Origin of the sequence: uncultured Paracoccus sp. (assembly GCF_937873615.1) — a bacterium.
GTDB lineage: Bacteria > Pseudomonadota > Alphaproteobacteria > Rhodobacterales > Rhodobacteraceae > Paracoccus.
The window spans coordinates 164,828-221,180 of sequence record NZ_CALMYP010000015.1; the positions used below are offsets into that span (position 1 = coordinate 164,828).

Consider the following 56,353-nt stretch of genomic DNA (forward strand, 5'->3'; position numbering starts at 1 on the left):
CTTGTCGGCGAACAGCGCCGCAGCCTGCGAAAACCCGATGAGATCGCCAGCGACGATATCCGATGACTGGCCGGAGACGATCGCATTGCGGTTGCCGTCATAGATCTTGTCTTCGGCCTGGTAGTTTACCGTCAGTTCCTTTCGGGTGATGGTGCCATCTGTCCCGCTGAAGCTGTTCGCCCCGCTCAGATAGTAGTTCTGCGCATCGGTGCCACCAAGGGTAAGGCCCGAAATCGTATAGCTCTTGTTCATGCCGGCGTAGCGGTCCGAATACGAACCGATTCCATTGGTCACGACCTTATCGCCACTTTCCAGCCCGGCCAGCTGCAGTTTGACTGCCGTCATGTCAGCGTTGCCGTCATAGACCTTGGACACGCCGCTCGAGGTGCTCGCTGTTACGGCTTTTGCGCTGACCTGATGGGCGCCAATAACGGTAATCACGTCGCTAAAGTTGACGCTATTTTCCGTTACTGTACCCGTCGTGGCAAGTTGGTAGGCACCTGCGGCCAGCTTGCCAGAACTCGAATAGGTGCCGCCTGACGGCGCCAGCCGAAAATCTGCCTGTCCGCCGGCACCGTCATGGACCACGACGCGGCCATTTGGGTCGACCGTTACGCTGGACCCCGCGATGCTGCCATCATCGAGGCGAACGATCCCAACCCCGTCATAATATTCGACGCTTGCAGGTTGATAGGCCGCCGTTGTGGCATAGACAGTATCGAGATTGGTGACACGTATCAGGAGGCGATCGGAAGGCAGGATCGTGTAATCGCCGCGCTCATAGGCGAAGCTGTAGTTATCGGCCGATCCGTCCTGGGCGGTCAACTGATCGGTGTAAGTGCCGGCGATGCTGTTTCTACCGCTGGTATTCCCGTCGGGGCCGCGTGTGCTGCGCGTCACGCTTGGCGCCACAAATCCAGCGGCAGTGGCCACCGACTCGCCATTGACGAAGCCGCTGTAGCTGACGCCAGCATATCCGGCAGCGTCCCCCTGAACGACGAATTTCGCATCGTTATTCGCGTAAACCTTCAGCAGCGCAGGGGTGATCGTCGCAGCGATTGATTGGCTGGGCGCATCCAGAACATAATCTGTGGCTTGCGAGCCATTGCTACCAGTGATCTTCTCGACCGACAGTCCTGATACGGTAAGCTCATGGGCCGTGACGACATTGGCGCTGTTATAAGCGCGACCGGTATCGCTCAGGTTGGCGGTCGTGTCGCCCGACACCAGTCCTGCAATATGGTAAGTCGGCACGAAATCTGCGCCGGCATTTGTGGTGCCGTCATAGACCTTGGTGACGCCGGGATTGGTCAGGCTGACGGCCAGAGTCCTGGCGCTTATCGTCACGGCTGCATTGGCCGAATTGAGGCTCGGCAGTCGGTAGTTGGATGCCAGCCCGCCATTCGACCCATTGGCAAGCGTCATGCTGCCGATGTACTTGCCCGCGGTTGCGACATGGGCGTTGCTGGCGGTCGCGCTGTAGGTGAGGGTTTCCGAACCGACCAGGTTTCCGATGCTGACCTTGCCCGCTAGCGACGTCGTGCCGTCATATGTCTTGGATGCGGATAGAGTCAGCTGGCGCTGTGTGATTCGCGAGGTGGTATCTGCGGCGTGGGGAGTCAGGGAATAGTTCGAGGCGTCGCCTCCCGTCAGACTTGGGCCGCTGAAAGTAACGCGATTGGCTGTGGTCACATCCTTGCTGTTGAAGGTGCCAATTGCCTGGCCGGTCAGGTTGACACTGTCGCCGGAAACCGGCTTGCCGTCATTGGCGCTGCCTGGCGCCGTAGCCGCTTGAAGTGCGGCTGTGCCCAGAACAGTTGCGGTGGCCGTGCCGTCATAGACCTTGCCCTGTCCGGACAGCCCGCTGATCGTCAGGGCCTTCCGTCCCACGGACAGTGTTCCGTTGGTAATACTTCCCAGCGTGTAGCCCAGGCCTTCGAAGTCGCCGGTTGAAACGCTGTAAGACCCGACCCTGAGCAAGGCTGCGCCGGAGAGTTGCGGCGACAGGATCTCGAACAGGTCGTCGCCGTTCATCGGGCCAGAGCCGCCGCTCATCGTGAAGACTGGTGTGGCGTCGCCATAGGTTACAGTTTTGTCGTCAATGGTGCCCGACAGCATCACCGCCTCGCGATAGATCGCGCCCGGCTCTCCCGCAGGGAGAGCGGTCGTATAGTTCGTCGCCGTCTCGTCCGAATTGTAGCGGAAGCGCCTGCTACCTGATCCGATCAGTCCTGTCAGCCCGGTGCTGCCGGTCACGCTGCCCGACAGGAGCCGGACGCTGCCCCCGCCACCTGCAGTCACCGTCGCGCCATCCGCGACCGTGATGTTCCCGCCCGTTGCGGTGCCTGCGGCCGCAGCTCTGCCCGCATTGAGCAGAACGGCATTGGCGGTCGTGCTTGTCGTGGTCACGCTTTGGGCAATGTTCAGGTTGCCGGAGAGCGTCTCGATCTTGACATCGCCCGAGGCGGAAATTCCCCTCGTCGCTCCGGCAGAGTCGATATCGAGCGCGCCGGAATTGACGAAGGCAAGGCGTCCCACGCGAACCGACGGGGTGCCGGCTGCAATGGTCCCGATGGCGTTGCCAGCATGGGTCAATGTAAATGCGCCGGTGCCGTTCAGGGAAAGCCCGCTTGCGGTCAGCGCCGCAGTTTGCGTCACTGTTCCGTCCGAGGTCACAGAAATGGTGTCGCCAGTTGCAGTTACCGCATTGTTGAGGGCGATATTGCCGCCATGGATCGAGATCGGCCCGGTCAGCGTCGCGCTATCGGTGAAAGTGACGTTGCTGCTATTGTCGATGGTGACGCCTGACATGCCGTCATAACGACCGATTGTCAGCCCGGTCAGCTGGCCGAAATTCGCAACCCCCAGCCAATTGAGTTGCGGCCCTTCGAAATTCGTCAAGGTATCATTATTGTTGTGATTCCAGTCGAAGGTTCCGGCGAAGGCACCGTCATCCGGCGCGATGGTCAGGTGCCCGGTGCTGTCCACGACCAGAAGATTGCTGCCGGCGCCGGCGATCCGGTCGGTGATGAGCGTGACGTTGCCGCTGCCGGTCCTGATCGTGCTGCCATCGGTATCCGTTGAGATCCCGTAAGCACCATTATAGCCGTTTCCGGCCCAGACCAACACATCGCCGCCGTCGGTGGTGATATCGCCGTAAAGGTCAACTGCATTGTTGTTGAACCCGGTGGTGCCAATCGAGGGTCCGTTGCCGACCGTCAATCCGTTCCAGATCGAGCTACCAGCCGCAGTGTCCGAACCACCGATCCAGACATGACCGCCTCCGGTTGCGACCGTGCCCAGCAGCGAGACACCGCCATCGTCGTCGTCACCGTCGAAATCCGACCACAGCACGGTGTTCAGCGTCCCGCCATTCGTCGTCGATATGCCCCCTTCGAGAAAGATCCGGGCATTGCCTTTCATTGTCAGCGTTCCTGCACCACCGCTTTTTACGATTCTCTTGCCGGACCTCAGGTGGAATTTCTGATTGCCGCCACTGGTGCTGCGCAGCAGAATGTCGCCGTCGCCGAACGATGTCAGGTTGCCGTTGATATCGATTGCGCCGCCATAGACATTGAATGTCCCCGGCAGCGACAGGTTTCCTGTCAGGGCCATATTGGCATTGTTGCCTTCCTTGCCGAGCGTGAGACCACCCATATTGGCAATATCGTTCAAGACCAGCCCGCTTACTGAACTCGTCCCGACAAGATTGCCGCCCGCCATTGTGCCGCCGAACGTGAATGTGGCCGGATAGCTGGCGTTGAACGGCTCGATGGTCAGGTGTCCCGTCGTATTGACCGTTAGCGTGTCGGGACTGTTCGGACGCGTGAAGGTGTCGGTCCTTATTGTCACATCACCGGTGCCCTGCGTCGTGATCCTGGACGTCCCCTCGATGTCAAGCTCGGACGAGGCGGCACTGATCATGACATCGCCGCCGCTTGTGATTTCGGTATTCTCGATGGTGTAGGACCAGTTGTAATCTGATTGTTCCAAAGCGTCGATCGTCAGGTCGCTCGCCGCCGACAGGGTCACGTCTTTGGTCAGGAGCGCGCGGTTTGCCCCGACGCTGTGACTGGAGACGATGTCCAGCGTGCCGCCTGAACTTATGCTGGTATTCTTGGCGGTTCCCGTGATTTCGACCAGGTAAAGCGAGTTGACATTGCCGGCGGGCTTCGTGCCGGTGATCGTGATATTTCCAGAGCCGGCGGTGGATATTTGCGTGCCCGGGTTGACCGCAACGGCGCGAGAGGCTGAACCGACCGCAATATTGTTCCCCTTCAACGTTCCCTGGATGCTGATATCGCCATCGGTCGTGGACAGCGTCGCGCCATTGATCCGAACGCCATATACAGTGTCCTCTGCTCCGTTGGTTTTGTACGTTGTCCCGGCAAGCGCGATATGCCCCACCCCCGTCTTGATCGTGGTGTTCGGCCCGAGATATAGGGCTGCGCCGCCCCCATATGAGGCGTGATCCGAAACGGTGAAGTCACCACCATTTGTGATTGCGGTTAAGCCGGACAAGTCGACGACGGCACCTTGGCCCACGCTTTGCGTCTGCATCGATATGTTGAAGTTCAGCGGTGCGCCGGTTGATTCGACCTTTGAACCAGTGCTGAAGCTGATGTTGGACCAGCCAAGCCCTTTGCTGTTCATGTTCAGAGAAACCTCTGACGGCGGCCGGACACTGACCTTGGCACCCGCGCTCCATGTCAGGGTCTGGTCGGCGGTCAACGTGACACTGGTCCCGGAGTTCAACAACCGCGCGATTTCGCCCGAGGTGACGGTAGCCCCCGCAACGCCATCACCCGTCGTGGCGTCATTGGTCACGGTGATATTCGTCGGGTCGAACAGCCATTCACCCGCCTTGCCTGCGGGTGCTGCAGCCGACCCGCTGGCGCCGGTGGTGAACAGACGGTGTCCCGAGGTCTCGATGGCGCCGCCATCGCCGCCTGCCATGCCGCCGCGGGCGGTAATATGGCCCCCGACGCGCGTCACCGACGCGTCATTGCCTGTATCCGACCAAAGCACAACGCGACCGCCGTCGCCGCGCAGGATCGCAGAGGCGTCAATGCGCGCGCCCTTGGACATTGTCACGCTTCTTGCTTCGCGCATCGCATCGGAACCTGCAAAGATCAGGCGTTCCGGATTTGCGCCGCCTTGCCAGTCACCTCCGATCACGACGTCGCCGCCGCCGACGAGTCCAGCGGCGCTCAATCGCGCCGAAGGGGTCAGCGTGATGTGATCGCCCTCAACAGCGATGGTGCCCCCTTGGTGCCCGCTTGCATCGAAGCTGCCGTCAAGTATCGCGGCGCCGGAATCGATATGGATCTGTGCCTGTTCTGGGCGAGCCACGGGCTGGGCAGAACTGTCAAGCGTGATCCGTTCTGGCAATGCGGTCGAGGCCCGCAGACGACTGTTTGCCGTGGTTCGCACCTTGCCACCGCCGAGGAAGATGCGCCCACTCGACCGGCTGATGCCTGTTGCATTCACCGTCCCCGAGTTGCGCACGACACCAGAGCGAATCGCGTTGGCCGCACCCGCCGTCATGATGACCTGCCCGCCCGGGGCTTCGATCAGGTGGCCATTTTCGACGAGTGCTTCGATCTGACCAGCCTCGACCCTCACATTCATATGTCCGGCGCCTTCGTCGAATTCCAACTCGACAGTCTCGCCCGCAGCCAGGGCCACCGTACCTTTGCGCGCGACGATGACGCCTGTGTTGCGGACTTCCGGTGCCATCAGGGCGATATAGCCCTGATCGTTCGACGTCAGCCGACCCTCGTTCACAACGCCGCCCGTGGCGCCATCGCGCGTGAAGCGCGCGCCGCCGGACATGAAGCTCTGATCGGAAATGGCATGCGTGGTGGCCACCAGCCCACCCACATCGACGCGCGCATCCTTGCCGAAATAGACACCGCGCTTGTTGGATATCCAGACCTGTCCATTTGCCGTCAACTGGCCATTGATCTGAGAGGCGCTGACGCCTTGGACCCGGTTCAGTGCGATGCTGCTGGCCGAGGGCTGCCGGAAGTCGACGCTGGCATCGCGGCCGATATCGAAACTGCCCCAGTTGATCACAGCGCGATTGCTGTGCTGATCGACCACCAGCGTTCCTGGGCCGGTCTTGCCGATCTGCGCCTTGCCGGCGGCCACATGACCGTTCTGCGGCAAAGCAAGGCGCGCCGGTTCAGCATGAACCTGTCCAGTCAGTCCGGCCTCCAGCATTGCGGCGACCAGCAGCGCCATTGCTGCCTTGCAGGCTGCGTTCAGATGCCGCCTTTGCCGAGGGCCGGATCGGCGGGAACCTGTGCGGACCAACTCAGGCACCACGATCATGCAGCTCTGCGTCATGCTCCAGATCACACGAAAATACTTGTTCATCATCGTCGCCTTGGTTGATTGCGTCTCTACTTGGCTCTCGGTCGGGGCGGTGGTTGCAGCATGGGGTTGATGGCGGTGACGCATTGGGAAGCCAGGATCAGGCGGGAAGCGCGATGCAGGCTCATTGTCAGCCATCAGAACGTTCTTCGCAGTGCGAGCCAGGCGCGGATCTTGCGATGGCTGCCGTCCTGATCGTCGCCGTTGCGTGACGGGTTGCGGGTATCTTCGATGGCATTCGGGTTCTGCCCGAGCCGCCGCGCGAGTGTCAGATCAGCCGCCCAGCCTTTGGGGCTGGACCAGGACACCGTCGCGCCGACCCCTTTCAGTTGATAGCTGTCGGGTTCTCCGAGGGTGGTGCGGTCTGCGATCCATCCGTGATCGTAGAAGCCGGAAACTGCCCAATCCCGATTGATCTGGTATTTCAGTTCAAGGTTCAGGACAGCGCCAGAGGGACCGTCGCCCTCTCCGATCGGATAGGCGCGTACGCCATTGCGGCCGCCAAGGAAAAACTCCTCAACATCGTCGAGGCCTTCTGGCCCCTTTTGCGCCGAGAGGTGGGCCGAAACCAGTGTCCGGTCATTGACATATTGCTCTCGACTCAGATTGAGGCGCCAGATGCCGAAGTTGTCTTCGATGAAGCTACCGGCGTCCGTGCCCTTGGTCTTGCCATGTGTAAAGCTCAGCGCCGCGCGGGTCGTGCCTCCGCCGTGAAGGTCATCTTGCCAGAAGCCGTCCAGCCCGATGCTGGCGCGGGTGACGTGATAGTCCGAGACCGTATCGCTGCGCACCTTGTTCGTCAGATCGTCGCGCCCGGCCGACAGCGTCAGGTTGATGTTGCGTTGCCGACTGAGCACCAGCGGAATTATCGCGCCGATGTTGCGGGTCAGGCTACGACCGTTGGGGTCAAGCTCGACCAGGTCCTTCTCTGTCACCTCGTAATCCAGATAGCCCAGGTCGGCCCAGACACTGGCACCCCGTACCCCCACAGGGACCGAATAGCGAAGCTGAACGTCCGGACTACCCTCGGTCGCGGTCAGGCGTGCGAGCAACAGGTCGCCGCGGCGCAGCGGGCTGTAAAGACCAAGCTGGGCGCTGGCCCTTGCTTCGCCGACCGAACGGGAACCGAAATTGTCGAGCGACAGGTCCGCAGTCCACGGTTTCTCGTCCACCGCAGTCAGCAGCAGCACCGTGTCATTCGGTGCCTGCCCCGGTGCAAGCGCGCCGCTGAGCCTGACGCCATAATGCCCATTCGCGATCAGTAGCGGCTTGTCCAGCGCTTCCGGGCGCAGCGGCGTGCCCGGCGGGACATTGCCGTCAAACACCCGCTGGATGATTTCGGGCCGAACCCGCGTCGGCGGCGTTCCCTCAAAGGCAAGGCCGGCATATCGCGCCTCCTGCACCTCAAGCAGGACGCGGCCGCCCACAACTTCCTGCGGCGGCACAATGACGCGGGCGACATAGCCGTTTTCGGCGTAGTAAGCCTCGATCATGCGAGCGGCGCGGTTGATCTGTGGAAGGCTAACCGCGCGGCCGGTAACCTCTGCCAGCACGCCGCGAAGCTTTGGCGTATCGAACAGACGATTACCCCTGAACTGCCACTCCGACAGATATAGCGTCGGGGCTTTGGGATCGTCTGGAATGTCCGCGACCATATCGACAGAAATCCCCGGCAGCACGACGGAGCCGGTATTCGCGTTCTGTGGCGAAGGGGGCAACGGCTCCAGCGTATCGGCTTGCCGTTGCAGTTTGCCGGCATTCGCAGCAATGGCCTGCGCAAGCGCCGACCCGCCGGGCATCGCGATCAATCCGCATGCGAGCATCATCGCGATCCACCGGGATCGGCTGCGGCAGGCATTTCTGGCAGGTCTGTCAGGCCGATCTTGCTTGCGATTCTCCTTGCGGTAAGCAGAAGCCCCCTGATGAACGGACCTGTTCGAGCTATTCTTGGTCAATGCCATCCCTTCGTCTTTGTCTTCGGCGTTCTGCACAGCCGCACAGATTTCTTGCCCCGTAGTCTTCATCACGCTGCGACCACCCTGGCGTTGCCCCCCACTGAGCCGGGTGCTTGAGAGAACCAACCACAAACTCGTTAAGATTCTCCTGATTGCGGCTCGCGGTCGGCCATGGCGTTCACGCGACAAGAAGTCGACCGACGACGCAGCCTTCGGAAGGGTGCTTGCGATCCTGCAGCACAAACATCTGCGCGACTCCTGCACTGGAATTCTCTACGGCGTGGGCAACCCGGCAGGTGCCGAGCGACAGCCCCATGATACAACCATTCGAAGGTTAAGAATCTGTTAATAAAATAAAAATTTAAGTAGATCGGCCAGCGGAGCCCGACCGCAGGAGGCAGAAGGCCTGCTGTCTGGTGGAGGTTCTGCTGACGGTTCTTCGCTGCCCCTGTTCATCCGCCGGCGGGGCAGAAAGCCGGATTTCCGGTTCGACTTGGCCGTCAGCCGCAAGCGACCTTCGCCGGCCCGTCGCACAGCCGGCCAGCCAGACCCCCGGCGGGCACCAGCCCGGCGAGCTTGGCAGGCAGGCCGCGATTGCCGATCGTGTGCCATTGATGTTGGCGCAGTCGCCTTAGCAGCGATTTGCGCAGGCCGAGGGGGCGCAAATCGGCGGCGCTCAGGCGGAATGCGCCGCCCGAGACGAATTCGTAGGGGTGCAGGTAAACATGCGGGGCGAAGCCAGCCGCCTCGGCCTGGGTCAACAGGCTGCGACCGACCCATCCCGGGAACAGTTTCAGATAGCTGCCACCCAGCCTGAGCCGCCGTCCCGCGATCCTGCCGGTGAAGATCGGCAGAATCTGCAGTGTTTCCAATCCGCACAAGCGGCGCCACGCTTCGACGTCGTTCAGGTTGCCGGTCGGGAAAGAGCTGTCATAGCGAAACACCTCCTCGACGGCGCGATATTGTTCTGCACCCTGCCTGTCGATGCGGAACTTCGGTGCCCGAAAGCCCCGGACTGGCTGGCCCGAGGCATCCTGCAATATGTCGCGGGCTCGCTTGAGCATGTCGCGGACGGTGCCGATCTGCTGGTGGTCCATCTCGTCATGGAAGTAGTAGTGGCAGCAGACTTCGTGCCCGTCCGCAGCGATGCGTGCGATCAGGTCCGGCGCCTGACTGGCAAGGATGCCCGTGCAGAAGAAAGTCGCGTGGCGCCCCCGCGGCCCGCCATGCCTGGCCAGAAAGCCGTCGATCTGTTCATAGCTGTGCCAGAGCGCATCAAGGCGCAGCGGCCCGGTTTCCCACAACCCGAGATCCCGCTTCTGGTCATGGGCAACATCCTCGAAGTCGATGCTGAGATGCAGGCTCATGAAAGATCGCCCCTTTCGACGATATGATCCCCGATCACCAGGGCATCGACACCCGATGCGGCGAAGGTTGCCAGCGCGTGTTCGGGTGAATAGACGATGGGCTCCTGAATGTTGAAGGACGTGTTCAGCAGCACCGGGATGCCGGTGATCTCGCCAAAACGGGCGATAAGCGCGTGATAGCGTCGATGCGCATCGGCTGAGACCGTATGGACCCGCGCCGTGCCGTCGACATGGGTAATCGCCGGCACCCGGTCGCCCCGGACCTTGGCGACGATATTCATATAGGGGCTATCCTGCCCGATCTGGAAAAACTCGCTGGCCGCCTCTGCCGTGGTCGAGGGCGCGAAGGGGCGAAACAGTTCCCGCTTCTTGATCTTGTCGTTCAGGGCATCGCGGATTTCGTCGCGACGCGGATCGGCAAGGAACGAGCGCGCGCCGAGCGCCCTTGGCCCGAACTCGGCACGACCCTGGAACCAGGCGATCAGCTTGCCCTCTGACAGCATGGCGGCAGTGCGATGGATCAACTCGGCCTCGGGCAGGGCGGGCGGAACGCTGTGGCAGCGTGCGGCAAGGGCTGTGGCGATGGTATCCGCATCGAAAGCCCGACCGAGATAGGGGCTGCGCACCGTCTGGCGATCCGCCGGGACTTGCAGCGCCGCCAGTGCCGCACCGATGGCACAGCCGGCATCGTGCGGCGCGGGCGGGATAATGATCTCGTCAAAGGTGCCGGCTTTCAAAAGTTGACCGTTTGCGGTCACGTTCAGCGCGCAACCGCCCGAGAGCACCAGCCGGCGAAGCTGCGGATAAGCGTCGCGGGCCGGTTGCAGCACATGCTGCAAGGCGGCCTCGAAAGCTGCCTGGACGCTGGCGGCGAGGTCGATATGGGCCTGGCTCGGCGCTTCGTCGGGTTGGCGGGGCGGGCCGAACAACTCGGCCAGGCGGGGATGAAAATGACCTTCCAGCGCGGCGTGATAATCACAAACCTTCGTGTCCAGATCGTAGCTGCCGCCGGGCTGCAGACGCAATATCTCGTCAAGGATAACCTTCGACCATATCGGCGTGCCATATGGCGCCAGCCCCATCATCTTGTATTCGCCCTCAAGCATCCGGAACCCCAGAAAGCCGGTGAAGGTCGAATAGAAATGTCCCAGGGAATTTGGCCAGCGATGCCGGCTCAGCACCTTGCGTTCACCCTTAGTCAGGACCGAAAGCACCGTGGAATGTGCTTCCCCGCCGCCGTCATAGGACAGCGAGACGCAATCGGGCCAGTCGCGCATCGCTTCCGCGTAAAGCTGGTGCGACAGGTGGTGGTCGATGTAATGCAACCTGGCCTCGGTCGGGCCATGTTCGGCGGTCAGGATGCGGCGAAGCCGGAACAGATCGCCCCAAGAGCCGTTGCGGCCCCCGTCCTGCGTCTGGGCCGGGGCGAACATGTCGCGGATGCGGCTGGCGATGGCGCGCCGGGCGCGGGCGCTGCCGGTGATTTTCCGCAGGCTGCCGCTCATCCGCGTGCCCATGCGCCAGGGCTGCCAATAGACCGCGACGGCATCCAGATCCGACAGGCTTATGCCGGCGATATCAAGCACTTCCGAAATGGCCAGATGCGGGAAGCTGCCGTCGTTCTTGACCCGGCTCAGCCGCTCGTTCTCGACAGCGGCGATGAGCTTTCCATCACCGAACAGGGCTGCCGCGCTGTTGTCCATTGTCGCGAGACCAAGAGTATAGCGCATGTTCGTTCCTGTGCCAGTCCAGCATTGATGCGGGTATCCCCAAGGTATGCAAGGCTTGGCGGCTGGTGCCAAGGCCGGATGCAGGGGCGGGTGCCTCTCGCACTTGCAATATTCGGCGTATGCCGCAAACAAGGTTGGCATGGAACGCGGCGCGGAATGGATGGCTGATGAAAGACTGGCTTGAGACCGGATGGGTTCTGCGCTTGCGAGAGCAACTGCGCAAGATGTGGGTGCGTGTCATCCTTTACAGCCTGGCCGGCGTGGCCTTGGCGTTGGTCGCGCCGCTGTTCGGACCTGTCCTTCATTATATCCCGAAGATCGACCTTGCTGCCGGCTCGGTCGATGCGCTGCTGAATATCATCGCGACAACGATGCTGGCGGTCACCACCTTCTCCATGTCGATCATCGTCGGGGCCTATGGATCGGCGACCTCCAACGCGACCCCGCGCGCGACCCGCTTGCTGGAGGAGGACCGCACAGCGCAGAACGCGGTGTCGATCTTCATTGGTTCGTTCCTGTTCAGCATTGTCGGGATCGTCGGCCTCTCTGCCGGTTTCTATCCGGGCGATGCGCGAGTCCTTCTGTTTGTCGCGACACTGGGTGATATCGCGCTGATTGCCTGGGCTCTCGTTCGCTGGGTCAGCCACCTGAACGAGTTTGGAAGAATGAGCGATATCATCAGCCGGATCGAACGGGCGTCCTTGCGCCCGGCGCAAAAATATCGCGACCGGCCGGCACTTGGGGCTGTTCCCCAAGCTGATGCCCTGCCCGAAGGGCTGCCGCTTGTGGCATCGGATCTCTCTGGATATGTGCGCTATGTCGATGTCGAGGCCTTGCAGTTCATCGCCGAACAGCTTGGCATCAAGGTCGAGATTCGTCGGATGCCGGGAAAATACGTCCACCGGGGAGAGGCGCTGCTGCGATTGACCGATGCGGTCGACGATGAAGGGGCTGCGGTCTTGCGCGCGGCTTTCGTGCTCGGGGAAGCGCGCAGCTTCGATCAGGATCTCGCCTATGGGCTGACAGTCCTTTGCGAAGTCGCCAGCAAGGCACTTTCTCCCGGCATCAACGACCCCGGCACTGCAATCGAAGTGCTGCGCGCAGGAACGCGTGTGCTTGAGGTGCTGCATGGGGAACATGACAAGCAGGCCGAAGTAACCTTTGACCTGGTCTACGCCCCGCCCCTGGACGCAGCAGAGGTCTATTCGGCATTCTTCGCACCCATCTCGCGTGATGGCGCGGCTCTTCTTGAGGTGCAGGAAACCTTGCTGGACTGTCTTGGCGCCGTGGAACGCTTCGGTGACAGCGTCGCTGCAAGACGAGAGATGGAGCGGGTCCGGCAACGCGCCCGCGCCGCCTTGTCAGAAGTCTGGGAGCTGGAGGTTCTTTCCCGGTCCTGATCCTGGGGGGAGGAGAGCGGCCGGTTGCGGCCGCCCTCTTGTTTCAGCGGTATTGCCTTGGATCAGAAGCGGAAGGCCGCACGCAGCTGCACCAGGTCGGTATCCAGATCCAGCCCGTCGATGCCGTCGACATCGCTGAAGTCCTGCTTGGAATATTCCGCACCGATGGTGAAGCGTTCGTTGACCTTGAAGTCGCCGCCGATCCCGTAAGTGACATCGGTTTCCGAGATGTCATAGACGCCAGTATCCGCATCGAGCTTCGCCACACCCAGCGTGACATAGGGCATGAACCGGCCCATGTCATAACCTGCACGCGCGCGAAGGCGGGTCATGTCGCCCTTGTCTTCGATATCGTCGATATCCAGCCGGTTGTAATCCAGTTCGCCGCCCAGCACGAAGGTGCCGAAGTCATGCTGATAACCGGCATGAACACCGTAGGCGTCCATGTCAGGGCTCAGGTCGGTGCCGTCGCCCGAAAGTTCGAAAGAACCCGTGCCATATTGCGCACCAGCATAGAAGCCGGTCCAGTCCGAGGGATCGGCAGGCGCCACCACCGGAACGACGACCGGGGGCTGCTCGACCGGGGCGGTATAGCCGCCGGCAAGGGCCGAACCTGCGACAAGCGACGCCGCAACGGATGCAAGAACGAGTTTCATGAGTCTCTCCAATTCCTGAGCTTGATGCTCGGGAGGAGAGCTAGGATCGTCCCGGATCGAGATGAAGGCGCAACGGGGGCAGGCAGGCCGGAATCGTGTCGGTCCGGCAACCACGCAGAGGTGAGCTATTGTGAGTTGAACGCTTCTCGGACTACAAAAACTGATTTATTTCAATTGGTTGGGTTGAGATTAAGAATGCTCACGGACCCGATCATGCAAATTTGCTTCGGATTACGCAGCGTCGCAGCACTTGGCATCTGGCTTGCGCAATTGCCTGCCAAACCTGTCTGCGCCCGTGACGCTCGTTGTGCCTGCCTGCCAGCTATGAGTTGAGCTGCCGCGCGCCGCCGCAATTTGATCCGCGCGTTGGCTGGACCGGCAGCGGAAGAGGCGCCGGCATCTGCGCATCGGGCGCGGCCTGTGCGTCCGGCGCGGGTGGCGGCGGTGTCGGGTCCGGCTCTGCCTGCTGCGCTATGGCGGATTGGCCGAGCAGGGCCGCGAAAACTGTCGGCAGGATAATGCGAAGCATGTCGTTTTCCTTCCGTGAGAGGCAATGCACCCCCTGAGCATAGCCCCGAATCGCGATTTCACCAAAACCATGGTCCGCATTGCGGGTGTTGGGCATGAAAAAAGGCGCGCAGAAGCGCGCCTGCTGAATCTTTTGGCTGTCAGATCAGAAATCCCAGTCTTCGTCCTCGGTCGCGACCGCCTTGCCGATCACATAGCTGGAGCCGGAGCCGGAGAAGAAGTCGTGATTCTCGTCCGAATTCGGCGACAGCGCCGCCAGGATCGCGGGCGAGACCTTGCAGGCTTCCGGCGGGAACAGCGCCTCAAAGCCCAGGTTCTGCAGGGCCTTGTTAGCATTGTAATGCAGGAAGGTCTTCACGTCCTCGGTCAGGTTCACCGGATCGTAGAGGGATTCGGTGTATTTCGTCTCGATCTCGTAAAGATCGAACAGAAGCGCGAAGGCGAAATCCTTCAGCTCGGCGCGCTCGGCCTCGGTCAGCTTTTCCAGCCCGCGCTGGAACTTGTAGCCGATGTAATAGCCGTGGATCGCCTCGTCGCGGATGATCAGCCGGATCAGGTCGGCGGTATTGGTCAGCCGCGCGCGGGAAGACCAGTGCATCGGCAGGTAGAAGCCGGAATAGAACAGGAAGCTTTCCAGGAAGACGCTGGCGATCTTCTTCTTCGCCGGATGGCTGGCGGCGTCGTATTCGTCGAGGATCAGCCGCGATTTCGCCTGCAGGTGTTCGTTTTCCGAGGACCAGCGGAAGGCTTCGTCCACTTCCGAAGTCTGGCACAGGGTCGAGAAGACCGAGGAATAGCTGCGCGCATGAACCGCCTCCATGAAGGCGATATTCGTCAGCACGGCCTCTTCATGGGGCGTGATCGCGTCGGGCAGAAGCGAAGGCGCGCCGATGGTGTTCTGGATCGTGTCGAGCAGCGTCAGCCCGGTGAAGACGCGGATGGTCAGCGTCTGCTCGGCCGGTTTCAACTGCGACCAGCTTTGAATGTCGTTCGACAGCGGTACCTTTTCCGGCAGCCAGAAATTCGCGGTCAGGCGGTTCCAGATCTCCAGGTCCTTGTCGTCCTGAAGGCGGTTCCAGTTGATCGCGGCGGGGACCGCACGGGTGGTGTTCACGGCGTCTTTCATGTTCTTGTCCTTCACAGCGTGCAGGAAACGCAGCCCTGAACTTCGGTCCCCTCAAGGGCGTTCTGGCGCAGGCGGATGTAATAGATGGTCTTGATGCCCTTCTTCCAAGCGTAGATCTGGGCGCGGTTGATGTCGCGCGTGGTGGCATCGGCGGGGAAGAACAGGGTCAGGGACAGGCCCTGATCGACATGCTGGGTCGCGGCGGCATAGGTGTCGATGATGGCTTCGGGGCCGATCTCGTAGGCGTCGCGATAGAATTCCAGATTGTCGTTGGTCATGTAGGGCGCCGGATAGTAGACGCGGCCGATCTTGCCTTCCTTGCGGACCTCGATCTTGGCGGTGATCGGGTGGATCGAGGAGGTGGCATAGTTGATATAGCTGATCGAGCCGGTCGGCGGCACCGCCTGAAGATTGCGGTTGTAAAGCCCGTCCGCCATCACCGCATCGCGCAGGGCAGCCCATTCGTCGCGGGTCGGAACGGGAATGCCGGCGGTTTCGAACAGCTCCTTCACGCGGTCGGTCACGGGCAGCCAGTCGCGGTCGACATATTTGTCGAAGAAGGTGCCGTTGGCATATTTCGACTGCTCGAAGCCGGCAAAGCTGTGGCCGCGTTCCTTCGCCAGCAAATTCGATTCGCGCAGCGCGTGATAGAGGACCGTCGCGAAATAGATATTGGTGAAATCGATACCCTCGGGCGATCCGTAATGGATGCGTTCGCGCGCCAGATAGCCGTGCAGGTTCATCTGGCCCAGACCGATGGCATGGCCCTCGTCATTGCCCTTGCGGATCGACGGGACCGAGTCGATGGCCGACATCTCGCTGACCGCGTTCAGCGCCCGGATGGCGGTGCCGACGGTGGCGGCCAGATCGCCACTATCCATCGCCTTGGCGATGTTCAGAGAGCCGAGATTGCAGGAAATATCCGTGCCCATCTGGGCATAGCTCAGGTCGTCGTTGAATTCCGACGCCGTGTTCACCTGCAGGATCTCGCTGCACAGGTTCGACATGGCGATGCGGCCCGCAATCGGGTTCGCGGCGTTCACCGTGTCCTCGAACATGATATAGGGATAGCCGGATTCGAACTGGATCTCGGCGATGGTCTGGAAGAAGGCGCGGGCGTTGATCTTCTTCTTGCGGATGGCCGGGTTGTCGACCATCTCGTGATATTTCTCGGTCACCGAGATGTCCGAGAAGGGCACGCCGTAGACCTTCTGCACGTCATGGGGCGAGAAGAGATACATGTCGTCATTCTTCTTCGCCAGGTCGAAGGTGATGTCGGGGATGACCACGCCAAGCGACAGCGTCTTGATGCGGATCTTCTCGTCCGCGTTCTCGCGCTTGGTATCCAGGAAACGCAGGATATCGGGGTGATGCGCGTTCAGATAGACCGCTCCCGCACCCTGCCGTGCGCCAAGCTGGTTGGCATAGGAGAAGCTGTCTTCCAGCAGTTTCATCACCGGGATCACACCCGAGGACTGGTTGGCGATCTGCTTGATGGGCGCGCCGTGTTCACGGATATTGGTCAGCATCAGGGCCACGCCGCCGCCGCGCTTGGACAGTTGCAGGGCCGAGTTGATCGACCGCCCGATCGATTCCATGTTGTCTTCGATGCGCAGCAGGAAGCAGGACACGAATTCGCCCCGCGCCTTCTTGCCGGCATTCAGGAAGGTCGGCGTCGCCGGCTGGAACCGGCCCGAGACGATCTCCTGCATCAGCCGCATCGCCAGCGCCTCGTCGCCGCGCGCCAGCGTCAGCGCGACCATGACCACGCGGTCCTCGTAACGCTCCAGGAAGCGCTCTCCGTCCCAGGTCTTCAGCGTATAGGAGGTGTAATACTTGAACGCGCCGAGGAAGGTCGGGAAGCGGAATTTCAGCGCATAGGCCTCGTCCCAGATCCTGCGCTGGAAGTTCTTCGAATACTGGTCCAGCACGGCGGCATCGTAATAGCCCTCGTCCACCAGATAGCCCAGCTTCTCGTCGAGGCTGTGGAAGAAGACCGTGTTCTGGTTCACATGCTGCAGGAAATACTGCCGCGCCGCCTTGCGATCCGCGTCGAACTGGATCTGCCCCGCATCGTCATAGAGGTTCAGCATCGCGTTCAGCGCGTGGTAGTCCTTCGCGTCGGGCGCCGGACGTTTCAGGCGGTCATCAAGCATGTCTCTCTCCAGAATCGTTGAAGCCCGTCGGTGACGCGGGCGATATCTTCCTCGGTGCCGGCCAGCTCGAACCGATAGAGCAGCGGCACCTCGCATTTGCTGGCAATTCTTGCGCCGGCAGCGGCGTAGAACTGCCCGAAATTCCGATTCCCGCTGGCAATGACGCCGCGGATCAGCGCGCGCCGGGCAGGATCGTTCAGAAACTTGATAATCTGCGGATGGACGGCGCCACGGCCTTCCCCATCCGCATAGGTCGGAGAGATCAGCACATAGGGCTGATCGGGTGCCGGCATCGGCTCATCGGCGGAAACCGGGATGCGCAGCGCGTCCATCCCCAGCCGGGCGACGAATTTCGCCGTATTGCCCGAGCGGGAGGAATAGAAGACGAGCTGCGCCATGGTCCCGGTGCCAATGCGGATGCCGCGCCGATATCAGGAAAGCTGGCCGATCAGGTCCGGGCGGAAGCCCGACCAATGCGCATCGCCGGCAATGACGACCGGCGCCTGCCGATAGCCGAGGCCCGAGACATGGGCATAGGCGTCCTCGTCCTGGGTCAGGTCGACGACGGCGAATTCGATGCCGCGCGCCTGAAGCGCACGGGTGGTCGCGGTGCACTGCACGCAGGCCGGCTTGCTGTAAACGGTGATGCTCATTCGTCCCTCATACTGATTTCAGCACCGGGCAGAACGAAATCGGTCGGAAAGCACAGCTTTCCGATGACGCGCCCCATGGCCCCGGCACCATGGTTTCTTCTTGTTGCCCTGACACCTGTCCGCCGTGCGCTTCCGAGGGGTTCATCCCCTTCTCGCCGCGTATTTCAGGATCTCACCTGCTAAAGCCAGAGCCTAACCATCTTGTGTCGAATCGGCATAGTCTGTCAACATTTTGTATGATGCTTTAATGAACTATCTAGGGCTTGACAGCTATGCGCGATTATGAGGTTCACGCCGGCGTGAACTCAGACGGTTATCCGTCAGCAGGCGATAGTGGGACAAAGCCGATTTCTGCCAACTGGTTGTAGGAAGAATCAATCTTCGGCGATCAGCACGCGGCCGTTTTCCAGATGCAGCGGCACCGTGTCCAGCCCGCAACTGGCCGGGCCTGCACAAACCTCTCCGGTCACTGCATCGAACTGCGCCTGATGCGAGGAGCAGGTCAGTCGCCCCCCATCCGCCGACAGCAGCCGGTCGCTGCGATAGTCCAGCGGCAGGAATTGATGCGGGCACAGGTTGACGAAGCCGCGCAGCCCGGCCGCATCGTGAATGACCAGCAGCGGAAAGCCGGACAGGTCGAAAGCGCGAACGCCCTCGACCTCGGCCACATCGCAGACGACCGTGCCGGGATCCGGCGCGGTCGAGATATCGCGCCAGCTCATGCGGCGTCTTCGGGTTTCAGCGCGCCGCGACGCAGCTGGTCTTCCTCGATCGATTCGAAGAGGGCGCGGAAATTGCCCTCGCCGAAGCCGTCATCGCCCTTGCGCTGGATGAACTCGAAGAAGATCGGCCCGATCACGGTCTTGGAGAAGATCTGCAGCAGGATCCGGGTCATGCCGCCATCGACGACGCCTTCGCCGTCGATCAGGATGCCGTGCTTCTTCATCCGGTCGAGCGGCTCCTCATGGCCGGTGACGCGCTTCCTCGACATTTCGTAATAGATGTCCGGCGGTCCCGGCATGAATTCCAGCCCCTTGGCGGCAATGGCGTCGGTGGAGGCATAGATATCTTCGGTCGCCACGGCGATATGCTGGATGCCTTCGCCCTTGTATTCGTTCAGATATTCCTCGATCTGGCTGTGCTCATCGGCGGATTCGTTGATCGGGATGCGGATCTTGCCATCGGGCGAGGTCAGCGCGCGGCTGAAAAGCCCGGTCTGCTTGCCCTTGATGTCGAAATAGCGGATCTCGCGGAAATTGAAGGTCTGGTTATAGAACTTGTACCAGGTGTCCATATTGCCGCGCACGACGTTATGGGTCAGGTGGTCGATATAGTAGAAACCGACGCCTTCCGGGCGCGGATCGGCTTCGCCCAACCAGTCGTACTCGGCCTCCCAGGCGCTGCCGGTCTCGTCATATTTGTCGATGAAATAAAGCAGGCTGCCGCCGATCCCCAATACGGCCGGGAAATCCAGCACCTTGCCGGGGCCGGTATATTCCTCGGCCCCCAGTTCCACCGCGCGTTTCAGCGCGTGCTGCGCATCGACGACGCGCCAGCCCATGGCGGGCGCGCAGGGGCCGTGATCCTTGATGAACTGGCTGGCATGGCTGCCGGGTTCCGCGTTCAGCACATAGTTGATGCCGCCCTGACGATAGAGCGTGACATTCTTCACCTTGTGCTTCGCCACCGGCACGAAGCCCATCTTGCGGAACAGTGTGTCCAGTTCCTCGGGGTTCGGATGGGCGAATTCAACGAATTCGAAACCGTCGGTGCCGGCGGGATTGGCCGTGCTGATCTCGGCCTTGGGTGCGTCATGCGGGAAAGGGCCCATGATATTCCTCCTGTTTGCGGCTTGCGGACAGTATGATGCAGATCGCGCACAAGTTGCTTGCATTCGGGACGGATTGTCGCAGGATGGCGCGTGAAACATGCATGGAATTGGATGATATGACGAATCTGACGCATGACCGCTTCGATCGCGCGATTCTGTCCGCATTGCAGCGCGACGGGGCGCTGACCAATGCGCAACTGTCCGAGATCGTGCATCTTTCACCCTCGCAATGCTCGCGCCGGCGGGCGGCGCTGGAGAAATCAGGGGCGATCAGGGGTTATGCGGCGCGGCTGGACGGGCGGCTTCTGGGTTTCGGCATCCGGGCCTTTGCGCGGGTGAACCTGCGCAGCCACGGCGCGGCGGGCGACAAGGATTTCGCCAGCTTCGCCGCCGCCCAGCCCGAGGTTCGGGCGGCGCATTCGGTCTCGGGCGATGCCGATTACGTGCTGGAATTGCAGGTCCGCGATCTGGATGCGCTGGCGGATTTCATCCATGACCGGCTGTTGCAGCACAGCCAGGTCACGCAGGTGCGTTCGGAAATCGTGCTGAAGTCCGCGAAGGAAGACGGTGGCCTGCCGATCTAGATCGCAAGGGCCAGTTCCGGCAGCGGCACCTCGACCGGGGTGCGGTTGTGATGGCGCCAATAGCCCGGTTTCAATCCGAATTCCGGCAGGAAACGGATCAGGGCGCGGGGATCGTCACGCTCGATATCGAAGACCAGAAGCTGATCGGGACGGTCGGCGAAATACTCCTGCACGGCCGCGTGGTGGTCGTGCCATTCGCGCAGCCAGATCGCCTGCATCGTCGCGATGTCGCCGATCCCGGCCTGGATCATGGCGCGCCGCAGATAACCCCCGGCGAAGTGACGACAGCGGGATTGCACCCAGTTCATCGGATCACGGGTATTCAGGATGAAGCGGCTTCCCGGATATTCGGCGTCGAGCCGGCGGAAATGGCCGATGCCCGACAGGCGGGTATTCTTGCCGCACATATCCATGTCGGAATAGACCTGCGCGTCGTCGATTCCGCTCAGCAGTTTCCGGTCCGAGCGTGCATTCCTGTCCAGTTGGGCCGCAATCTTGATCGGGGTTCCGTCGTGGCATTCAGGCCGGTGATGGGACGAGCGATGCCCGGCGCGCTTGAACATCCGATGCAGGCTGGTGGTGCCGCATTTGTTGAAGCCGATGACGAAGACCTTCGGAAGCATGCCAATTCCTTCTCAACCCTTGGTTGAGAATTGGCGCGTTAAGGTTAATTTTAGGTAAAGATTTTCGCGTCAGATCAGGTCGAGGATCAGTTTCAGCGCCAGCAGCGTCGAGGTGGTGACCAGAAGCGGCTTGATCAGTCGCGCGCCGATCCGCATCGCCAGATGCGACCCGACCCAGGCCCCGGCGATCTGCGCCGCGCCCATGGCCAGCCCGGTGATCCACAGGGGCTTGCCGACAAGCGCGAAGGCCACCAGCCCGCCCAGGTTCGAGGCGAAGTTCAGCAGCTTCGTATGCGCTGTGGCCCTGAGGATACCGTAGCCCGCCAGCATCACGAAACCCAGCATGAAGAACGCCCCGGTTCCCGGCCCGACCAGCCCGTCATAGAAGCCGATCAGCGGCACAACGAAGGCGGTGAACTGGGCGGGCGTGATGCGGGCCGTGCGGTCGGCATCGCTGAGCCCGGGTTTCAGCGCGAAAAAGGCCGCGATGCCAATCAGCAGGATCGGCAGCAGATAGCGCAGCGCCTGCGTCGGGATCAGCGTCACGCAGAAGGCCCCGGCCATCCCGGCGGCAAAGGCAAGCGCGGCTGCCCCGATCTGCCGGCGCGGGTTCACATGGCCGGATACGGCATAGCTGATTGCCGCCGTGGCCGCGCCGAAGACGCCCTGCACCTTGTTCGTCGCCAGTGCCTGCGCCGGCGGCACACCGGCCAGCATCAGCATCGGCACGGTGATCAACCCGCCACCGCCGGCAATGGCATCGACGAAACCCGCCGCAAAGGCGGCAGCGATCAGCATCAGGACGAGATCGAGCGAGAGTTCGAACATCCGCGCTTGATCCTTCGTGCCGCGAGGATTGTAAATGGCGGAAACGAAGGGGGCGATGATGCTTTTGGAACGGATCGGAATGCGGGTGCCCGTGGTGCAGGCGCCGATGGCCGGGGTGACGACGCCGGCGCTGGCGGCGGCGGTGGCGAATGCGGGCGGGCTCGGCTCGCTCGGCGTGGCGGCGATGGATGCCGCGCGGGCAGGGCAGGAGGTGCGCGCCACCCGGGCGCTGACCTCGGCAAGGTTCAATGTGAATGTCTTCTGCCACCGCCCGCCCCGACGCGATGCGGCGAAGGAAAAGGCCTGGCTCGACAGCCTCGCCCCCGATTTCGCCCGCTTCGGCGCAGCGCCGCCCGAGATGCTGAGCGACGGCTATCGCCCCTTTGCCGATGACCCCGAGATGCTGGCCATGCTACTGGCCGAAAGGCCCGGCGTGGTCAGCTTCCATTTCGGCCTGCCGGCGCCCGAGCAACTGGCCGCCCTGCGCGACAGCGGCGCGGTGCTGCTGGGCTCGGCCACCAATATCGCCGATGCGCTGGCAATCGAGGCGGCGGGACTGGACGGGATCGTGGCGCAGGGCTGGCAGGCCGGCGGGCATCGCGGCGTCACCGATGAAAACGCCCCGGATGCTCGGCTGGAGACGCTTCCCCTGCTGTCCGCGCTCAAGGATATCGGCCTGCCGCTGATCGCGGCGGGCGGGATCATGTCACGCACCGATGTTCAGGCGGCGCTGGATGCCGGTGCCGTGGCCGCGCAATGCGGGACCGCCTTTCTTGTGGCGGACGAGGCCGGGACCTCGGCCCCCCATCGCGCGGCGCTGACCGCTGGCCGGACACGGATGACGCGGGCGATCTCTGGCCGGCCGGCGCGGGGTGTGGAAAACCTCATCAGCAGCCGCGGCGACAGCGCCGCCCCCGATTACCCGCTGCCCTATTCGGCGCTGAAGGCGCTGCACGGGGTGGCCTCGAAAGCCGGCGAATATGGCTATGGCCCGTTCTGGGCCGGGACGGAATGCGCAAGGGCCAGGTCCGGCACTGCCGCCGAAATCCTGTCACGGCTGGCCCCCTGACGCAGCCCACGGTGGTTGCCGACAAGACGGGGCGGGGATCAGGCCGGGACGGCAATAGTGTCCTTCGGGTCCCAGCCCAGCCAGACCTCTCCCTGCTCCGGCAGGATCGGGATATCGCGGTCGCGGTCGATGACCTTCCATTGCGTGCCGTCCACATCGACGATGCTGGTTGCCATGGAACCGGCGAAGACCCGGTGCAACATCCGGCCGCGTATCGCATTGCCGGTCTCGGGGCGCGCCTGGCCGATGGTCAGCATCTCGGGGCGGATCGCGTAGAGTTGCGGGCCGTTCGCCGGGGGCAGGGACAGCCCCCCCAGCCGGCTTTCGGGGATCCAGTTGGCCTCGCCCAGAAAACCGGCGCAGAAGCTGTCGGCGGGGCGATCATAGACCTCGCGCGGGGGGCCAGACTGGACGATCCGGCCGGCGCGCAGGATGCCGATCCGGTCGGACAGGGTCAGCGCCTCTTCCTGGTCATGGGTGACGAAGATGGTGGTGATGCCGATCTCGCGCTGGATCCGCTTCAATTCGAACTGCATCTCGACGCGCAGGCTTTTATCCAGCGCCGACAGGGGTTCGTCCAGCAGCAGCACGCGGGGATTGGTGACGATGGCGCGCGCCAGCGCCACGCGCTGCTGCTGGCCGCCGGAAAGCTGGGCGGGCTTTCGCCGGGCCATGGCGCCAAGCTGGACCAGCTCCAGCGCCTCGGCGATGCGGCGGCGTTCCTCGGCGGCGGGGATCTTGCGCACGCGCAGGCCGAAGCCGACGTTATCGGCCACCGTCAGGTTCGGAAACAGCGCGTAATTCTGGAACATCATCCCGATATCGCGCCGCTCGACCGGGATCCGGCCGACATCCTGATCGCCGATGCGGATGGTGCCGGCATCGGGAAAATGAAACCCGGCGATCATGCGCAGCAGCGTGGTCTTGCCGCTGCCCGATGGGCCGAGCAGCGCGAAAAGACCGCCTTCCGGGAAATGCTCGGTGATATCGTCCAGCACCTTCACCGTGCCGAAGCTTTTCGAGACATGGGCGACATCGACCGAGGACATCAGTTCTCTCCCCCGAATCTGGAATATCGCGCCGCGATCAGCACGAGGGCCATGGAAATGGCGATAATGATGGTCGAGATCGCATTGATCTCGGGCGTGAAGCCCTTGCGGATGGCGGTGTAGATCAGGACCGGCAGGGTGCTGTCGCCGGGCTCCGACAGGAAATAGGAAACCACGAACTGATCGAAGCTGACCGCGAAGGCGAACAGCGCGCCGGCGATGATGCCGGGCAGGATCCAGGGCAGGGTGACCCGGCGCAGCACCGTCCAGCTGCCGGCGCCAAGCGCGCGGGCGGCTTCTTCCAGCGTCGGGTCGAAGCTGCTCATCCGGGCCGAAACGGTGACGATGACATAGGGCAGGGCCAGCGCCACATGGCCGATGATGACGGCGGGCGTTCCGCGTCCGATGCCGATGGAAAAGAAGAAGATCAGCATCGCCGTGCCAGTGATCAGCCAGGGAATGGCGATGGGCGGAAACAGCAGCGCCTGCAACAGCTGCTTGCCCCGGAACTGATAGCGGAACAGCGCCACCGAGGCCGCCGTGCCAAGCGCCGTGGCGATCACGGTGGTCGCGCCGGCGATCAGGATCGAGCGGATCGAGGCGTCGATGATCTGATCGTTCCGGGCCAGGTCCGCATACCAGCGGGTCGAGAATTCGAAGGGCAGTTGGTAGAAGGGCGAGGCGTTGAAGGACATCGCCGCCATGACCATGATCGGCGCGTAGAGAAAGACCAGAATCAGCGCCAGCCAGACGCGGCCCAATATGCCCAACAGCCGAAGCGTCATGCTGCCCCCCGTCTCAATGCCGGCGCGGCCAGGCCAAGGATGACCAGTACCACCGCGAGCAGCACGAAGGACAGCGCCGCCCCGAGCGGCCAGTTATAGACAGCGACGAACTGATCCTCGATCACCGTGCCGTAATAGGTGCCGACGCGCCCGCCAAGGATGCGCGGCTCCATGAAAGAGCCGACGATGGGCACGAAGACCAGCACCGCCCCGGCGATCAGTCCGCTGGCCGAAAGCGGGATCAGCAGCCGGCGAAGGATGGTGAGGGGCGAGGCGCCCATGCTGCGCGCGGCGTCGATCAGCTTGTCGTCGATGGCCTGCAGGGCGAGATAGCTGGTCAGGATCACATAGGGCAGATAGCTGTGGACCAGCCCGATGATGACGGCGCCTGTCGTGAACATCAGGTTCAGCCGGATGTCGAAGGGCAGCACCGCCTCCAGCCCCAGTTCCAGCACGCCATTGCCGCGCAGGACGATGGCCCAGGAGAAGATGCGAACCAGCGAATTCGACCAGAAGGGCAGGATGACCAGCAGAAACAGCGCCTCGCGGCTGCGGCCCCTGATGCTTTTTGCCAGCACGAGCGCGCAGGGAAAGCCGACCGCCAGACAGATCAGCGTGACCGTGCTCGCCAGGATCAGCGATTTGCGCAGCAGGATGAGATAGGTCGGGCTGGCGAAGACCTCGCGGTAATTGTCCAGCGTCAATTGCCACGCGGTGTCTCCGCCCGGCATCTCGCTGGCGAAGCTGAAGAACAGCATGGCCGACAGTGGCAGGAAGATCGCCACCGTCAGCCAGAGATAGGCCGGCGACAGAAGTGTCGCCAGCCTGCGGCGCTCTCCCCTTGTCAGGGTTCCGGACATCGGCGCGCCGCGCGCCCTATTGCGCGGCCTTCAGCGCCTGCCAGAGCTTCAGATAGGTCTCGCGATCCTCGTCGCTCAGCGGGGCCTGAAACTGAACCCGGGCCAGCAGGTCGGGATCGGCCACCACCTGCTTGTTGAACGAGGTATCGGGCAGGGCCTCAATCGCCTTGGCATTGGCCGAGGTCGGTGCGCCTTCCAGATCCCATTTCACATAGAATTCCGGGTCGATCATCCAGTCGATGAACTGGGCCGCGGCCTCTTTCCGGGTCGAGCTTTCGGGGATGGACAGGCTGTCCAGCCAGCCGATGGCGCCTTCCGCGGGCACCACGAAGGCAATCGGCAACCCCTGCGCGATGGAGCGCGCGGCAGAACCGGACCAATAGGTCGCCACGTCGAATTCACCGGCGGCCATATACTGGTTCCAGTCGTTCTCGCTGCCCCAGAAGGTCCGCAATTGCGGCATCAGCGAGGCCAGCTTGTCGCGCACCGCGTCGAGGTCCTGAATGTCGTTGATGTCCTGCCCCGTCGCCAGCGCGCCGAACTGCACCGCCTCGACCGCGTCGTCGCGGATCGAGACCCGACCCTGATGCGCCGGATCCCACATGGTGTCCAGCGAGGCGGGCGGATCGGGGTAAGCGCCGGTGTTGACGGCAATCGAGGTCAGCCCCCAGGTCCAGGGCACGCCATAGACCTGGCCATCATGGACCAGCTTGCTGTCGCCGGCGAAATTCGGGGTGATATCGGCGAAATTCGGGATGGCGGCGGTGTCGATGGGGGCGATCAGATCTTCGGCCATGGCCTGCGCGGTGAAGGCGGCATTGATCATGACCACGTCATAAGCGCCCGGATTGGTGCGCAGCTTGGTCAGCATTTCCTGTTCCGAGTTGAAATATTCGTTCACGACCTTATGCCCGGTCGCGGCCTCGAACGCCTCCAGCGACCAGCCGATATCGGTGCCGTAACCCTGCCAGTTCAGCACCCGGATTTCATCGGCTGCGGCAGCATGGGCGGCGAAAGCCAGCGCAGTTGCGGCGATCAGCGAGAGTTTCATGTCTTCCTCCTCAGGGTTTGGTTGGCCCGTGTCACCACGGCCTAAAGCAGCTTCATGACTTCGTCGCGAGGCGGCGGGGTTGCCGGCCCGTCGCGGGTCGTGGACAGGGCAGCGGCAATATTGGCGTAGCGCGTGGCCCGCAGAGGATCGCCTGACCGCGTCAGCTCGGCGATGAAACTGCCGATATGGCAATCGCCGGCGCCGTTGCTGTCGATGGCCTTGACCTCGGGCGCGGGCAGTTTGTCCAGCCGCCCCTCGGTTGCCAGCCAGGCGCCATCGGCACCGCGTCGCAGGACGGCACCCTGCCGGTTTCTGGCCAGACCCATCGCGACCCGACCGGGCTTGTCGAAGCCGACCAGGGTTACGCCCTCCTCGAAATTGGCGCTGATCCAGTCGGCGCGGGCGAAAACCGGGGCCAGAAGCTCCGACGAGATTTCGGCCACGATGGGGGACGGGTCGAACAATACCTTGATTTCTGGCGGCAGGGCCGAGATCCAGCCTGACACCGCCCGCGCGGCAGCAGGATAAAAGAGCGTATAGCCCGACAGCATGACCCAATCCCCGGGCGATACCTCGATCCGGGCCAGATCGGCTTCGGTGACATGCCCCTCGGCGCCGTGATTGGAAACGAAAGTCCGTTCTCCGTCCGGCTCCAGCAGCACAGTGCACAACCCCTGATCGAGGTCGGGATGGGTGCCGCCGATATGGGGAATGGCCTGTTCCGCCAACAGTTTGCGGGTCATCTCTGCGAATGGCCCGGTGCCAATGGTGCCGCCAAGCGCGGCCTCCATCCCGGCTGCACGCGCCGCCACCAGAGAGTTCGCCCCGCCGCCCGGCGCGGCGAGAAAGCCGGTTACAATCCCTTCTTCGCCCGAGGCCGGGATTTCCCGCACCCGGTAGACGAGGTCCACCACCGGTCCGGTGATCTGGATCAGCTTCGTCATTGGCGTGCCTCCATGTCGCGGTGGCGCAAGGCAAGCAACTGCCGCGCGATGGCCGGGATGTCCAGCCGGTTTGCCGACGTGACCCGCCCAATTGCATCCTTCGGCAGCGAGGAGGCACCCGCGCAGGCGCCGGCCATTGCCCCGGCAATGGCGCCGATCGTGTCGGTATCATCGCCGATATTGGCCGCAATCAGCATGGCCTGCCAGCCGTCGCCGCCGGCCAGCATGACCAGCCCGAAGGCCGCAGCGACCGATTCATGGCTTTGCACAGAACTGCCGGTCGTCGCAATCAGCCGATCCAGATCGCCCGTCCTTGCCACATCCAGCGCCGTCTCGATCCGGGCGGCCATATCGCCGATGCCGGCACTGCTGCCCCACCCCTGACCGAGGCGCGCGGCATCGAGTGCATGGGGCAGGGCGTCTTCGAAATCCGCCCCGTCGATGCCGGCCGAGACGACCATCGCCACGGCTGAGGCGGCGGCAATCGCCTCTCCGGTGTGATGGGTGACGCGGCTGGTCGCGACCACACGGGCCACGATCCACTCAGGCTCTGGCGTGGTGGCTATGCCGACCGGGGCGATCCGCATGGCCGCGCCATTGGTTGTCCCGGCCCGTCCGGTCTCGGTCGGAGATGCCCCGGCCATGAGCGCATCAAGCGCCGCTTTGGTCGACGGGCCAAGCAGGTCACGCAGCCCGCGCGCCCTGATCCCGTCTTCCCAGGCGACGAGATCCCGGGCCCATTTCCGCTCATCGAACCGCTCGGCATCGGCGATCAGGCGGCGGGCGAGAAGCAGGCTCTGTTCGGTATCGTCGGTGATCTGCCCTGCCGTCAGGCCGTGAGAGACCGGGTGATCGTCGAAAGGGGCGACGAAGTCCTTGATCCGACCGTAACGGGCTTGAATATCGGCGCGTGACAAGGTTTGCGATGGCATGCCGAGCGCATCACCGATGGCGAGGCCGAACAGCGCGCCCTCGGCACGGTCGAAGGGGGTATATTTCGCGGTTGCAGCCGTCATCCGCACCCCATCGTCAGGCTGAACCGATCAACGTTCTGCATTGCCGGGCGGCGATCCCTTCCGGTTTGGACTTTGAATCAGATGCTTGCATACCTGTCTGCGCCTACCCGACCATATCAGACCGGACAGACGTTTGGAGTCAATAATTTTTATTGGTTAACAAATGGTTGACGCGATTGCGGCTGGAGGCGCGCCGGCTTTCGTCTTTCTTGCGGTTAGCCGCCTGTCGTCGCGTTGGGGTGACTGAAGCGGGCCAGCGTTTCGGTCTTGATCTGGATCGAGAATCCCGGCTGCGAGGGGGCCATATAGGCCCCGCCCCGAACCTCGCAGGGATCGCAGAAATGTTCGTGCAGGTGATCGACATATTCGATCACCCGGCCCTCGCGGGTGCCGGAAACGGCGATGTAATCCAGCATCGACAGGTGCTGGACATATTCGCACAAGCCCACCCCCCCGGCATGGGGCCAGACCGGCAGCCCGTATTTCGCCGCCATCAGCTGCACCGCCAGCACCTCGTTCAGCCCGCCAAGGCGGCAGGCGTCGATCTGGACCACGTCGATGGCACCGCCGGCGATGAACTGCTTGAACATGATCCGGTTCTGGCACATCTCGCCCGTGGCCACCCGCACCGGCGCCACCGCCTGCCGGATCGCGCGATGGCCCAGCACGTCGTCGGGCGAGGTCGGCTCCTCGATGAACCAGGGCCTGGCGAAATCCAGCGCCTTGACCCAGTCGATGGCCTGATCGACCTCCCAGACCTGATTGGCGTCGATCATCATGGTGATGTCCCAGCCAAGCTCCTCGCGGGCGATGGTCAGGCGGCGGATATCGTCCTGCAGATCGCGGCCGACCTTCATCTTCACATGGCTGAACCCGGCTTCCTTCGCCTCGCGGCAGAGCCTGCGCAGCTTGTCGTCGGGATAGCCCAGCCAGCCGGCCGAGGTGGTGTAGCAGGGATAACCCTGCGCCTGCAGATCGGCGATGCGATCCGCCTTGCCGTCCTGCGCACGTTCCAGAATCGCCAGCGCCTCGGCGGGCGTCAGCGCATCGGTGAGATAGCGGAAATCGACGATCTTCAGGACCTCGGCCGGGGACATCTCGCCGACCAGCCGCCAGACCGGCTTGCCCTCGACCCGCGCCCAGAGATCCCAGACCGCGTTGACCACGGCGCCCGTCGCCAGATGGATCACCCCCTTGTCGGGGCCGACCCAGCGCAGCTGGCTGTCGCCGGTGACATGGCGCCAGAACCGGCCCGGATCCTCGCGGATCCAGTCCATGTCCAGCCCGACGACGCGGGGGGCAAGCGCCCTGATCGCGGCCACGCAAAGCTCGTTGCCGCGACCAATGGTGAAGGTCAGGCCGTGACCCTCATGTCCGCCATCGGTTTCCAGCACCACATAGGCCGCCGAATAGACCGGGTCGAGGTTCATCGCATCCGAACCGTCAAGCGCGCCTTCGGACGGAAATCTCAGGTCATATGTCCGCAGCCCGGTGATCTTCATTTGTCGGCCACCACGTCCTGACGCTGCTGGCCAAGGCCCTCGATCCCCAGTTCGACCACATCGCCCGCCTTCAGGAAGCGCGGCGGTTTCATCCCCAGCCCGACGCCGGGAGGGGTCCCGGTCGAGATCACGTCGCCCGGATGCAGCGACATGAATTGCGACAGGTAGCTGACCAGATGCGCCACCCCGAAGACCATGGTCGAGGAACTGCCATCCTGCATCTTCTCGCCATTCACGGTCAGCCACATCTTCAGATTCTGGGGATCGGCGATTTCGTCCTTCGTCACCAGCCAGGGGCCGATCTGGCCGAAATTGTCGCAGCTCTTGCCCTTGGTCCACTGGCCCGAGCGTTCGATCTGGAAGGCGCGTTCCGAGACATCGTTGGTTACCGCATAGCCGGCGACATATTCCATAGCCTCGGCTTCGCTGACATATTTGGCGTGGCGGCCGATGATGACGGCCAGTTCTACCTCCCAATCGGTCTTTTCCGAGCCGCGCGGGATCACGATCGGATCGTTCGGCCCGCAGATGGCCGAACTGGCCTTCATGAAGATGATCGGCTCCTTGGGGACCTCGGCCCCGGTTTCGGCGGCGTGGTCGGAGTAATTCAGCCCGATGCAGATGAACTTGCCGGTCCCGCCGACACAAGGACCAAGGCGCGGATCGCCAGAGACCAGCGGCAGGCTGGCCGGGTCGATCCGGCCAAGCTCGGCCAGTTTCGCGGGGTCGATGGCCGCGCCCGCGCCATCCGCAATATGCCCCGAAAGGTCGCGGATCCGGCCGTCGGTGTCGATCAGGCCCGGCTTCTCGGCGCCGGCCATGCCATAACGTACGAGTTTCATCTCATGTCCTTTCAGATTGTCCAGCCGCCGTCGATGCAGACGGCCTGACCGGTGGTATAGGTTGCGCCCGCGAGGTAAAGGGCGAGATCGGCGATCTCTGTCGCCTCGCCGATGCGGCCCATGGGCTGGCGGGCGATGAAATCGCGCTTGGCCTTGTCGTAATCGCCCGTCGCCGCCAGCCGGTCATCCAGCGAGGGCGAATGCACCGTGCCCGGGCAGATCGCGTTGCAGCGGATGCCTCGGGTCACATAATCCGCTGCGACCGCCTTGGTCAGGCCCAGAACCGCCGCCTTGGTGGTGCTGTAGGCGAAGCGGTTCGGCACGCCCTTGATGGAGCTTGCGACCGAGCTCATGTTTATGATGCAGCCCTCGCCGCGGTCCAGCATCCCGGGCAGGACCGCGCGGATGGTGCGGATCATCGAGCGCACGTTCAGGTCGATGGCGAAGTCGAAATCCGTATTCGGCATGTCCAGAATCGTGCCGGCATGAACGAAGCCGGCGCAGTTGAACAGCACATCGACGGCCCCGATCCGCGCCACCAGATCGTTCACCGCCGAGGTATCGAGCACGTCCAGCCCATGCGCCCTGATCCCCGGCACCGCGCCGAGCGTGGCCAGCCCGGCCTCGTTGATATCCGTCGCATGGACGCTCGCCCCGGCGCGGGCGAAGGCTTCGGCGGTGGCGCGGCCGATCCCTTGGGCTGCGGCGGTGATCAGGACGGTCTTTCCGGTCAGGTCGGTCATGCCGCCCCCCTTTTCTGGATGATGTAGATATGTTCGCAGGCCAGCACGGTCCGGTCATCCTGATTCAGCACCTCGACCTTCTCGAACAGCCGCCCGTGATCGGCGCGTTTCGGGTCGTCCTCCTTGCGGGCGGCGGTGACGCGGGTGCGGATGGTGTCGCCGATGAAGACCGGGCGGACAAAGCGCAGCCGGTCGTAACCATAGGAAAAGGCGACCGGATTGATCACCGTCGCGGTCAGCCCGATGCCGATGGCGAAGACCATGGTGCCATGGGCGATGCGCTGGCCGAACTCGCTGTCCGCCATGAAGACCGCATCCATGTGATGCGGAAAGAAATCGCCGGTATGGCCGGCATGGGTGACGAAATCGGTTTCCGTGATCGTGCGGCCGAAGGTGGTGCGGCTTTCGCCGATCTCGATATCCTCGAAATAGCGGGTGATTTCCATCAGGGCGGGCTTTCGATTGGCGTGGCGGGCTGGCGGGAGGAGACGAAGGAGGCCTCGACCAGCGCCATGGTCTTCCAGGCGTCTTCCACCGGGGCGATCAGATCTTCCTCGCCGCCGGCGGCGCGTTGCAGGTTGTGCATCCGCCCGGTGAAGGCATCGGGAAACCATGCGCCCTGCAGAGGAACATCCATCCAGTCGCCGGCTTTCGGGCGTATCTGCAGGATATCGACCTCTCCCTTCGGGTAGTTCAGATTGACGCCCAGTTGCAGAAAGGCCGCGCCCTCGGTCCCGGCCAGGCGCATCTCGCAGGCCTGATGCGGGCGGCCGTAATCCCAGTCGTGGTTGACCGAGAGCGTGCAGCGGACGCGGTCGCCGTAATCCAGAATGGCCGAGGTGCGGGTCTGCGCGACCCTGTGGCCGGGATGGCCCATGGTCTTGGCATGGATGCCCAGGGGATCGCCCAGCATCATGCGGATGCTGTCGAGGTAATGGATCGAATGCATGGTGATCTCGATCCGGGGCAGGCCGTCCAGAAAGGCCCAGAGGCTCCAGGGTGTCGCCATGACGCCGTGCATTTCCACGTCCACCACCTCGCCCAGCCAGCCTTTCGCGATGGCGTCGCGCAGGGCGATCATCATGGGCGCAAAGCGCAGCTGGAAATTCACCGCCGCCAGCAGCCTGCGTTCGCGGCAGACCGTCAGGATTTCGGTCGCACCGGCAAGGTCCATGCCCATGGGCTTCTGGATCAGCGCCGGCGCGCCTTCCGGCAGCGCCCGCAGGATGCCGGCATGGGCGGCGGGCGGGGTGGCCAGATCGAAGACCGCGCCCTCGACCCGCGCGGCGTCCTCGATTGAGGCGAAGACCGGCAGGCCCAGTTCTGCCGCCTTCTTGCGGTCGGGATCGTAGATGCCGGCGATGTCGTAGCCGCCTTTGGCATAGGCCGGCAGATGCGCATCGCGGGTGATCGAGCCCGCGCCGAAGATCACGATGGGCCGGCGCGTTGCCGGTTCCGGCCAGTGCTGGCGCAGCGAGAGGGGATCATGCATGGAAAAACACCTCCTCCATCGGTGCCCACCATTCGCCATCCTTCGCGCTGTCCAGCGGGCGCTGGCAGGGCATGCAGAGCGCCCACCACTCCTGCGTCACCGGATCGGCGGCCATCTTCGCCTGATCGGCCTGCCAATCCTCGCCGTGATATTCGAAATGCGAGAACAGCAGGTTTTCCGGCTCGCGCAGGTAGATGACGTAATTGCGGATATGGCAGGCGCTGATCATGGCCAGAACGCCGGGCCAGGCGGCGGCATGGAGCGCCTTGTATTCGGCGATCTTCTCTGGCGCGAGGCCGATGACGGAACCCATGCGGATCATGGCGCGGCCTCGGTGATCGAGCGGGTGAATTCGGGAATGGCGCGCCCGGCGATGGCGTCCAGATCCCAGTCGATGCCAAGCCCCGGGGTTTCGGGGGCGAAGGCCTGTCCGTTTTCGATGCGCAACCCGGACTGGGTGATCTCGTCCAGTTGCGGGATATATTCGACATAGCGCCCGTTCTGCACCGCGCAGACCAGCGAGGCATGAAGCTCCATCAGGAAATGCGGGCAGACGGGGATATCGAAGCCCTCGGCCATATGGGCGACCTTCAGCCAGGGGGTAATGCCGCCGATACGCCCGGCATCGACCTGAATGATCCCGCAGGCGTCGCGGGCGGCATATTCGGCGAAATGGCGGATGGAATAGAGCGATTCGCCGACAGCGATGGGAATGGGCGTCGATGCGGCCAGCGAGACATGGCCCGCGATATCGTCGGCGGGCAGCGGCTCCTCGATCCAGGCGAGGTTGAAGGTGGCAAGCGCCTCGGCCCGGCGGCGCGCGCTGTCACGCGCAAAGCCCTGATTGGCATCGGTCATGATCTCGTAGCCGTCGCCCACGGCCTCGCGCAGCGCGGCGATGCGGGCCACGTCCTCGGCGATGACGGGGCGGCCGATCTTGACCTTGGACCCGGTAAAGCCCTGCGCCTGCGCGTTCAGCGCGTCCTCGACAATCGCCTCGGTCGGCAGGTGCAGCCAGCCGCCCTCGGTCGTATAGCAGGGCGCGGATGGCCGCGCGCCGCCGGCCATCCGCCACAGTGGCAGCCCGGCCTTGCGGCAGCGCAGGTCCCAAAGTGCTGTGTCGATGGCCGCCAGCGCGATCGAGGTGATGGCGCCGATGGTGGTGGCATGGGTCAGGAATTCCAGCTCGTGCCAGATCGCCTCGACCTCGGTCGCCTCGCGCCCGATCAGGCGCGGGCAAAGGTGATCGGCCAAGAGCCGCATGACCGAGGACCCGCCCGTGCCGATGGTATAGGAATAGCCCATGCCCTGCCCGCCATCGCTGTCGGTGATGGCGACCAGCGGGGTTTCTTGACTGACGAAGCTCTGGATCGCATCCCGGCGTTCGACCTTGGGGGCCAGATCGACCATGGCCAGCTGGATGCGTTCGATCCGGGCCATCACGCATCCCTCAGGCTGAGGCCGGATTCGGCATCGAACAGATGCGCCCGCGACAGGTCGAACTGGAATTCGACCACCTCGCCCCGGCGCAGGTGGCGCGGGTTCAGCATCCGGCTGGTCCATTCCTGCCCGCCGAAGCGGATGAACAGCAGGGTCTCGTTGCCGAGCGGTTCGGTCAGCTCGACCTCCAGCGGGCGGGTCTCGACCTGCGTGCCGGCGTGAAGGCCGTGGCCGGTCGGATAAATGTCGTCAGGACGCAGCCCGAAGGTGACCCGCTGCCCTTCGCTGACGCGGTCGCGGAATGCCTGCGGCAAGGGCAGTTCGGCGCCGTCGGGCGCGCGCAGCCGGTCGCCCCTCACCTCGGCCTCGATCATGTTCATCGGCGGAGAGCCGATGAAGCCGGCGACAAAGCGTGTGGCCGGGCGGTTGAAGACCTCGTCGGGGGTGTCGGCCTGCTCGATATGGCCGTCGCGCATGATGACGATGCGGTCGGCCAGGGTCATCGCCTCGACCTGATCATGGGTGACATAGACCACGGTCGCGCCCAGCCGGGCATGCAGCTTCTTGATCTCGGTCCGCATCTGGCCGCGCAGCTTGGCGTCGAGGTTGGACAGCGGTTCGTCGAACAGGAACACGTCCGGGCTGCGCACGATGGCGCGGCCCATGGCGACGCGCTGGCGCTGACCGCCGGAAAGCTGGGCCGGGCGGCGGTCCAGCAATGGCTCGATCTCCAGCGCGCGGGCGGCCTCGGCCACGGCGGCGTCGATCTCGGCCTGCGGGCGCTTGGCGATCTTCAGGGTGAAGCCCATGTTCTCGCGCACGGTCATATGCGGGTAAAGCGCATAGGACTGGAACACCATCGAGATATTGCGCTGGCGCGGCGCAAGGTCGTTGACCAGCCTTTCGCCGATCAGGATATCGCCGCCCGAGATCTCCTCCAGCCCCGCGATCATGCGCAGCGTGGTGGACTTGCCGCAGCCCGAGGGGCCGACAAGCGCCACGAATTCGCCATCGCTGACGGCAAGGTCGATGCCCTTCACGGCATGGAAGCCGCCATATCTCTTGTCCAACCGGTTCAGTGTCAGATCGGCCATGGTCCTATCCCTTCACCGCGCCGGCGGTCAGGCCGGACACGAGATGTTTCTGCACCGCATAGGTCAGCGCCAGCGCCGGCACGATCATCACCACGGCAAGCGCGCACATGCCGCGCCAGTCGATGGTGAATTCCGCAGTGTAATCCAGAAGCCCGACCGGCAGCGTCTTGCTGTTGGTCGAGCGCGTCAGTTGCGAGGCGAGCGCGAATTCGTTCCACGCCGTCAGGAAGGCGAAGATGCCGGCGCTGGCAATGCCGGGACGGGCCAGCGGAAACTCGACCGTCCAGAAGGCCTGCCAGCGGGTGCAGCCGTCGATCTGCGCCGCCTCGGCCAGATCGCGCGGGACCTGACGGAAGAAGCCGTCGATCAGCCAGACCGTGAAGGGCACGTTCATCGCCACATAGGCGAGGATCAGCCCGAAATGCGTGTCGATGATGCCAAGCTTCGCATAGATGAAAAACAAAGGCAGCGACAGCGCGATACCGGGCACCGTCCGCGTCAGCATCAGGCCAAGGAACCAGCCCGACTTGCCCCGGAAGCGATAGCGCGCGAAGGCATAGCCGCCGGCCATGCCGATCGCCAGCGCGATCACGGTCGAGGTGACGGCGATGATGATCGAGTTGCGGAAATAGGCGATCACCGGGATGCCACCAGAGCCGACGCCGGAAAACATCGCCACATAGGCATCGAAGTTCAGTTCATGCGGGATCCAGACCGGGGGCTTGGCCATGATCTCGACCGTGGGGCGCAGCGAGTTCAGCACGATCCACAGCCCCGGCAGGCAGATGATCGCCATGGCCAGAAACAGCGCGATATTCAGCCCCCAGCGGGTCAGGCGCTTGCGGATGCGGGATGATCTGTTGGCGTCCATGCTACCACTCCGCCGCGATCTGTTCGCGGGATTGCGCGAGTTTGCGGAAGAAGATGACCGTGAACAGGATCGATAGCAGGATCGCGACATAGGCCATGGCATTGGCCATGCCCATCTTGGAATCGGCGTATCCGGTGCGCGCGATCAGCGTCCAGAGCACCTCGGTCCGTCGCGCCGGGCCGCCATCGGTCATGATCTTGATGATGTCATAGGCCCGCGCCACATCCAGCGAGCGGATGGTCATGGCGATGAAGGCGAAGGGCATCAGGAAGGGCCAGGTCACAAAGCGGAAGGTCTGCCAGGGCGTGCAGCCATCGACGCGCGCGGCCTCCAGCGGGTCGCGGGGCATGGCCATCAGCCCGGCCAGGATGAAGATCGCGAAAACCGAGGTCGAGGACCAGATCTCGGCCACGACGATCGAGAAGAAGGCCAGATGCTGGTCGATCAGCCAGGGGATCGCGCTATTGGTCAGCCCCAGCGATTGCAGGGCGTTGTTCACCAGCCCGACATTGTCGTTGAACATGAACTTGAACTGGAAGCCCACCAGCACCGGCGAGAACATCATCGGAAACATCAGCAGCGTGCGCAGGATGCGCTGCCCGCGGCTGGCGCGCTCGATCAGCAGGGCAAGACCGAGGCCGAGCAGCATTTCCAGGTTCAGCGCCACGGTCAGCAGCAGCACCGTGCGCCCGAAGGCCGACCAGAACTGGCCGTCGCCCATCAGCCGGGCATAGTTGCGCAGGCCGACGAAGTCATAGATCGAATCCGGCCGGGTCAGCCGGAACGGGGTCAGGCTGGACCAGAAGGACAGGATCAGCGGCAGGATCACCACCGCCAGCAGCACCAGAACCGCCGGCAGCAGCAGCAGGATATGCGGGGATAGACGCCAGGGTTTCATCGCGTTCCGCTTCTTGCGTTAGGGGATGAAGGGGGCCATCGCGGCCCCCTTTTCGGCGATCAGAGCTCGCCTGCGTCCTCAAGGACCTGCGTCGCTTCTTCGGCGGCGGCGTTCAGCGCATCCTCGACCGATTTGTCGCCAAGGATCGCGGCCTGAAGCTCGGGATAGACGACATTGGTGATCTCGATCCAGCTCGGCGTGCGCGGCACCGGATAGGCGCCCTGCGCGGCCACCTGGAAGGCGGCGAGCGCCTCGGCACGGTAAGGATCGCTGGCCGCTTCGGCGATGATGTGATCCCAGACCGCGTTGCGCGTCGGCAAGGGGCCGGCGCCGCTTTCCAGCTTCTGGCTGTCCTCGTTGGTCAGGAACCAGACCAGCGAGGCGGCGGCCTCGGGCGTGGCGCAATCCTCGGTCACGGAAAAGCCGTGGAAGCCCGACCAGCCGCTGCGCGCGCCCGAGGATCCCTTGGGCGGCGGGGCCACGCCGACATTGCCGGCGATCTTGCTGGAAGCCGGGTCGTTGAAGAAGCCCATCCAGCCCGGCCAGTCATGGTCGATGGCGACGGTGCCCGAGGCGAAGCCCTGCCCGAGATCGTCCCAGAGGTAATTCGGCACCCCGCTCGGCACCGCGCCGGCCTTGTAGAGATCGACGAACCATTGCAGCGTCGCCGCCCCGGCTTCCGAGTTGAAGGCGGGCTTGCCCTCGGCATCCAGAAACTCGCCGCCATTCGACAGCAGCATTTCATAGAAGCGCCCGGCGATGGCCTCTTCCTTGCCGGCATATTGGGTGCCGTAGAAATCCGGCGGGTTGGCGAAGAACTTCGCCTGATCGGCCAGTTGGTCCCAAGTGTAGGGCGGGGCCAGATCATAGCCGAGTTTTTCCTTGAAGGCGATCTTGTTTGCCTCATCCTCGTAAAGCGATTTCTGGTAATAGACCGCCGAGACATCGAACTGCGCCCGGGGCAGCATGACCAGCTTGTCTTCCAGCGTCGCCGCGTCCAGCGTGGCGGGCACGAAATCCGCCAGGGCCTCTGCCGGCAGAAGCGCGCGCAGATCGGCATAGATGCCGGGATATTGCGGCGCGAAGGACGAGTGGTTCGAGCCGACGCACCAGCCAAGCTGGCCGGTGGCGATGTCGGATTTGATTTCGCGATCCAGCTCGAAATGGTTTTTCTTCGAGATCACGTCGACCTTGGCGCCGGTCGCCGCCTCCCATTCGGCGATGCGGGCGTAGAGTGCCTCGTATTGCTGGCCGCCGATCAGCTTGGCCTGAACGGTCACGCCGTCGAACTTGCCGGGCAGGTCCTGCGCCATGACGCCGGTGGCGCCGACCAGAACCAGCGCGGTGGTGGTCAAGAGTTTCATGTCTTCCTCCCTTGAGCACCGGGTTGCCGCATGTTTGATCATGCATCAGTAAGTGCTCTGTTCATATACAAAGATGAATGCTAGTTTGTGTCAAGAACCTTCTGGAATGCTTGCAAATTTCGGCATTTATGAATTGGACAATTCATGGAGGAACGATGACCGAAGAGGATCGTTACCGTGCCCCGGCCTTGGACAAGGGGCTGGATATGCTGGAATTGCTGGCTGAAATCGACGGCGGGCTGACCCAGGCCGAGATTGCGAAAAGCCTCGGCCGGACCCCGAACGAGCTTTACCGGATGCTCGACCGTTTGCAGCGGCGCGGCTATGTCACCCGAATCGATGGCGACCGTTTCGCGCTGACGCTGAAGATGTTCGGCCTCGCGCAACTGCACGCGCCGACGCGGCGGCTGGTCAGCTATGCCACGCCCCTGATGCGAGATCTGGCCGGGCGCGCCCGGCAGGCGGTGCATCTGGCCGTCTTCGACCGGGGGCAGGTCGTCGTCGTCGCCCAGCAGGAGGCGCCGACCTATTGGGGGATCAGCATCCGCGTCGGTTCGCATATCGGGCTTTTCGATACCGGATCGGGCCATATCCTGCTGGCCTTCAACACGCCCGAGCGGCGCGAGATGATGCTGACCGAAAACCGTGCCGAAGCCGGTCGCACCGTGCCTCGGGCGCTGGCCGAACGCTTCAACCGCATCCGAGAGCAGGGCTATGAAAGCATGCCCTCGGCGCAGACGGCGGGGGTGTTCAACCTGTCGGCGCCGATCCTTGCCGGGGATGGCAATGCCATCGCGGCGCTGACCGTGCCTTACATTCCGCTGGTGAACGCAGCCGACGCGCCCGACATGTCCGATTGCACGCATCTGCTGGTCGAAACCTGCCAGAGACTGTCCGAAATGGCCGGCATGCGCGAGGAGAGCGCCTGAGAGAGCGAGGCGCAAGGGGAGGAGAGAGATGACCGCAATCATCGACACGCATCTGCACTTGGTGGACCGCAGCCGGTTGACCTATCCATGGCTGGCCGAAGCGCCGGCGCTGGACCGCGACTGGAGCCATGCCGAATACGCGGGTGAGGCCGCAGCCGCCGGAATTGCCCGCGCGCTTTACATGGAGGTCGATGTGGCCGGCGACATGATCGGTGCCGAGATCGACGTGATCGAGGCCCTGCCGCCGCGCACCGATACCCCCATCGCCGGCATCATCGCCGCCTGCCGGCCCGAGCAGGACGGCTTTGCCGCCGAGATCGAGCGGGCGCAGGACCGCGCCTCGGTCGTGGGCTTCCGGCGGGTGCTGCATGTGATGCCGGACGAGCTGTCGCAGACCGCGCTGTTTCGCGACAATATCCGCAGGCTCGGCCCCGCCGGGCTGCCCTTTGATCTGTGCGTGCAGGCGCGGCAATTGCCGCTGGCCACGGCGCTTGTCGATGCCGCGCCCGAAACGCAATTCGTGCTGGATCACTGCGGCGTGCCCGACATCGCCGGCGGGGCCTATGACGATTGGGCGCGCGATATCGCCGCGCTGGCGCTGCGCGACAATGTGGTGGCCAAGGTCTCGGGCCTGCCGGCCTATGCGGCCGAGGGCTGGACCGCCGCCGACCTGCGGCCATGGGTTCATCACGTCGCCGAATGTTTCGGCCTCGACCGGCTGGTCTGGGGCAGCGACTGGTTCGTCTGCACCCTGGGCGGCGGGCTGACGAAATGGGCCAGCGCCAGCCGGGCGCTGTTCGACATGGTCTCGGAGCAGGAGCGCGAGATGCTCTTCTCCGGCAATGCCGCCCGGATCTGGAACCTGCCGGGCTGATCCGGCTCAGCCGGCGGTGAAGGTGGCGGCGAAAAGCCGGCCCATATCGTCGATGGCCGCGCCGAAATCGCCATCCTTCAGCGCCTGCGCGATCCGTGCCGAGGCCGCGTCCTGAAACGGCATATAGCCGTCATGGCGCGGGCGCAGCACGGCCCCGGCCAGCGTGCGTGCGGTGCCGGAATAGAAGCCGCCGGCCTCGGCATCGACATTCGCGTCATGCCAGGCCTCGCCATGACCAACCTGCCCGCCAGAACCGGCATAGAGCCCGCGCTGAACCTCTGGACCGGCGACATGGCGGGCGAAGGCGATGGCGGCCTCGGGCTTGGTGGAAAAGGCCGACACCGCGATCCCGGTTCCGCCAAGCGCCGATCCCGCCACGCCTGCGCCGGGCCGGGTTTCGGCGATGTCATGGAAGGACAGGCGCTTGCCCGGCGCATCGCGGCGGGAATAGCTGACATAGCCATAGGCCAGCGGCACGCAGGCGATCTGGTCGCCCGCTGCCATCCGTTCATAGACCTCGATAGGGTCCCAGTCATAGCAGGCGGGATCGACAAGTGCGGCGAGTGCTGCCAGCCGTTCCAGCGCCGCGATCCCGGCCTTGCGGTCGACGAATTGGCCGGGGCCCTCGGTCCTGACCGGATGGCCGGCATTGGCCACCAGCGTCAGGAAAGACATCAGGATATGTGGCGCCCTGAGCGGGATCGCGACCCGGCCCGATTTCGCCAGGTCAAGCACCTCGTCCCAAGTCGCGGGCGCTTGCCCGATCAGGTCGGGCCGGATCGCCTGCACCTGGGTCGCGGCGTCGATCGGATAGGCCCATTGCTTCCCCTGCCAGACATAGCTGGGATAGGACAGCCCGACACTGGCCCGCGCGATCTCGGGCGCGTCGGGCAGGGGATGCAGGCAGCCCTCGGCGGTGATCTGGCCGACATGGGGGTGGTCGATGACGATCAGGTCGTATTCGCGGGCCAGCGTCTCGACCGGGTAGCTTTCGAAATCCTGCAGCGAGCGCTTGTCCCAATGGATGCCGACACCGGTATCGCGCTGCCATTCGGCCGAAACCGCGACCATCGGATCGTAGCCGCGCGGGTGGTTCCAGGTCATTCCCCTGAGCGTGGTCATAGCCCGAATTCCTTGCGGATCTGTTCCGTCTGATCGCCGACGCGGGGGGCTGCGCGCGCGTTCGCGGGGCGGCGCCCGTCCAGCGTCAGCGGCGAGCGTGTGGTCCTGATCCTCACGCCATCCTCGCGCGTGACCAGTTGCAGCATGTCCAGCCTGGCAAAGCCCTCGCTGGCCAGAAGCTCGGGCCAGTTCATGACCTCGGCGCACCAGATATCGGCGGGTTGCAGGATCGACAGCCAATGCGCGACCGTGCCGCTGGAAAGGCGCTCCGCCAACGCCTCCTTGATCTCGTCGCGGCGGCGGAAGCCGGCATCGGGCTGGCCCTCGGTCAGATCGGGCATGTCGAGCAGCGCGAACAGTCCCGGCAAGGGCGTCATCGCCAGCGCCAGATGGCCATCCTCGCAGGCATAGACGCCGTAGGGCGCCGACAGATAGGCATGGGCGCTGTTGCGCGCGGCCCGGCTGGGCAGGCGACGGCCATCGTTCAGATAGGTGGTCAGCACCTCGAATTGCAGGTCGATCAGGGCCTCCAGCAAGCTGGTCTCGACCAGCCGGCCACGCCCCGAGACGCCGCGCCCGACAAGCGCGGCCAGAATCCCCTGGCTCAGCGCCACGCCGGCCATCATGTCGGCCACGGCAAGGCCCATCGGCACCGGCCCCTGTCCGGCATCGCCGCTGAGCCAGGTCAGCCCGGAGCGCGCCTGTGCCAGCAGGTCCTGCCCCGGCAGCCCGACCCATGGGCCGGAGGTGCCGTAACCGCTGATCGAGCCATAGACGATGCGCGGATTGATCGCCTGCACCGCCGGCCAGTCCAGCCCCATCCGCGCCGCCACGCCGGGGCGGAAATTCTGGATCACCACATCGGCCTGCGCCAGCAGCCGTTTCAGCGCCGCCAGATCGCCCGCGTCCTTGAGGTCGAGCGCGATGCTTTCCTTGCCGCGATTGATGGCGTGAAAGATCGTGCTGTCGCCGCCGATCTCGGTATCGGACAGGTAAAGCTGGCGCGACAGGTCGCCTGCGCCTGGGCGTTCCACCTTGATCACCCGCGCGCCAAGGTCCGAGAGCCGCAGCGAACAATAGGGCCCGGACAGGAACTGGCTGAGGTCAACGACGACCAGCCCGGCCAGCGGCAGGTCCTGCGGATCCGGCGGCGCGGATGCGGATGAAAGATCTGCCACCGAAGGCCCTCCAGGTTTCCTTCCTCCGGGGCAGGTTATGAAATTCATAAATGGTTGGCAAGTTCATATATGAAGTTATCGGTGACGTGTCCTGCCGGCTGCCGGGCGGGGCGTGGCACTCAGGAATTTTCAATCAGGCTCGCCTCTTGTCGTAGAAATCATACGAAATGGTTTATTTGCTCGCTTGATGTGCGGCCTGACCCGGCATAAAAGGGCGCAAATTTGGCTGCTGGCAGATACGCGGCGGCCCCAAAGATCGGGTGTCCAGATGCAGGATATCGTTGTTTCCGTTCATATTCCGAAAACCGGCGGCACCAGTTTCCGGCGCATACTCGAAGACTGTTATGGTCGCGCGATCCTTGAGGATTACGATTGGCTGAAGCGACCGAAAGCACTGGCCGGCACCGATCTCGATGCCAGCGATGACCAGATCCGCGCCGCCCTGAAGGGTGTGCGCTGCATCCACGGCCATTTCCCGGCCCAGAAATACAAGCGCCTGCGCGAGATCGAGGGGATCCGCCCGATCTTCATCACATGGCTGCGCGACCCGGTGGAGCGTGCCGTGTCGGCCTATTATTTCCTGCGCGCCAACCCCTCGAACCAGCCGGTTGCGGACATGCCGCCCTGGGAACAGGGTGCCAAGACAATGAGTGCCGAGGAATTCCTGACCCAAACGAAATACGGTGCCAACCGACAGGCCGCGCAGTTGCGCAACATGCCGCTGGAAGGGTTCGACTTTATCGGCTGTACCGAGGCCTATGACGCGTCGATCGAGGTCTTCAACAAACTCTTTCGACCCGGCCGCCCGCTGCACAAAGTGCCTGTCGAACGCAAGAATCCCGACCGCAAGGGCGACCGCTACGACCTGACCCCGCGTGTCCGCAAGGCCCTGGTCGAGATGAACGGGCATGATTTCGCGCTGCACCGCTATGCGCAGGGCTGGGTGCAGGGGGCGCATCGCGTGTTGCGCCCGCTCTGATCCTCAGGGTTATCAGTGTATTAAAGGCTTCTCGACAAGCGCAGCGGGTCGTTAGTCCGTCCCAAGCGCCTTTGCCCGGTCGCGCAGGATGAATTTCTGGATCTTGCCGGTCGAGGTCTTCGGCAATTCGTCGAAGATCACCGTCCGGGGCGCCTTGAAATGGGCCATGTTCTGCCGGCAGAAGGCGATCAGCTCGGCCTCGGTCAGGTTGCGGCCCGGTTTCAGGGTGACGAAGGCGCAGGGCGTTTCGCCCCATTTTTCGTCCGGGCGGGCGACGATGGCCGCTTCCAGAACGTCGGGGTGGCGATAAAGCACGTCCTCGACCTCGACCGAGGAGATATTCTCGCCGCCCGAAATGATGATGTCCTTCAGCCGGTCCTTGATCTCGACATAGCCGTCGGGATGCATGACGCCAAGATCGCCCGAGGCGAACCAGCCGCCACGGAAGGCGGTATCGGTGGCGGTCGGGTTCTTCACATAGCCCTTCATGACATTATTGCCGCGCATGAAGATCTCGCCGATGGTCTGACCATCCGGCGGCACCGGCGCGAGCGTCTCGGCATCGGCGACCATCAGCCCGTCGAGAGCGATATTGCGCACCCCCTGCCGCGCCTTCAGCCGGGCCCGGCCCGCGCTGTCCAGCCCGTCCCATTTCGACTGCCAGGCACTGACCACCGAGGGGCCATAGGTCTCGGTCAACCCGTAGACCTGCGTCACCTCGACACCCATCGCCTCCATATTGGCGATGACGGCGGCAGGCGGGGGCGCGCCTGCGGTCATTACCTTCACCTCGTGGTCGAAATCCTTCAACTCGTCCGGGGCATTGACCAGCATCTGCAGGATGATCGGCGCGCCGCAGAAATGGCTGACCTTTTCGTCGCGGATCAGCTGGAAGACCGGCTCGGGCCGGACCGCGCGCAGGCAGACGCAGACGCCGGCATTGGCGGCGATGGTCCAGGGGAAGCACCAGCCGTTGCAATGGAACATCGGCAGCGTCCACAGATAGCGCGCATGATGCGCCATGCCCCAGGTGACGATATTCGACATCGCGTTCAGCATCGCGCCGCGATGGTGATAGACGACGCCCTTGGGATCGCCGGTCGTCCCTGAGGTGTAATTCAGGCTGATCGCATCCCATTCGCTTTCGGGCATGATCCAGTCGAATTCCGGGTCGCCCTCGGCGAGAAGCGCCTCATAGGTCAGCGCGCCGATCCTGTGACCGCCCTCGAAGCTTGAATCTTCGATATCGACGACCAGCAGGTCGGGAATATGGGCGATCCTGACGGCGCGTTCGGCGACCTCGGCGAATTCGGGATCGACCAGAAGCACCTTCGCCTCGGCATGGTTGAGGATGAAGGCCACGGCTTCCGCGTCGAGCCGGGTGTTGATCGTGTTCAGCACCGCGCCGGCCATGGGCACGCCGAAATGCGATTCGAACATTTCCGGGATATTGGCCGCGATCACCGAGACGGTATCGCCCTTCGAGATCCCCCGCGCCGCAAGCGCACTGGCCAGCCGCCGGGTGCGGGCATAGGTCTCGGCCCAGTTGCGGCGGATGTCGCCATGCACGACGGCAGGCAGATCGGGATAGATCGCAGCCGTCCGGGCGATGAAGGACAGGGGCGAAAGCTGCACGAAATTCGCCGGATTCGCCTCCAGCCCCTGATCGAAGATATTGGTTTGCGTGGCCATGTCGTCATCCCCTCCCCATTGGCGCTGGCGGGTCCGCCCCCGCCGCGGCGCCTTGTTGGCACAATACGCGTCCATTGTATCGCGGAATGCGCCGATAAGCTCATTAAGCCTGCCACCAGGACAAGCGGAATCATGGCGCGGTAATGGGCAGGCTTTCGCCTATTCGCCCTTTTCGGCCATCAGATCGACCTGCCGGGGCAAAAGTTCCTCGCCATGACCGCCTGCGACCAGCCGGGCCATGATCGCGCGCGTGGCCTCGGCGATCAGGTGCGGGCTGCCGACCTCCTCGGCCATGGCATTGTAATAGGTCAGGTCCTTGAGGCTGTTCGAGACGGTGAAGCGCAGCTGATCGACCGCGCCATCCAGCAGGAAGGGCGCCATCCGGTCGAGGCCCGCGCCATATCCGCCGCCGCGTTTCAGGCAATCGACCAGCACCGCGTCCGAAATCCCCGCCGCGCGGGCGCAGGCGGCAGCTTCGGCGATCAGCGTGACCGAACCGAGCGAGACGAAGTTGTGCAGCAGCTTCAGACGGTGGCCGGAACTGACCGGCCCGGCATAGAAGCGGTTCTCCGAAAAGGTTTCCAGCATCGGGGTGATGCGCGCGACGATCTCGGGCGCACCGCCGATCAGCAGGTTCAGCCGGCCCTCGGCGGCCTCCTTCGGGGTCCGGGTCATGGCGGCATCGACGAAATGGGCACCGCGCGCCTCGACCAGCCCGGCAAGCGCCAGCGTCGATTCCGGGATCGCGGTCGAACAATCGACGACCACCATGCCGGGGCGCAGCGCCGCCAGCAGATTGCCCGATCCGGTCAGGACATCCTCGACCTGCGGGGTGCCGGTGACGCAGAGCAGCAGGATATCGCATTCCGCCGCAAGCCCCGCCACATCGTCGAAGGCCTGCGCGCCGGCTTCCAGCAGGTCGTCGCTCGGCTGGTTGCCGGGATGGCTGAGATAGCCGAGCGGCCAGCCCTTGGCGACGATGTTCAGCGCGATGCCATGCCCCATCAGCCCGACGCCGATCACTCCGATCCGTTCCATGCCTGTGCTCTCCATCTTCCCGATCCGGTTTGGTTACAGCCCGCGTGTCAGGTAAAGACTGATCGCGGGGATATAGGTAATCAGCAGCAGCGCCAGCACCACCGTCGCCAGCGGCATCAGCAGGGACCGGAACATGCGCTGCACCGGGATCTGCGCCACCGATGCGGCGGCGAACAGGTTCACGCCAAGCGGCGGGGTGATCATCCCCATGGCCAGGTTCACGATCATCACCACGCCGAAATGCACCGGGTCGATGCCGTAACCGATGGCGATGGGGGCCAGCACCGGGCCCAGCACGAGGATCGCGGCCGAGGTCTCGATGAACATGCCGACAGCGAACAGCAGCAGATTGATCGCCAGCAGGAATTGCCACTGGCTGGTGAAATTGCCCTCGGCCCAGGTGCCGATGATGCGCGGCAGGCCCGACAGGTTGACGAGGAAGGACAGAAGCCCCGCCGTGCCGATGATCAGCATGATCGCGGCGGTCGAGACGGCGGCGGTGCGGAAGATGCCGGGCAGGTCGGCGGGGCGGATCTCTCGATAGACGAACATGCCGACCAGCAGGGCATAGCCCACGGCGACGGCGGCGGCCTCGGTCGGGGTGAAGACGCCGCCGTAGATCCCGCCGAGGATGATGACCGGCAGCATCAGCGCCCAGAAGGCGCGATAGGTGCTGGTCAGGATCGACAGGCGCGCATCGCCATCCTGCTTGCCATGGCCGCGCATCCGGCACCAGATCTGGACCATGCCGACCAGCAGGGCCGCAATCAGGATGCCCGGCCCGATCCCGGCCATGAACAGCTTGGTGACCGAGGTCTCGGTCGAGACGGCATAGATGATCATCGGCACCGAGGGCGGGATGATCACGCCCAGCTCCGCCGAGGAGGCCTGAATGGTCGCGGCCATCGGCGTCGGATAGCCATGCGCGACCATGGCCGGGATCAGGATCGCCCCGATCGCATAGGTGGTAGCGACCGAGGAGCCCGAGATCGCGGCGAAGATCATGCAGGTCACGACGCAGGTGCTGGCCAGCCCGCCCTGCATCCCGCCGATCAGCGATTTGGCGAAATCGACCAGCCGGGCCGAGACGCCGCCGCGCGACATCAGGTTGCCGGCAAGGATGAAGAAGGGCACCGCCAGCAGCGGAAAGCTGTCGAGGCTGGTGAAGATCTTCTGCGGCACCACCAGAAGCGGCATGGAGGAGAAGAAGCTGATCCCGAACATCGCCGACAGGCCGATGGCCACTGCGACCGGCACCGACAGGCCAAAGAGGATGATCAGGCAGGCGGCAATGGCGGCGTTCATGCGGCCTCCTCGCGGTCGTCGGGCCGCTCGGGCGGGTCGAGATGGCCAAGGATCACGCCGGGGATCGCCAGCAGGCAGCCGACCGGGATGGCGGCGTAAAGCCAGCTCATCGAGACGCCGAGCATGGCGACCTGCTGGTTCTGCACCCGCAAGGTCATCAGCACGCCATACCAGCCGAGCACGACCAGAAACAGCAGCGTCAGCCCGGTCACCAGGGCCATGACCGCGCGACGCGCGCCGTCGGGCAGGATGCTGCGGATGAATTCCAGCGAGATCATCGCCCCGGTGCGAAAGCCCACGCCCACGGCGATGAAGACCATCCAGATCACCGTCGCGCGCGAGGCGACCTCGGACCAGCCCGAGGCGCTGCCGAGCACGAAGCGCGTGAACACCTGATAGATCACCAGCACCGAGGCCACCGCCAGCAGAAGAGCCGCGATATTATGGGTCAGGGCCATCAGCCACTCGGCCGCCTTTCGCGCCGATCTCAACATGGGTTCCTCCTTGGCCGGGCGGGTCGCGCGTTCGGTCGCGCTGTCATGCAGCCCCGGCTTGCTGGCCTTCATCTCAAGTTCAACGGAATTTGTCACCCTCTGAAACGGCAGGCCCCGGCGCGGGTATGGGCATCGCGTCTCGCTTCGGCTATCCCGCTTCGGGCAAGACCTGCTGCCATCGAAGGGGGAAAATCACATGAACATCCAACAATCGCTCTGGTTCGATCCGACCATGATCTTCATCGGCGGCGAGTGGCAGGCGCCCGGCAATCCGGCGACGATCCCGGTCGAAAACCCCTCGACCGGCGCGGTGATCGGTGCCATCGGTCAGGGGACGGCGGCGGATGTCGACAAGGCCGTTGCTGCCGCGGAACTGGCGCTGGCGGGCGAATGGGGCCGGACCCCGGCGCTGGAACGCGGCCGGATCCTGACCCGGATGGCAAGGCTGGTGATGGAGCGGGCCGAGGAACTCGCGTTCCTCGAATCCACCGATGTCGGCAAGCCGATGAAACAGGCCCGCAACGATTCCATCGCGCTGGCGCGTTATCTCGAATTCTACGGCGGTGCCGCCGACAAGCTGCATGGCACGACCATCCCTTATCAGGAAGGTTTCACCGTCTATACCCTGCGCGAACCGCATGGTGTCACTGCCCATATCATCCCCTGGAACTACCCGATGCAGATCCTCGGGCGTTCGGTCGGGGCGGCGCTGGCGATGGGCAATGCCTGCGTGTTGAAACCGGCCGAGGATGCCTCGCTGTCCTCGCTTGCCTTCGCGGCGCTTGCCGCCGAAGCCGGGCTGCCGGCGGGCGCGCTGAACGTGGTCACCGGCTACGGGGCCGAGGTCGGGGCGGCTTTGTCGGCGCATCCGGGGGTGGATCATGTCTCCTTCACCGGATCGGTCATGACCGGGCGGCATATCCAAGAGGCGGCGGCCAGGAATGTCGTGCCGGTGACGCTGGAACTGGGCGGAAAATCCCCGCATATCGTCTTCGACGATGTCGATCTGGAAGCGGCGCTGCCGACGCTTGTCGGGGCCTGCGTGCAGGGGGCCGGGCAGACCTGTTCGGCGGCATCGCGGGTGCTGGTGCAGCGCGGCATCTATGACGAGGTCCGCCGGCGCATGGCCGAGGTCTATGCCGGGCTGGAAGTCGGCCCCGCGCCCGATAACCGCGATCTCGGTCCGCTGGTTTCGGCCAAGCAGAAGAAGATCGTCTCGGATTATATCGCGCTCGGCAAACGCGACCTGACCGTGGCGGCGGAAGGCACGATCCTTCCCGATGCGCCAAAGGCCGGGCATTACGTCGCGCCCATCCTTTTCGCCGAGGTGCCCCCCGATCACCGGCTTGCGCAGGAAGAGGTCTTCGGCCCGGTGCAGGTCCTGATCCCCTTCGAGGACGAGGCCGAGGCGCTGCGGATCGCCAATGGCACCGAATACGGGCTGGTTGCGGGTCTGTGGACCCGCGACGGCGCGCGGCAGATGCGCATGGCGCGCAAGCTGAATGTGGGTCAGGTCTTCATCAACAATTACGGCGCCGGCGGCGGGATCGAACTGCCCTTCGGCGGGGTCGGCAAATCCGGCCATGGCCGCGAAAAGGGGTTCGAGGCGCTTTACGGCTTCTCGCGCCTGAAAACCGTCACCGCCCAGCACGGATAGCTGCGACGCCGATTGATGTGCTGCCGCTTGCAGCGGATCGCAAGGCGGTTAGGTTGATCCACAGGAAACCATTCACGCAAGGAGCACCAATGCCCCGGATTCTCGGACTGTCTGGCAGCCTGCGCAAGGCGTCGTTCAATGCGGGGCTTCTGCGCGCCGCCCGCGATCTGGCACCCGAAGGGGCCGTGATCGAGATCGGCGATATCCATCAGGTGCCGCTTTACAATGCCGACGAGGAAGCCGCCCATGGCCTGCCCGCCCCGGTCCAGAAGCTGCAATCGCAGCTGGATGCGGCGGATGGCCTGCTGCTGGTGACGCCGGAATACAACAATGGCGTGCCGGGCGTGTTCAAGAACGCCATCGACTGGATGTCGCGCGGGTCGGGGCTCAAGATGTTCGCGGGCAAGCCGGTCATGCTGATCGGCGCCTCGCCGGGCGGCTTCGGCACCATCCTGTCACAGAACGGCTGGCTGCCGATCCTGCGCACGCTCAAGACCGAGCTGTGGGAGGGCCGGATGCTGGTTTCGCGCGCCGGGCAATTGTTCGACGATCAGGGCAATCTGACCGACGACAAGAACCGCGAGGCCCTGCGCGATCTGGTCGCCGGATTTGCCGGCAGTCTTTAGGCGACGCGCTGCCAGCGGCTGACCTGCGGGCGGCCGTCCAGCAGCGCCACCCCGCGTCCGAAGCCGGACCCGGCGCCGGTGATGAGGACGGTCTTGCTCATGCCATCTCCTCCGCCATCCATTCGGTTGCCGCGTCCAGATCGGCCTGTGCCAACTCGTGCCCGGCCTCGATCAGCCGCGCGTCCAGATCGGCGCCGCCCGCCACCAGCGCCTGTTCCAGCGCCGGGGCCATGCGGTTGAACGGGTCGCGAAGCCCCGAGAGCATCAGCACCCTTGTGCCGGCAAGATCGGCGGCCGGTGGGTTTTCCAGCGCCTGCACCGGGCGCAGCAGGATGGCGCGGCGGACCACACCGGGGTGAAGCTGCATGATCGCGCCCAGCAGGTTCGCGCCATTGGAATAGCCGAGGAAACCGATCCGGTCCGCATCCAGCCCGTAACCCCTGATCGCGCCCGCCATGAAAGCCGCGAAAGCCTCGGCTTCCGCTGCAATATCGGCCTGATCGTAGGTCACCGCGTCGAAGCGGCGGAACCAGCGGTTGATGCCTTCCTCGGTCGAGCGGCCGCGCAGGCCCAGAAGCGTGGCGCGCGGGTTCAGTTTCGCGGCCAGCGGCATCAGGTCGGTCTCGTTGCCGCCGGTGCCGTGCAGCAGCACGATCACGCTGCCGTCGGGGTCGTCCGGCGTATGAAAGCGGTGGATGAAGGGCAGGTCGCGCATCGGCATCCTTTCCTCGCCCGGTCGGGCGAATTGCGGCAGCATGAGTTTCAGATCGGCGGCACGCGCGGCATCGCCGGGCGGGATCATCAGGGTCTCGCCCAGATGCTCCGGCGGCTCGTCGACGGTGAAGCCGGGGGCGTCGGTTGCATATTCGAACAGGGTTCCGGCAGGCTCGCGGACATAAAGCGACAGGAAATACTTGCGGTCATGAACGTTGGTGGCGCTGTCCACATCCTTCAGCGCCAGTCGCATCCGGCGCACGGCATCGACATCCGGCGCCCGGAAGGCGACGTGATCGAAGATCGAGGTTCCGGGGATGCCCGGAAAATAGCCGCGCGCATCGCGGATATCGACCGCATCCCTGTCCGAGACCATGCGGCGGCTGTTGCCCTCGGTCCGGTCGGGGCGATAGCCGAAGCGGGCGGTGAATGCCGCCGTCGCCTCGGGGTCGTCGGTCAGGATGGTGACGCCGCGGATGCGGGTGGGGGCCGCCGGGTCGGGCAGTGGCGCGGTCGCGGGCAGGTCGATGCCGACCAGCTTGACGATGATCCCGTCGGGATCCTTCAGGCGCAGCACGGTTTCGCCGAATTCCCGCGTCGGGCCTTCGACCGGGACATGCGCGGCCATGGCGCGTTGCAGCCAGTCGCCGATGCTTTCGGGCGGGACGGCAAAGGCGATTTCGCTGACCTGACCCAGCCCGGTGCGGCCGGGTGCGCCGGCCTCCCAGACCAGGAAGGTGACGATACTGCCGGGGCTGCCGGCGGCATCGCCATAGAACAGGTGCAACTGCTCGGCATCCTCGTAACCGCCGGTCTGCTTGACCAGCCTGAGACCCAGGAAGCCGGCATAGAAATCGACATTGTCCTGCACCCGCCGGGTGATGGCGGTGACGTGATGGATGCCGGCGGTCATTTTCCCGCTTCCCGTGCCAGCACCCGTTGCACCGCCGGATCGGCGGCCAGCCGGTCATGCAGCGCCTGCACATGCGGATAGGGGGCAAGGCCACCCGGCAGCAGCTTTATCGCCCAACGGATCATCGGGAAGGCATAGGCGTCGATGACCGAGCGGGTGCCGCGCCCCGCGCCCAGCACCCAGTCGCGCCCGTCGAGATGGGTGTCGAGGATGCCGAGCTGTCTGGCCACCAGCTTCTGCCCGGCCTCGACCACCGCCGTCTTCGCGGCCTCGTCCGGGTCGGTCGTATAGCGGAAGGGCATGAAGATCGGCCAGAAGGCGGCATGCAGATCGCTGGTGAAGAAGGCCGACCAGCGATGCGCCTCGGCCTTCTCGCGCAGGGTCTCGCCGCCGGACAGCCCGGCCTCGGGGTGTTTCTGCGCCAGGTAATCGAGGATCGCGCCGGCCTGGGTCAGCAGCCAGCCATCCTCCTCGCGCAGCGTCGGCACCGCGCCGGCCGGGTTCACCGCCAGCAATTCCTTCGATCCGAACTGGACCTTCACCGCCTCATAGGGCGCGCCGATCCATTCCAGCACGATATGCGGGGCCAGAGAGCAGGCGCCAGTGGCGTAATAGAGCGTGGTCATGAAAGCACCTCGAATGATGTTGGGCCGGGAATTTCCTGCCCCAGACGAAAGCGCTTCCCCGGTCAGAGTCAATGTCGCGCCCGCCGAACGCCGGGTTTCGATTGACCGCACATGGTCCGAAAAGCCGGCACCCAAATATGATTATTGACAATAATGATTATGATGGATAATCATATTTGGAGGGAGAGAATCGCATGATCGCATCGAACGAATTGCGCGCGGCGCCGGGTGCCGAGGATCCGGCAGCCACCATCACCGACAGCATGGCGGCAGAGCTTGTGGGCTATAACCTCAAGCGCAGCTACCTCGTTGTGCGCAATGCCGCGCAGGAGGTGCTGGAACCGATGGGCCTCAAGGTCGTGTCGATGACGGCGCTGTCGCTGATCGTCGACAATCCGGGCATCGCGCCGTCGCAGATCGCCGATACGCTGCAGATGGAGCGGCCCAATATCGTCGTCATCATCGACGAGCTGGAAACGCGGCAGCTGATTTCCCGCGCGCGCTCCAAGCTGGATCGCCGCCGTTTCGCGCTGACCGCGACCGTGCGGGGCCGGCGGTTGCGCGACCAGGCGTCCGCATCGGTCGCCAAAGCCGAATATGCCGCACTCGGCGCGCTGAGCGATACCGAGATTGCCCAGTTGCTGGATCTGCTGCGCCGCATTCGCGGCGCTAAAGACTAACGGAAACCCCGCCCGCGAAGAAAACGGATCGCGGCGCGGATCAAGGGAGGAAGAGATGAAGGCATTTACCATTTCACTGGCGCTCGCCGGGGCAATCGCGGCGTCCGCCGCCGGCGCAGACACCATCCGCGCCACCAGCGGTTTCGGTCCGGCCCATGTGCTGGCCACCGCCATGTATCCGGAAATCGACGCCCGGCTACAGGAATTCACCAATGGCGCCTGGAACCTGAGCGATACGCCCTCGGGTCTGGTCGCGCCGAACGAGATGAGCACCGCGCTGCGCGATGGCGTCTCGGAGATGGGCGGGCTGCTGCTGCCCTATTTCCCGGCAGATTACCCGGAATCGGCGCTGCCCTCGGAAGTGTCGTTCCTCGGCAGTTCGAACGCGGTCGTCTCGGCGGCGGTGACCGAATATCTTGCCACCTGCGCGGAATGTCAGGCCGAGTTCAACGGCAACGGCCAGGTCTATCTGGCCTCGGATGCGACGCCGGCCTATAACCTGCTGACCATGAAGCCGGTGCGCAGCACCGCCGACCTGAAGGGCCTGCGCGTTCGCACCGGCGCGCCGCTTTATGCCGCCTTTATCGAGCAGCAGGGCGGTATCCCGGTTCAGATGCCGTCTTCGGAACTGTTCGAATCGCTCAGCTCGGGCGTCATCGACGGCACCTTCTCGGCCAATCATGAGATCGTCGCGAACCGCCTTGGCGACGTGGTGAAATATGTCACCGAAATCGAGGAAGGCGTGTTCAACGGCGCCGCCACCGGCACCGCCAGCGCGCTTCTGTGGTCGCGGATGTCGCCCGAGGACCGCGCCGCACTGGCCCGGGCCACGCAATACGGCATCGGTCAGGCCATGGCGGTCTTCCACCGTGACGCAGAGGCGGCGCGCGAGACTGCGGGGCTGGAATTCATTCCCGCCGACGACACGCTGAAAGCGGCGAAGGAAGCCTTCAATGCCGAATATCTGGCCGGCGCCGCCGCCCGCCTGGAAGAGCGTGGCGTGACCGACGCGCAGGCCAAGATCGACCGTTACACGGCGCTGATCGAGAAATGGGAAGGCCTGATCACCCCGGACATGACGCCCGAGGAAATGGGTCAGGTCCGCTATGACGAGATCTTCGGCAAGCTCGACATGGCTAGCTACGGCCAGCAGTAACGCCCTGACACACTTGTCCGCGCCGGGTGATCCGGCGCGGCACCCCATCCGCCTCGGGGAGGACGCGGAATGAAATCCATCGAGACTGTGATTGCGCGGGTCAGTATCGTTCTTGGCTCTCTCGTGCTGGTCGCCATGATGATGCAGGTCGTGGTCGACGTCTTCATGCGGACCTTCCTGGGCACCGGCTTTCCGGCCACGCCCGATCTGGTCGGCAAGTATTACATGGTTGCCGTCAGCTTCCTGCCGCTGGCCATGACCGAGATCCACCGCCGCCATATCGAGGCCACGATCTTCACCCAGAAGCTGACCGGCCTGCCGCGCAAGGCGGTGTTCCTGTTCGGCTTCGTCGTCGCGCTGATCGTCTTCGCGGTGATGGCATGGGGGTCTTTCGGTGAGGCGATGAAACAGACCGGGCGCGGCGCCTATATCGAGGTCGGCACGGCGCATTTCCCGACCTGGCCCAGCTATTGGATCCTGCCGATCTCCTTCTCGCTGATGATCGTCGTTCTGGTTCTGCGCATCATCGAGATCCTGACCGGCCAGTTCGATGATGGCGAGGCCGACCCGCTGGAGGAAATCCAGTCCCACATGATGGAGGCCGACTGATGGAGCCGTTCACGATTGGACTTCTGGCGCTTGCCGGCCTTCTGCTGCTGATCGGGCTGCGCGTCCCCATCGGGGTCAGCCTGATCGCGGTCAGCTTCCTGGGCATCTGGGGCATTGCCGGATCGCTTCCCGCCATGTCGATGCTGACGACGATCCCCTATTCGTCATCCGCAAGCTGGACGCTGAGCTCGATCCCGATGTTCCTGCTGATGGGCTATATCGCCTATCATTCCGGCCTGACGCGGGGGTTGTTCGAGGCCGCGCGCGTCTGGTGGGGCTGGATGCCGGGCGGGCTGGCCATCGCCTCGCTGGCCGGGGCCTCGGGCTTTGCGGCGGTGTCGGGTTCCTCCGTCGCCTGCTCGGCTGCCATCGGCCGCATCGCCATCCCCGAGATGCACCGCCAGGGCTATGACCTGCGCATCGCCACCGGTTCCGTCGCCGCCGGCGGCACCATCGGGGCGCTGATCCCGCCCTCGATCATCCTGATCCTCTTCGGCATCCAGTCGAACAGCAATATCAACTCGCTTTTCCTTGGCGGGCTGTTCGTCGGGCTGGCCTCGCTGGCCTTCTATATCGCCGCCGTGCTGGTCGTCTGGGCGCGCAATCCCGAACGCCTGCCGCGTGCCGAGGCACATTCCATGGGCGACCGCTGGGGCAAGACGCTGGAAATCTGGCCGGTTCTGGTCCTGATCATCGCCGTGCTGGGCGGCCTTTTCGGCGGCTTCTTCACCGCGACCGAGGCCGGCGCCTTCGGGGCCTTCATGGCCATCGTGATCGGCCTTGTCCGCCGCTCGCTGACCTGGGGCGGGTTCAAGGAAAGCATGGTGGACACGCTTCTGTCCTCGGGCGGGCTGTTCATCATCGCGGTCGGCGCCAACCTGTTCACGCGGCTGGTGGCGATGTCGGGCCTGTCTGCCGAGATCGGG

General features: G+C 64.0%; 51 protein-coding genes (2 of these 51 cut by a window edge). 12 read left to right on the forward strand and 39 right to left on the reverse strand.

The window, feature by feature from the left end:
* From Q0330_RS04375 to Q0330_RS04390, 4 genes are all read right to left on the reverse strand, one after another.
* Window positions 1-6,516: the 5' portion of a YDG domain-containing protein gene (locus tag Q0330_RS04375; RefSeq protein ID WP_299474985.1), read on the reverse strand. 1,548 nt of this gene lie to the left of the window's left edge; 6,516 of the gene's 8,064 nt are visible here — the first part of the coding sequence; its start codon is at window positions 6,514-6,516; the stop codon falls past the left edge of the window.
* Window positions 6,516-8,402 (reverse strand): ShlB/FhaC/HecB family hemolysin secretion/activation protein, encoded by a 1,887-nt coding sequence (locus Q0330_RS04380; RefSeq protein WP_299475283.1) that lies wholly within the window; start codon window positions 8,400-8,402, stop codon window positions 6,516-6,518. The genes Q0330_RS04375 and Q0330_RS04380 overlap by 1 nt, the downstream gene beginning before the upstream one ends.
* Window positions 8,403-8,833: 431 nt before the next feature.
* Complete coding sequence (locus Q0330_RS04385) at window positions 8,834-9,700, reverse strand: polysaccharide deacetylase family protein (protein WP_299474988.1); 867 nt, start codon at window positions 9,698-9,700, stop codon at window positions 8,834-8,836.
* On the reverse strand, window positions 9,697-11,430 hold the full coding sequence (locus Q0330_RS04390) for a carbamoyltransferase C-terminal domain-containing protein (RefSeq protein ID WP_299474991.1): 1,734 nt from the start codon (window positions 11,428-11,430) through the stop codon (window positions 9,697-9,699). Before Q0330_RS04390 ends, Q0330_RS04385 begins: the two co-directional genes overlap by 4 nt.
* Window positions 11,431-11,597: 167 nt before the next feature.
* Here Q0330_RS04390 and Q0330_RS04395 point away from each other — a divergent pair, with 167 nt between their 5' ends.
* Window positions 11,598-12,830: a DUF2254 domain-containing protein gene (locus tag Q0330_RS04395; RefSeq protein ID WP_299474994.1), complete on the forward strand. Its 1,233-nt coding sequence runs from the start codon at window positions 11,598-11,600 to the stop codon at window positions 12,828-12,830.
* Window positions 12,831-12,892: 62 nt separating this feature from the next.
* Here the strand turns inward: Q0330_RS04395 and Q0330_RS04400 are convergent, their stop codons facing one another.
* The 8 genes from Q0330_RS04400 to hppD form a co-directional block, all read right to left on the reverse strand.
* Window positions 12,893-13,486 (reverse strand): porin family protein, encoded by a 594-nt coding sequence (locus tag Q0330_RS04400; protein WP_299474997.1) that lies wholly within the window; start codon window positions 13,484-13,486, stop codon window positions 12,893-12,895.
* A 322-nt stretch (window positions 13,487-13,808) separates the two neighbouring features.
* The gene (locus tag Q0330_RS04405) at window positions 13,809-14,111 is read right to left on the reverse strand and encodes a hypothetical protein (RefSeq protein ID WP_299475000.1); all 303 of its coding nucleotides are present in this window, start codon (window positions 14,109-14,111) and stop codon (window positions 13,809-13,811) included.
* Window positions 14,112-14,159: 48 nt separating this feature from the next.
* Window positions 14,160-15,140 carry a class 1b ribonucleoside-diphosphate reductase subunit beta gene (gene nrdF / locus Q0330_RS04410; RefSeq protein WP_299475003.1) on the reverse strand — a complete coding sequence of 327 codons (981 nt, stop codon included), beginning with the start codon at window positions 15,138-15,140 and terminating at the stop codon, window positions 14,160-14,162.
* An 11-nt stretch (window positions 15,141-15,151) separates the two neighbouring features.
* On the reverse strand, window positions 15,152-17,296 hold the full coding sequence (nrdE, locus tag Q0330_RS04415; protein ID WP_299475005.1) for a class 1b ribonucleoside-diphosphate reductase subunit alpha: 2,145 nt from the start codon (window positions 17,294-17,296) through the stop codon (window positions 15,152-15,154).
* Window positions 17,278-17,694, reverse strand: a complete 417-nt coding sequence (gene nrdI, locus Q0330_RS04420) for a class Ib ribonucleoside-diphosphate reductase assembly flavoprotein NrdI (RefSeq protein ID WP_299475007.1) — start codon at window positions 17,692-17,694, stop codon at window positions 17,278-17,280. The genes nrdE and nrdI overlap by 19 nt, the downstream gene beginning before the upstream one ends.
* A 33-nt stretch (window positions 17,695-17,727) precedes the next feature.
* Complete coding sequence (nrdH, locus tag Q0330_RS04425) at window positions 17,728-17,949, reverse strand: glutaredoxin-like protein NrdH (RefSeq protein WP_299475009.1); 222 nt, start codon at window positions 17,947-17,949, stop codon at window positions 17,728-17,730.
* 374 nt (window positions 17,950-18,323) lie between these two features.
* Window positions 18,324-18,671: a Rieske (2Fe-2S) protein gene (locus tag Q0330_RS04430; protein ID WP_299475012.1), complete on the reverse strand. Its 348-nt coding sequence runs from the start codon at window positions 18,669-18,671 to the stop codon at window positions 18,324-18,326.
* A complete protein-coding gene (gene hppD / locus Q0330_RS04435; protein WP_299475015.1) occupies window positions 18,668-19,780 on the reverse strand; it encodes a 4-hydroxyphenylpyruvate dioxygenase in 1,113 nt (370 codons plus the stop codon). The genes Q0330_RS04430 and hppD overlap by 4 nt, the downstream gene beginning before the upstream one ends.
* Window positions 19,781-19,896: 116 nt before the next feature.
* On the opposite strand from hppD, the gene Q0330_RS04440 reads away from it, so the two are divergent.
* On the forward strand, window positions 19,897-20,364 hold the full coding sequence (locus tag Q0330_RS04440) for an Lrp/AsnC family transcriptional regulator (protein WP_299475018.1): 468 nt from the start codon (window positions 19,897-19,899) through the stop codon (window positions 20,362-20,364).
* Here Q0330_RS04440 and Q0330_RS04445 read toward each other — a convergent pair.
* Complete coding sequence (locus tag Q0330_RS04445) at window positions 20,361-20,987, reverse strand: sulfotransferase (protein WP_299475021.1); 627 nt, start codon at window positions 20,985-20,987, stop codon at window positions 20,361-20,363. The two genes, Q0330_RS04440 and Q0330_RS04445, sit on opposite strands and share 4 nt — an antisense overlap.
* Before the next feature lie 69 nt (window positions 20,988-21,056).
* A complete protein-coding gene (locus tag Q0330_RS04450) occupies window positions 21,057-21,815 on the reverse strand; it encodes a TSUP family transporter (RefSeq protein ID WP_299475025.1) in 759 nt (252 codons plus the stop codon).
* A gap of 34 nt (window positions 21,816-21,849) precedes the next feature.
* On the opposite strand from Q0330_RS04450, the gene Q0330_RS04455 reads away from it, so the two are divergent.
* Complete coding sequence (locus tag Q0330_RS04455) at window positions 21,850-22,884, forward strand: nitronate monooxygenase (protein WP_299475028.1); 1,035 nt, start codon at window positions 21,850-21,852, stop codon at window positions 22,882-22,884.
* A gap of 38 nt (window positions 22,885-22,922) precedes the next feature.
* Here Q0330_RS04455 and Q0330_RS04460 read toward each other — a convergent pair whose 3' ends face one another.
* From Q0330_RS04460 to Q0330_RS04540, 17 genes are all read right to left on the reverse strand, one after another.
* Window positions 22,923-23,933, reverse strand: coding sequence for an ABC transporter ATP-binding protein (locus Q0330_RS04460; RefSeq protein WP_299475031.1), 1,011 nt, complete (start codon window positions 23,931-23,933; stop codon window positions 22,923-22,925).
* Window positions 23,933-24,718, reverse strand: coding sequence for an ABC transporter permease (locus Q0330_RS04465; RefSeq protein ID WP_299475034.1), 786 nt, complete (start codon window positions 24,716-24,718; stop codon window positions 23,933-23,935). Before Q0330_RS04465 ends, Q0330_RS04460 begins: the two co-directional genes overlap by 1 nt.
* A complete protein-coding gene (locus tag Q0330_RS04470) occupies window positions 24,715-25,578 on the reverse strand; it encodes an ABC transporter permease (protein WP_299475037.1) in 864 nt (287 codons plus the stop codon). The genes Q0330_RS04465 and Q0330_RS04470 overlap by 4 nt, the downstream gene beginning before the upstream one ends.
* A 16-nt stretch (window positions 25,579-25,594) precedes the next feature.
* Window positions 25,595-26,629, reverse strand: a complete 1,035-nt coding sequence (locus Q0330_RS04475; protein WP_299475040.1) for an extracellular solute-binding protein — start codon at window positions 26,627-26,629, stop codon at window positions 25,595-25,597.
* A 41-nt stretch (window positions 26,630-26,670) separates the two neighbouring features.
* Complete coding sequence (locus Q0330_RS04480) at window positions 26,671-27,573, reverse strand: PfkB family carbohydrate kinase (RefSeq protein WP_299475043.1); 903 nt, start codon at window positions 27,571-27,573, stop codon at window positions 26,671-26,673.
* Window positions 27,570-28,589 (reverse strand): ADP-ribosylglycohydrolase family protein, encoded by a 1,020-nt coding sequence (locus Q0330_RS04485; protein ID WP_299475046.1) that lies wholly within the window; start codon window positions 28,587-28,589, stop codon window positions 27,570-27,572. Before Q0330_RS04485 ends, Q0330_RS04480 begins: the two co-directional genes overlap by 4 nt.
* A 215-nt stretch (window positions 28,590-28,804) precedes the next feature.
* Window positions 28,805-30,091, reverse strand: coding sequence for an L-fuconate dehydratase (locus tag Q0330_RS04490; protein ID WP_299475049.1), 1,287 nt, complete (start codon window positions 30,089-30,091; stop codon window positions 28,805-28,807).
* The gene (locus Q0330_RS04495) at window positions 30,088-30,933 is read right to left on the reverse strand and encodes a fumarylacetoacetate hydrolase family protein (RefSeq protein ID WP_299475052.1); all 846 of its coding nucleotides are present in this window, start codon (window positions 30,931-30,933) and stop codon (window positions 30,088-30,090) included. The genes Q0330_RS04490 and Q0330_RS04495 overlap by 4 nt, the downstream gene beginning before the upstream one ends.
* An 11-nt stretch (window positions 30,934-30,944) precedes the next feature.
* Entirely contained in the window at window positions 30,945-31,676 is a 732-nt protein-coding gene (locus Q0330_RS04500) for an SDR family oxidoreductase (protein ID WP_299475055.1), read from the reverse strand.
* Window positions 31,673-32,122, reverse strand: a complete 450-nt coding sequence (locus Q0330_RS04505; RefSeq protein ID WP_299475058.1) for a MaoC/PaaZ C-terminal domain-containing protein — start codon at window positions 32,120-32,122, stop codon at window positions 31,673-31,675. Before Q0330_RS04505 ends, Q0330_RS04500 begins: the two co-directional genes overlap by 4 nt.
* Window positions 32,122-33,168 carry a Gfo/Idh/MocA family oxidoreductase gene (locus tag Q0330_RS04510; RefSeq protein ID WP_299475061.1) on the reverse strand — a complete coding sequence of 349 codons (1,047 nt, stop codon included), beginning with the start codon at window positions 33,166-33,168 and terminating at the stop codon, window positions 32,122-32,124. Before Q0330_RS04510 ends, Q0330_RS04505 begins: the two co-directional genes overlap by 1 nt.
* On the reverse strand, window positions 33,161-33,490 hold the full coding sequence (locus Q0330_RS04515; protein WP_299475063.1) for an L-rhamnose mutarotase: 330 nt from the start codon (window positions 33,488-33,490) through the stop codon (window positions 33,161-33,163). Before Q0330_RS04515 ends, Q0330_RS04510 begins: the two co-directional genes overlap by 8 nt.
* Window positions 33,487-34,608, reverse strand: coding sequence for a mandelate racemase/muconate lactonizing enzyme family protein (locus Q0330_RS04520; RefSeq protein ID WP_299475066.1), 1,122 nt, complete (start codon window positions 34,606-34,608; stop codon window positions 33,487-33,489). The genes Q0330_RS04515 and Q0330_RS04520 overlap by 4 nt, the downstream gene beginning before the upstream one ends.
* Complete coding sequence (gene ugpC, locus Q0330_RS04525; protein ID WP_299475069.1) at window positions 34,608-35,702, reverse strand: sn-glycerol-3-phosphate ABC transporter ATP-binding protein UgpC; 1,095 nt, start codon at window positions 35,700-35,702, stop codon at window positions 34,608-34,610. The genes Q0330_RS04520 and ugpC overlap by 1 nt, the downstream gene beginning before the upstream one ends.
* A gap of 4 nt (window positions 35,703-35,706) precedes the next feature.
* Window positions 35,707-36,573, reverse strand: a complete 867-nt coding sequence (locus Q0330_RS04530; protein WP_299475072.1) for a carbohydrate ABC transporter permease — start codon at window positions 36,571-36,573, stop codon at window positions 35,707-35,709.
* Between the two features lies 1 nt (window position 36,574).
* Window positions 36,575-37,471: a sugar ABC transporter permease gene (locus Q0330_RS04535; protein ID WP_299475075.1), complete on the reverse strand. Its 897-nt coding sequence runs from the start codon at window positions 37,469-37,471 to the stop codon at window positions 36,575-36,577.
* A gap of 59 nt (window positions 37,472-37,530) precedes the next feature.
* On the reverse strand, window positions 37,531-38,835 hold the full coding sequence (locus tag Q0330_RS04540) for a sugar ABC transporter substrate-binding protein (protein WP_299475078.1): 1,305 nt from the start codon (window positions 38,833-38,835) through the stop codon (window positions 37,531-37,533).
* Between the two features lie 155 nt (window positions 38,836-38,990).
* On the opposite strand from Q0330_RS04540, the gene Q0330_RS04545 reads away from it, so the two are divergent.
* Window positions 38,991-39,764 carry an IclR family transcriptional regulator gene (locus Q0330_RS04545; protein ID WP_299475081.1) on the forward strand — a complete coding sequence of 258 codons (774 nt, stop codon included), beginning with the start codon at window positions 38,991-38,993 and terminating at the stop codon, window positions 39,762-39,764.
* A gap of 28 nt (window positions 39,765-39,792) precedes the next feature.
* Window positions 39,793-40,638, forward strand: a complete 846-nt coding sequence (locus Q0330_RS04550) for an amidohydrolase (RefSeq protein ID WP_299475084.1) — start codon at window positions 39,793-39,795, stop codon at window positions 40,636-40,638.
* Between the two features lie 6 nt (window positions 40,639-40,644).
* Here Q0330_RS04550 and Q0330_RS04555 read toward each other — a convergent pair whose 3' ends face one another.
* Window positions 40,645-41,760 carry an extracellular solute-binding protein gene (locus Q0330_RS04555; protein WP_299475087.1) on the reverse strand — a complete coding sequence of 372 codons (1,116 nt, stop codon included), beginning with the start codon at window positions 41,758-41,760 and terminating at the stop codon, window positions 40,645-40,647.
* Window positions 41,757-42,938 (reverse strand): CaiB/BaiF CoA-transferase family protein, encoded by a 1,182-nt coding sequence (locus tag Q0330_RS04560; protein WP_299475090.1) that lies wholly within the window; start codon window positions 42,936-42,938, stop codon window positions 41,757-41,759. The genes Q0330_RS04555 and Q0330_RS04560 overlap by 4 nt, the downstream gene beginning before the upstream one ends.
* Window positions 42,939-43,206: 268 nt before the next feature.
* Between Q0330_RS04560 and Q0330_RS04565 the strand changes: the two genes are divergently transcribed.
* On the forward strand, window positions 43,207-43,917 hold the full coding sequence (locus tag Q0330_RS04565; protein WP_299475093.1) for a sulfotransferase family 2 domain-containing protein: 711 nt from the start codon (window positions 43,207-43,209) through the stop codon (window positions 43,915-43,917).
* 51 nt (window positions 43,918-43,968) lie between these two features.
* Here Q0330_RS04565 and Q0330_RS04570 read toward each other — a convergent pair whose 3' ends face one another.
* The 4 genes from Q0330_RS04570 to Q0330_RS04585 form a co-directional block, all read right to left on the reverse strand.
* Window positions 43,969-45,609, reverse strand: coding sequence for an acyl-CoA synthetase (locus tag Q0330_RS04570; RefSeq protein WP_299475096.1), 1,641 nt, complete (start codon window positions 45,607-45,609; stop codon window positions 43,969-43,971).
* 159 nt (window positions 45,610-45,768) lie between these two features.
* Window positions 45,769-46,647 (reverse strand): NAD(P)-dependent oxidoreductase, encoded by an 879-nt coding sequence (locus tag Q0330_RS04575; RefSeq protein WP_299475099.1) that lies wholly within the window; start codon window positions 46,645-46,647, stop codon window positions 45,769-45,771.
* A gap of 33 nt (window positions 46,648-46,680) precedes the next feature.
* Window positions 46,681-47,952 carry a TRAP transporter large permease gene (locus tag Q0330_RS04580; protein ID WP_299475103.1) on the reverse strand — a complete coding sequence of 424 codons (1,272 nt, stop codon included), beginning with the start codon at window positions 47,950-47,952 and terminating at the stop codon, window positions 46,681-46,683.
* Window positions 47,949-48,518 (reverse strand): TRAP transporter small permease, encoded by a 570-nt coding sequence (locus tag Q0330_RS04585; RefSeq protein WP_299475106.1) that lies wholly within the window; start codon window positions 48,516-48,518, stop codon window positions 47,949-47,951. Before Q0330_RS04585 ends, Q0330_RS04580 begins: the two co-directional genes overlap by 4 nt.
* 124 nt (window positions 48,519-48,642) lie before the next feature.
* Here Q0330_RS04585 and Q0330_RS04590 point away from each other — a divergent pair, with 124 nt between their 5' ends.
* Window positions 48,643-50,103: an aldehyde dehydrogenase family protein gene (locus tag Q0330_RS04590; RefSeq protein WP_299475109.1), complete on the forward strand. Its 1,461-nt coding sequence runs from the start codon at window positions 48,643-48,645 to the stop codon at window positions 50,101-50,103.
* A gap of 89 nt (window positions 50,104-50,192) precedes the next feature.
* Window positions 50,193-50,729 carry an NADPH-dependent FMN reductase gene (locus tag Q0330_RS04595; protein ID WP_299475112.1) on the forward strand — a complete coding sequence of 179 codons (537 nt, stop codon included), beginning with the start codon at window positions 50,193-50,195 and terminating at the stop codon, window positions 50,727-50,729.
* Window positions 50,730-50,826: 97 nt separating this feature from the next.
* On the opposite strand, the gene Q0330_RS04600 is transcribed toward Q0330_RS04595, so the two are convergent.
* Together Q0330_RS04600 and Q0330_RS04605 are read right to left on the reverse strand one after the other, a co-directional pair.
* The gene (locus Q0330_RS04600; RefSeq protein ID WP_299475115.1) at window positions 50,827-52,356 is read right to left on the reverse strand and encodes a VOC family protein; all 1,530 of its coding nucleotides are present in this window, start codon (window positions 52,354-52,356) and stop codon (window positions 50,827-50,829) included.
* Window positions 52,353-52,982 carry a glutathione S-transferase family protein gene (locus Q0330_RS04605; protein ID WP_299475117.1) on the reverse strand — a complete coding sequence of 210 codons (630 nt, stop codon included), beginning with the start codon at window positions 52,980-52,982 and terminating at the stop codon, window positions 52,353-52,355. The genes Q0330_RS04600 and Q0330_RS04605 overlap by 4 nt, the downstream gene beginning before the upstream one ends.
* 194 nt (window positions 52,983-53,176) lie before the next feature.
* On the opposite strand from Q0330_RS04605, the gene Q0330_RS04610 reads away from it, so the two are divergent.
* The 4 genes from Q0330_RS04610 to Q0330_RS04625 form a co-directional block, all read left to right on the forward strand.
* Window positions 53,177-53,662, forward strand: coding sequence for a MarR family transcriptional regulator (locus Q0330_RS04610; protein ID WP_299475120.1), 486 nt, complete (start codon window positions 53,177-53,179; stop codon window positions 53,660-53,662).
* Window positions 53,663-53,717: 55 nt separating this feature from the next.
* On the forward strand, window positions 53,718-54,818 hold the full coding sequence (locus tag Q0330_RS04615; protein WP_299475123.1) for a C4-dicarboxylate TRAP transporter substrate-binding protein: 1,101 nt from the start codon (window positions 53,718-53,720) through the stop codon (window positions 54,816-54,818).
* A gap of 69 nt (window positions 54,819-54,887) precedes the next feature.
* Window positions 54,888-55,427 (forward strand): TRAP transporter small permease, encoded by a 540-nt coding sequence (locus Q0330_RS04620; RefSeq protein ID WP_299475126.1) that lies wholly within the window; start codon window positions 54,888-54,890, stop codon window positions 55,425-55,427.
* Window positions 55,427-56,353, forward strand: partial view of a TRAP transporter large permease gene (locus tag Q0330_RS04625; protein ID WP_299475129.1) — the 5' portion only. The gene runs 354 nt beyond the window's last position; only the first 927 of its 1,281 coding nucleotides appear in the window; the start codon lies at window positions 55,427-55,429; the stop codon falls past the right edge of the window. The genes Q0330_RS04620 and Q0330_RS04625 overlap by 1 nt, the downstream gene beginning before the upstream one ends.

What these genes read in the sequence shown, in the direction of transcription:
- nrdI (WP_299475007.1), bottom strand. Translation starts at nt 17,694, where the DNA reads ATGGCGCAGCTCGTCTTCTATTCCTCCCGCTCGGGCAATACGGCGAAA.
- Q0330_RS04430 (WP_299475012.1), bottom strand. Translation starts at nt 18,671, where the DNA reads ATGAGCTGGCGCGATATCTCGACCGCGCCGGATCCCGGCACGGTCGTC.
- Q0330_RS04405 (WP_299475000.1), bottom strand. Translation starts at nt 14,111, where the DNA reads ATGCCCAACACCCGCAATGCGGACCATGGTTTTGGTGAAATCGCGATT.
- Q0330_RS04585 (WP_299475106.1), bottom strand. Translation starts at nt 48,518, where the DNA reads ATGAAGGCCAGCAAGCCGGGGCTGCATGACAGCGCGACCGAACGCGCG.
- Q0330_RS04400 (WP_299474997.1), bottom strand. Translation starts at nt 13,486, where the DNA reads ATGAAACTCGTTCTTGCATCCGTTGCGGCGTCGCTTGTCGCAGGTTCG.
- Q0330_RS04480 (WP_299475043.1), bottom strand. Translation starts at nt 27,573, where the DNA reads ATGACGAAGCTGATCCAGATCACCGGACCGGTGGTGGACCTCGTCTAC.
- Q0330_RS04470 (WP_299475037.1), bottom strand. Translation starts at nt 25,578, where the DNA reads ATGTCCGGAACCCTGACAAGGGGAGAGCGCCGCAGGCTGGCGACACTT.
- Q0330_RS04390 (WP_299474991.1), bottom strand. Translation starts at nt 11,430, where the DNA reads ATGCGCTATACTCTTGGTCTCGCGACAATGGACAACAGCGCGGCAGCC.
- Q0330_RS04580 (WP_299475103.1), bottom strand. Translation starts at nt 47,952, where the DNA reads ATGAACGCCGCCATTGCCGCCTGCCTGATCATCCTCTTTGGCCTGTCG.
- Q0330_RS04595 (WP_299475112.1), top strand. Translation starts at nt 50,193, where the DNA reads ATGCCCCGGATTCTCGGACTGTCTGGCAGCCTGCGCAAGGCGTCGTTC.
- nrdE (WP_299475005.1), bottom strand. Translation starts at nt 17,296, where the DNA reads ATGCTTGATGACCGCCTGAAACGTCCGGCGCCCGACGCGAAGGACTAC.
- Q0330_RS04555 (WP_299475087.1), bottom strand. Translation starts at nt 41,760, where the DNA reads ATGACCACGCTCAGGGGAATGACCTGGAACCACCCGCGCGGCTACGAT.
- Q0330_RS04600 (WP_299475115.1), bottom strand. Translation starts at nt 52,356, where the DNA reads ATGACCGCCGGCATCCATCACGTCACCGCCATCACCCGGCGGGTGCAG.
- Q0330_RS04445 (WP_299475021.1), bottom strand. Translation starts at nt 20,987, where the DNA reads ATGCTTCCGAAGGTCTTCGTCATCGGCTTCAACAAATGCGGCACCACC.
- Q0330_RS04605 (WP_299475117.1), bottom strand. Translation starts at nt 52,982, where the DNA reads ATGACCACGCTCTATTACGCCACTGGCGCCTGCTCTCTGGCCCCGCAT.
- Q0330_RS04395 (WP_299474994.1), top strand. Translation starts at nt 11,598, where the DNA reads ATGAAAGACTGGCTTGAGACCGGATGGGTTCTGCGCTTGCGAGAGCAA.
- Q0330_RS04495 (WP_299475052.1), bottom strand. Translation starts at nt 30,933, where the DNA reads ATGAAACTCGTACGTTATGGCATGGCCGGCGCCGAGAAGCCGGGCCTG.
- Q0330_RS04515 (WP_299475063.1), bottom strand. Translation starts at nt 33,490, where the DNA reads ATGATCCGCATGGGTTCCGTCATCGGCCTCGCGCCAGAGAAGATCGCC.
- Q0330_RS04530 (WP_299475072.1), bottom strand. Translation starts at nt 36,573, where the DNA reads ATGGACGCCAACAGATCATCCCGCATCCGCAAGCGCCTGACCCGCTGG.
- hppD (WP_299475015.1), bottom strand. Translation starts at nt 19,780, where the DNA reads ATGGGCCCTTTCCCGCATGACGCACCCAAGGCCGAGATCAGCACGGCC.
- Q0330_RS04455 (WP_299475028.1), top strand. Translation starts at nt 21,850, where the DNA reads ATGGCGGAAACGAAGGGGGCGATGATGCTTTTGGAACGGATCGGAATG.
- Q0330_RS04440 (WP_299475018.1), top strand. Translation starts at nt 19,897, where the DNA reads ATGACGAATCTGACGCATGACCGCTTCGATCGCGCGATTCTGTCCGCA.
- Q0330_RS04490 (WP_299475049.1), bottom strand. Translation starts at nt 30,091, where the DNA reads ATGAAGATCACCGGGCTGCGGACATATGACCTGAGATTTCCGTCCGAA.
- Q0330_RS04615 (WP_299475123.1), top strand. Translation starts at nt 53,718, where the DNA reads ATGAAGGCATTTACCATTTCACTGGCGCTCGCCGGGGCAATCGCGGCG.
- Q0330_RS04545 (WP_299475081.1), top strand. Translation starts at nt 38,991, where the DNA reads ATGACCGAAGAGGATCGTTACCGTGCCCCGGCCTTGGACAAGGGGCTG.
- ugpC (WP_299475069.1), bottom strand. Translation starts at nt 35,702, where the DNA reads ATGGCCGATCTGACACTGAACCGGTTGGACAAGAGATATGGCGGCTTC.
- Q0330_RS04570 (WP_299475096.1), bottom strand. Translation starts at nt 45,609, where the DNA reads ATGGCCACGCAAACCAATATCTTCGATCAGGGGCTGGAGGCGAATCCG.
- Q0330_RS04550 (WP_299475084.1), top strand. Translation starts at nt 39,793, where the DNA reads ATGACCGCAATCATCGACACGCATCTGCACTTGGTGGACCGCAGCCGG.
- Q0330_RS04575 (WP_299475099.1), bottom strand. Translation starts at nt 46,647, where the DNA reads ATGGAACGGATCGGAGTGATCGGCGTCGGGCTGATGGGGCATGGCATC.
- nrdF (WP_299475003.1), bottom strand. Translation starts at nt 15,140, where the DNA reads ATGAAAGACGCCGTGAACACCACCCGTGCGGTCCCCGCCGCGATCAAC.
- Q0330_RS04590 (WP_299475109.1), top strand. Translation starts at nt 48,643, where the DNA reads ATGAACATCCAACAATCGCTCTGGTTCGATCCGACCATGATCTTCATC.
- Q0330_RS04520 (WP_299475066.1), bottom strand. Translation starts at nt 34,608, where the DNA reads ATGGCCCGGATCGAACGCATCCAGCTGGCCATGGTCGATCTGGCCCCC.
- Q0330_RS04485 (WP_299475046.1), bottom strand. Translation starts at nt 28,589, where the DNA reads ATGACGGCTGCAACCGCGAAATATACCCCCTTCGACCGTGCCGAGGGC.
- Q0330_RS04385 (WP_299474988.1), bottom strand. Translation starts at nt 9,700, where the DNA reads ATGAGCCTGCATCTCAGCATCGACTTCGAGGATGTTGCCCATGACCAG.
- Q0330_RS04475 (WP_299475040.1), bottom strand. Translation starts at nt 26,629, where the DNA reads ATGAAACTCTCGCTGATCGCCGCAACTGCGCTGGCTTTCGCCGCCCAT.
- Q0330_RS04540 (WP_299475078.1), bottom strand. Translation starts at nt 38,835, where the DNA reads ATGAAACTCTTGACCACCACCGCGCTGGTTCTGGTCGGCGCCACCGGC.
- Q0330_RS04535 (WP_299475075.1), bottom strand. Translation starts at nt 37,471, where the DNA reads ATGAAACCCTGGCGTCTATCCCCGCATATCCTGCTGCTGCTGCCGGCG.
- Q0330_RS04460 (WP_299475031.1), bottom strand. Translation starts at nt 23,933, where the DNA reads ATGTCCTCGGTCGATGTCGCCCATGTCTCGAAAAGCTTCGGCACGGTG.
- Q0330_RS04505 (WP_299475058.1), bottom strand. Translation starts at nt 32,122, where the DNA reads ATGGAAATCACCCGCTATTTCGAGGATATCGAGATCGGCGAAAGCCGC.
- Q0330_RS04565 (WP_299475093.1), top strand. Translation starts at nt 43,207, where the DNA reads ATGCAGGATATCGTTGTTTCCGTTCATATTCCGAAAACCGGCGGCACC.
- Q0330_RS04500 (WP_299475055.1), bottom strand. Translation starts at nt 31,676, where the DNA reads ATGACCGACCTGACCGGAAAGACCGTCCTGATCACCGCCGCAGCCCAA.
- Q0330_RS04380 (WP_299475283.1), bottom strand. Translation starts at nt 8,402, where the DNA reads ATGAAGACTACGGGGCAAGAAATCTGTGCGGCTGTGCAGAACGCCGAA.
- Q0330_RS04620 (WP_299475126.1), top strand. Translation starts at nt 54,888, where the DNA reads ATGAAATCCATCGAGACTGTGATTGCGCGGGTCAGTATCGTTCTTGGC.
- nrdH (WP_299475009.1), bottom strand. Translation starts at nt 17,949, where the DNA reads ATGAGCATCACCGTTTACAGCAAGCCGGCCTGCGTGCAGTGCACCGCG.
- Q0330_RS04465 (WP_299475034.1), bottom strand. Translation starts at nt 24,718, where the DNA reads ATGACGCTTCGGCTGTTGGGCATATTGGGCCGCGTCTGGCTGGCGCTG.
- Q0330_RS04610 (WP_299475120.1), top strand. Translation starts at nt 53,177, where the DNA reads ATGATCGCATCGAACGAATTGCGCGCGGCGCCGGGTGCCGAGGATCCG.
- Q0330_RS04510 (WP_299475061.1), bottom strand. Translation starts at nt 33,168, where the DNA reads ATGCATGATCCCCTCTCGCTGCGCCAGCACTGGCCGGAACCGGCAACG.
- Q0330_RS04450 (WP_299475025.1), bottom strand. Translation starts at nt 21,815, where the DNA reads ATGTTCGAACTCTCGCTCGATCTCGTCCTGATGCTGATCGCTGCCGCC.